Consider the following 44,047-nt stretch of genomic DNA (forward strand, 5'->3'; position numbering starts at 1 on the left):
ACCGCCAGCATCGCCGCTCCCCGCAGCGCGTCGATGTCCGGCCGGTAGGCGAATCCCCCTCCCTTCCCGCCGGCTCCGCTCGCTGGGCCGCTTGCCGCGGCGGCGGCTCCGGTGCTTGTGACGGCGGCGATCAAACCGGCCCCCCTGTGTGGAGGGAAATGTACCGACCGGCAGCCGCCGCCGGGTTCAGCCGGCGGTCAGCGCGGCAACCGGGCTGGCCACCAGACCCGCCAGCCACTCCAGCAGGGCCCGGTTGACCTGGTCGGGCACCTCATCGTGGGGGCAGTGGCCGGCTTCGAGCACCACTTCGGTGGTGCGGGCCGGCGCATGCCGCTGGAAGCTGGCCCGGCGGCCGGCGGCGTTGATCCAGGGGTCGCGGATGCCCCAGAGCAGCAGCAGCGGCGCCGTGAGCTCGGCGAACAGTTCGTCGAGGGGCTGGCCGCGGGGGATGTCGAAGACGGTGCGGAAGACGCCGAAGGCCCCGGGGTCGCGGGAGGGGCGCAGGATCGCCTCCACCAGGGCGTCATCGACGTTGGTGCGGTCGATGTACACCTGATTCAGGGTGCGGCGCACGGTGGCGGGGCGGCGCATGTTCTCGAACAGCAGGCGCTGCAGCACGGGGCTGCGCAGCAGGGCCGGGCCGATGGTGCGGCGGGCGATGGCCCCCCAGCCCAGCGGCGGCGCCTGCTCGTCGCTGAAGGGCCCGGCGGCATTGAGCAGGGCCACGCCGGCGGCCCGCTCGCCGAGGGCGGCCCCGGCGGCGAGGGCGGCGAAACCGCCGAGGGAGTTGCCCACCAGCACGGTGGGGCGGCCGATGCGCTCCTCCACGTAGGCGCAGAGCTGGTCGCGCCAGAGGGCACCGCCGTAGGAGAGGCCGGCGGGCTTGGCGCTGCGGCCGAAGCCGAGCAGATCGATGGCATGGACCTCATGGGTCCGGGCCAGCACGGGGATGTTGAACCGCCAGTGGTCGGTGGAAGCGCCGAAGCCGTGCACCAGCAGGATCGCCGGCCCGGTGGGCTGCTCCGGAGCCGCCCGCAGGGCATGCACCCGGTGGCCCAGGAACGACCAGGAGGTCTCGGGTGACGAAGCCATGAACGCAGCGGTGGCGCAATGAGGGACGATGCTAGGAAGCGCGGCCAGTGCGCGGCCCTGCCCCCTGCGCCTGCCGCCATGCCCGACGCCTTCAGCCTCTCCGACCTGAGCCCGTTGCTGCCGGGGATCGCCCTCTGGGCCCTGGCCCTGTATCTGCCTCTGAGCGTTCCCCTCGCCCGGCTGGAGCAGGCGCTGGCCGACGCCTCTCTGGAAGAGGGGCTGCAGCAGCTGGTGCTGGTGGGCGGCAGCCTGCTGCTCGCCCTGGCGGTGGGCCTGGGGGTGGAGCTGCTGCTCAGCTGGGCCCTGGGCCCGGGCTGGGCCGGCAGCCTGGGCCTGATTGCCGTGCTCGGCGGCCTGTCGATCGGCCTGGCGGCCCGACGGGACGACGACCGCAGGTCCTGAGGCGGCGAGGGGATCAGGCGGCCTGCTCGGCCGGGGTCTCCGCCGGGTCGGCAGGAACCTCGACACCGCTGAGGGCCAGCCGCAGCAGCAGGGGCGCCAGGAAGGTGGTGCCGATCACCATCAGCAGGATGGCCGCCTCCAGGGGCGCCGAGAGGATGCCGGCCTGGCTGCCCAGCCCCAGGAAGATCAGGCCCACCTCCCCGCGGGGCATCATCCCCAGGCCCACCACCAGACGGTTGGTCTTCTCCTTGCTGAGGTAGCTCCAGCCAGCGGCCACCTTGCCGGCGATCGCCACCACCAGCAGGAACAGGGCGACCACCAACCCTTCCCGGTTGTCGGGGTTGAGGGGATTCATCACCGACAGGTCCAGGGAACTGCCGATCAGCACGAAGAAGACGGTGGCGAACAGGGCCGCCAGGGGCTTCACCGACTGCTGGATGGCTTCGGTGTGCTTGGAGGCGCTAAGGATCAGACCGGCGGCGAAGGCCCCGAGGGCCGCCTCAAGGCCGATCGCCTCGGCGACGAAGCAGCACAGACCCAGCACCACGAAGCCGGCCACCGCCACCTCCCCCGGTGCCCTGAGCCGGTCAAGGACCCAGTCGAAGACGGGGGCGGCCGTGCGGCTCAGGAACAGGGCCACCGCCACGAACACCGCCGCCGCCAGCACCAGCTTCAGGATCGGACCGGCGGAAAGCACCCCGTCACCGGCCAGAGCCACCACCACCGCCAGGATGACGATGCCGAAGATGTCGTCGAGCACGGCGGCACCGATGACGGTCTGGCCCTCCCGGGTGCGGAGGAATCCGAGTTCCCCGAAGACGCTGGCGGTGATGCCGATGCTGGTGGCGGTCATCGAGGCGCCCGCGAACACCGCCGGAAACAGGGGCACATGGAACAGGAGGTAGAGCCCCGCCGTGCCCATGGCGAAGGGCAGCACCACGCCGGTGAGGGCCACGGTGGTGGCCTGGCGACCCACGGCCATCAGTTCGTCGAGTTCACTCTCCAGGCCCGTGAGGAACAGCAGGGCGTAGAGACCGAGCCTGGCGGTGGCCTCCAGGGAGGGGAAGCTCTCGGCGTAGATCGTGGCCACGGCCTCCGGGCTGACCCCGGCACAGGCGCCGATCAGCTCGAGCATGCCCTGGTTGAGCTGGGCGTGGACCTCCGGTGGCAGGATCAGGTGCAGACCGGTGACGCCGACCAGAACGCCCGCCAGCAGTTCCCCGAGGATCGTGGGCAGACCGAGGCGCACCATCAGCTCCGCCAAGGCCCGGGCCGCCAGAAAGATGACCAGGTAGCGCCCCACCTGAAGCAGGGTTTCCACCGTCTCGATCTGGGTGTTGCCGACCTCGAGCAGCAGGCTGGGCGCGACCATGAAGGGATGCACGGGCCATCGGACGCTAGGGGCGTTGGCGTTGATCACGTGTGCCGTTGCTGATCTCCCAACAGGCCGCTCAGGAGGAATGGCAACCACCGCTACGGTCTTGGGACGCACGGCAAGACCTGTGCCCGAGGGACCACCGCGCGCCGACCGCCATGACCGACCAGCAACCCCGCAACCTGAGCCTGCCGACGCCCGGGTGCTTCGCGGATCCCGATCGCAGCGGCCTGACGGCGACGGACGTGTTCGAGGGCATGACCGAGCACCTCTTCTACACGCTCGGCAAGCTGGCCCCCAGCGCCAGCCGCCACGACCTTTACATGGCGCTCAGCTACGCCGTGCGTGACCGGCTGATGACCCGCTACCTGGCGGGCATCGAGGCCATCGGCTCCAACCCCAAACGGATCGTCGCCTACCTCTCGGCCGAATTCCTGATCGGTCCCCAGCTCGGCAACAACCTCCTGATGCTGGGCATCCAGAAGGAGGCCGCCGAAGCCCTGCGCCAGTTCGGCATCAACGACATCGAGGAGATCCTCGACGTGGAGGAGGAACCGGGACTGGGCAATGGCGGCCTGGGTCGTCTGGCCGCCTGCTTCCTCGAATCCCTCGCCACCCTCGAGATCCCGGCCACCGGCTACGGCATCCGCTACGAGTTCGGCATCTTCGACCAGCTGATCCGCGACGGCTGGCAGGTGGAGATCACCGACAAGTGGCTCAAGGCCGGCTGGCCCTGGGAGATTCCCCACCCCGACCAGGCCTGTTTCGTGGGCTTCGGTGGCCACACCGAGAGCTACCGCGACCAGCACGGCGCCTACCGGGTGCGCTGGATCCCCGCCGAGCACGCCATCGGCGTCCCGCACGATGTGCCCGTGCTCGGCTATCGGGTGAACACCTGCGACCGGCTGCGCCTCTGGCGCGCCGATGCCACCGAATCCTTCGACTTCTACGCCTTCAACAGCGGCGACTACTACGGCGCCGTGGAGGAGAAGGTGGGCTCCGAGACCCTCTGCAAGGTGCTCTACCCCAACGACGGCACCGCCAAGGGCCGCCAGCTGCGCCTCAAGCAGCAGCACTTCTTCGTCAGCTGCTCGCTGCAGGACATGATCCGCAGCCTCGATGCCCGCGGCATTCCCGTCCAGGAGTTCCCCGAGCACTGGGCCATCCAGCTCAACGACACCCACCCCTCCATCGCCGTCGCCGAGCTGATGCGGCTCCTGCTCGACGACAAGCATCTCGAGTGGGACAGCGCCTGGGCCATCACCACCGCCTGCCTCTCCTACACCAACCACACCCTCCTGCCCGAGGCCCTGGAAAAGTGGGGCCTCGATCTCTTCGGCTCCCTGCTGCCCCGCCATCTCGAGCTGATCTTCGAGATCAACCGCCGCTTCCTCCAGCAGGTGCGCCTCAAGTACCCCGGCAACGACGCCGTGCTGCGACGCCTCTCGATCATCGATGAGGCCGGCGACAAGGCCGTCCGCATGGCCCACCTCGCCACCATCGGCTCCCACCACGTCAACGGCGTCGCCGCCCTCCACAGCGCCCTGGTCAAGCAGGACCTCTTCCCCGAGTTCGCCGCCCTCTGGCCCGAGAAGTTCACCAACGTCACCAACGGCGTCACCCCCCGGCGCTGGGTGGCCCTGGCCAATCCCCAGCTCTCGGCCCTGCTGGATGCCTCAATCGGCGACGGCTGGGTGCGCAACCTGGACGAACTGCGCCAGCTGGAGCGCTACGCCGACGACAGCGGCTTCCTGGAGCACTGGGGAGCCACCAAGCTGTCGGTGAAGCGCCATCTCACCCACTACATCCATCGCCACACGGGCGTGCTGGTGGATCCCGCCTCGATGTTCGACGTGCAGGTGAAGCGCATCCACGAGTACAAGCGCCAGCACCTCAATGCCCTCCAGGTGATCGCCCAGTACCTGCGCATCAAGAACGGCCTCGCTGACGGCATGGCCCCCCGCACCGTGATCTTCGGGGGCAAGGCCGCCCCCGGCTACGCCATGGCCAAGCTGATCATCCGCTTCATCAACGGCATCGCCGACGTCGTCAACGCCGATCCCGACATGGACGGCCGCCTGCGCGTCATCTTCCTCGCCGACTACAACGTCAAGCTCGGGGAGCGGGTCTATCCCGCCGCCGACCTCTCCGAGCAGATCTCCACCGCCGGCCTCGAGGCCTCCGGCACCGGCAACATGAAATTCATGATGAACGGCGCCCTCACCATCGGCACCCTCGATGGCGCCAACGTCGAGATCCGTGAGCAGGTGGGCGATGACAACTTCTTTCTCTTCGGTCGCACCACCGAGGGCATTGCCGAACTCAAGCAGCAGGGCTACCGGCCCTGGGAGCTGATCGGCTCCACCCCGGAGCTGCCGGAGGTGCTGCACCTGATCGAGAGCGGCCACTTCAGCAACGGCGACAAGGAGCTGTTCCGCCCCCTGCTGGAGAACCTCACCGGCCGCGACCCCTTCTTCGTGCTGGCCGACTTCGAGGCCTACCTGAAGGCCCAGCAGGACGTGAGCGACGCCTGGAGCGACCGTCCGCGCTGGAACCGGATGTCGCTGCTGAACACCGCCCGCAGCGGCCTGTTCTCCTCCGATCGCTCGATCCGGGAGTACTGCGAACGGATCTGGCAGGCGGAGGAGTTCCCCGTGACCATCACCTGCGAGATCGATGAAGCTCCGGCTAAGGGCCGCCGGCTGCCGGCGGCGCCGTGAGGGTGGCCCGGTGAGGCTGGCCTGAGGCGGACCGGGGGGCTTCAGCCGCCCCGGTGATCGGGCAGGTCGGGTGTCTGGTGCAGCAGGCGGTTGAGGCGCAGCCGGTCGGCGTTGAGGGGATCGGGGGCGAGCTCACCGGCCACCTCCCGGAAGGTCTGCTCGACGGGCTCAGGCACCCGCACATCGAAGATGCGCTCCATCAGGGCCTCGATGGAGAAGAGGTGGGCGTTGATGTTCTCCAGGTCGGCCATGGCCTGCTGAATCGCCTCCTGCTCCGCGGGCACCTCGGCACCGGCCTCGGCTGGGACGGCGTCCGGGGCTGCGGGGGTGGGGGGGGCGTCACCGTCGCCGTGCTGCTTCTGGAGCTCCTCCAGCACCCGGCCGGCGAGGGTGCGGAACGACTGCAGCGCCGCCCAGTTCAGCTCCTGCTGCTGACGCAGGCTGGGATTTTCTCGGATCAGCCGGTCGTGTTCCCGATAGAACCGCTGGCAATCAGGACATTGGCAGGGCTCTTCTGGCACCGCGTCCCTTCTTTCATTCAATGGTCATCATGGCACCGACCGGGAGCAGCGGAGCAAAGAGCGGCGCAGGAGCGCAACCGCTCAGGCGGCCATCGGGTCCTGATCGGGCTGGTCGCCGTCCTCCTGGAGCAGCGGCAGGGGAATCTCGATCGAGCTGACCACCTGGATCACATCGCGCAGGCGCATCGAATCGGCGAACCAGCCCATGGCCTGCTCCACATCGCCGCGACGCTCGGCATCGCCGGCCTGCTCCTCGTGGGCATCGGCCAGGAGGGCCAGCCAGCAGAGGCAGCGGGCCTGCACCACCGAAAGATCAAGGTCATCGGGGTGGCTGTGGGCGATGGATTCGCTCTCCTGCTGCACCAGCAACCGCAGGCGCAGGTCGTGAAGCTGGGTCATCCACTGCTGACGACTGGGGCCACGCTAGCGGGAGCGTTCATTTTGGGAAGCCCACCAGCGGTAGCGCTCGTTACGGGGACAGCGAAGCGTCAGTTGCCGGCGTAGGCGATGCCCGCCTCCACCTCGGCGATGGCCTGATTCACCAGGGTGATCGCCCGATCGCGGTGGCCACCTTTATTAGGAGCCGCCATCTGCAGGGACGACCGGGCGCTGAACAGCGCATTGAGGGCGTTCTGCATGTTGGGCTGCTGGGCGACGGCGACACCCGAGGCGACGACCGCACCGGCAAGGAAGGCGACGGGGGTGGCCAGCCAGGGGGAGAGCAGGGGACGGGGGGCCATGGGTCTGGAAGCTGGGGATTTGGAATTTTGGGCTTCCCAGGGCGAAGCTTCTGCCCACCCTGGGAAGCCAGAATCGACTGATGGTGCAGCCTCAGGCCAACACACTGGACAATGGTGAAGACCTGAACGGCATGGGCGGAAAGCCATGGCTCGCTGGACCCACCAGTCGTCTCGCGAATTCTCCTGATCAGCACTGGCTTCCCTCACCGTAAGCACCCCTTGCCAAGGACCGCGGTGCCGACGCCCTGACAAAGATGAAGATCCGGTGACAGGACGCCTTAAGGATTACTCAGATTTGTGGTATGGTTCCAACGTTGGCCAAGTTTGCCTTTGTAGGTGCTTGGGCCACTCCCCGTCCCCAGCGCCCAACCACCCCTCCAAACCATGACGACCACTCGATTCCGCTTCAAACCGGCTCTCGTTGCCAAAGCTGGTGTCCTGGCCGCCGCCGCCGCTCTCTCCCTGCAGGCCGGCGAGTCCAAGGCTCAACAGGCCCCTGGCGACAAAATCTCTTGCCTGGTGTCCGCCGTCCTTGGAGGCACCTGCAACAACGGTGACCCTCTGACCATCGGCGACAAGACGCTGAGCGGCCTCAGCTTCAACGGGTTCACCCCCGGTGCTCTTGACAGCATCCTCTTCACCCAGATCACGCCTGTCTTCTACCAGCTGCAGTACAACTTCGACCCCCAAGCCCAGTCCAACATTTCCGGCTCCGTCGGCTACACCATCAGCATCACCCCCGCCGGTCTTGCTGCTGGAAACGAGTTCCTGGCTGCCCAGGCCAACATCACTGGAGGCAACCTGCTGGGTGGCGGCTTCACCACCACGATCACGTCGGCGGCGCTCCCCGCTCCGCTGACCGCCACCTCACTGAGCAACCCCAGCACCTCCGGGTTGTTCCTTGACAACACCGTGGCTGCCACCTTCACCCAGACGTTTGCCGCCAACGCCCCTGCCGGCCAAGGCCCTTCCACCATCAACAGCTTCGGCATCCAGTTCACCCAAACCAAGCCCTCCACCGACACCAACGTTCCTGGCCCGCTTCCGATTCTCGGTGCCGGTGCCGCTTTCGGTCTCTCCCGCAAGCTCCGGAACCGCATCAAGCAGGTTGCCTGATCCCCGTTCCCGGGTATCCACCAACCTTCTCCAACCCAGCCTCCCCTTCCAAGGGGGGGCTTTTTTTTGCAAGCCTTTTTATCGCCTTCCGACAAGACCCAAACGCCACGGAAGGTTAATCTGGGCACGCTTTCCTGACTTCCTACCCTGATGAACCCCAGTCTGCTGAGGAGCCTGACGTGATGGACCCGACGAAAAGCATGGGCAGCGCCATCAGGCGGCCTGCCGTCATCGCCTCCCGCTGGTTCGCCCTGGTGGGCTGGGTGTTGATCGGTTCCGCTCTCACGGGCCTTCTGTTCTCCTCACTGCCGGTGAAGTTGATCGATCCGGCCTGGCAGTTGCGCCTGATCAGCGCCATCCTCGCCAGCAGCACCTTTCTGTTGCTGGGCATCCTGCTGGTGTGCGGTGCGGTGTTCCTGAATGAAAGGAATCAGCAGCTGCTGGAGCAGGCCGGCCTGCTCCGCAGGTTGGCGGGGTGGTTTGCCGTTCTGCTCCTGATCATCATCCCATTTCAGTTCTATGCCGGCCACCGGGCCAATGGGGCCGTTCAGGCGAAAGAAAATCAGAGTATTCAGCTGATCAAGCGAATCATCCGGGGGGCGACAGCCGCCAACAACGAAGAGGAACTGCGCAGTTTCCTGGGCAGTCTTCCCACGCCTCCCCCGTTGCCAGCACGTTTTGATGCACCCTTTCCGGAAATCAAGAAGCGTCTGATCAGCAACTTTGACAGTCAGCTGAACGCGGCCAATTTTCAGGCCGGAGAATTACGCCGCCAGCGGCTGGAACAGTTCATCGGCGAGGCCGTGCGCAACTCCGTCCTGGCCATCCTGATGGCGATTGGCTTCAGCGGCATTGCAGAAAAAGAAGGGCCCCTTTTCGGCATGTTCCGGCGCCTTGGCCTCTTCCGCTACAGGGACTAGGACCGTCCGGGTTCTCTCGACCGACAAGCGGAAACGGGGCTGGCGGGACTCGAACCCACGACCTACGGTTTAGGAAACCGTCGCTCTATCCGGCTGAGCTACAGCCCCTGGACGGGCATGGAGGAGGGGTATCCCTGCCACACGCGTGACCACTTTAGGGCTGGGCCCGGCCCCTCAGACTCCTAGTCTTAGGGCTGGAAAGCAGGCGAGGTGATCGCGATCGGTGCGGTGCGGCCTTCGGGCCGGCGCCGCGGCCGGTTGAGGAAAGTCCGGGCTCCCCAATGGCCAGGCCTGCTGGGTAACGCCCAGTGCGGGTGACCGTGAGGACAGTGCCACAGAAACACACCGCCGATGGCCCGGGCTTGCCCGGCGCACAGGCAAGGGTGCAAAGGTGCGGTAAGAGCGCACCAGCGGCATCGAGAGGTGCCGGCTCGGTAAACCCCGGCTGGGAGCAAGGCCCAGGGACAGCGGTTGGCCATCTTCCCCGTCCCGATTCCCATGCGCCGCTCGAGGCCGCCGGTGACGGCGGTCCCAGACAGATGATCACCCCCCCAACCGACGGTCCGCCGCCGGCTGGGGAGAACAGAACCCGGCTTACGTCCTGCTTTCCCCTCTTGCCCCGCGATGACTCCCCAGCGCCGCCAGCAACTCCTGGCCTTTCTGGAGAGCCTCGGCTTCGGCGCCGCCGATGGCCTGATCCCGTCCGACCCGGCCGCCGCGGAGGTGGCCCTCGAGACCCTGGATGAGGCCCTCACCCACAGCTCCACCGGCCTGCCCCGCCACCACGACCGGCTGGAGTTCCTCGGCGACGCGGTGCTGCGGCTGGCGGCCGCCGAGTTCCTGCACCGGGAGCACCCGGCCCTGGGTGTGGGCGACACCTCCGGTTTGCGGGCCCAGCTGGTGTCCGACCGCTGGCTGAGCGAGCTGGCCCGCAGCATCGCCCTGGAGCCCGTGCTGCTCATGGGGCCGATGGCCGCTGGCGACCGGGCCGGCCGCTCCACCGTGCTGGCCGAATGCGCCGAGGCCCTGGTGGGCGCCATCTACACGGTGGGGGGCGGTCCCCAGGGTGGACTGGTGGCCGTACAGCGCTGGCTCGCCCCCCACTGGCGGGGCAGCGCCGCCGAGCTGCTGGCCGACCCGGCACGTCACAACTGGAAGTCGGTGCTGCAGGAGTGGAGCCAGGGCCAGGGGAAAGGCCTGCCCCTCTACCACTGCCTGGAGCGCAGCCGTGTGCATGGGGACCCGGAACGCTTCGAATGCCGGGTGGAGGTGGCCGATCTCAGCGGGGAGGGCCGGGGACGCTCCCGCCGGGAGGCGGAGCAGCAGGCGGCCCGGGCGGCCCTGGCGGCCCTCGCCCTCAGGCCTGCTCCAGGGTGCTGAGGGGCACGGTCACCAGCTTGTCCCAGTTGCCGCCCTCGAACAGCACGGCGGCCATCGCCCCGCTGATGCGCTGCACGAAGCCCTGGTAGCCGTTGTAGATGGAGCGGGTATCGCGCACCACCACGGTGGAACCGGGCAGGATCGGGCTGCTGGCCATGGCGGATGCCCCTGGGGGACCATCAAGTGGGGACATTATCGATGCCCGGGCGCCCCGGTGGAGCCCCTGACGGGTGCCCGCGGGCACCGCACCGGGCCGTGACGCGATGATGCCCGGCGACGGAAGCGATCAGGCCGTGGCCGACACCAGCGACGAGGGGCCAGGGGCCGACCCGGGCGAGCTCATGGCCGTGGGGAAGGTGGTGGCGGCCCAGGGGATGGGCGGCGACGTGCGCCTGCTGCCCCTGAGCGACTTCCCCGAACGGTTCACCCGGCCCGGTCCCCGCTGGCTGCAGGCCCCCGGGGGCGCCCCCCGGCCTGTGCGGCTGCTGGCCGGCAGGCCCGTGCCGGGCAAAACCCTGTTCGTGCTGCGCCTTGAGGGCATCGGCGATCGCAACGCCGCCGAAGCCCTGGTGGGGCAGCACCTGCTGGTGTCGGCCGCCGACCGGCCCACCCTGGGGCCGGGGGAATTCCACCTCCTCGATCTGGTGGGACTCCAGGTGCGGTTGCTCCAGGATCCCCAGGCGACGATCGGCACCGTGACCGACCTGATCCACGGGGGCAACGACCTGCTGGAGGTGGAGCTCAGCGACGGCGGCCGGCGGCTGCTGATCCCCTTCGTGGAGGCGATCGTGCCGGAGGTGAACCTGGCGGAGGGCTGGATCGGCCTGACGCCGCCGCCCGGACTTCTGGACCTCTGAAACTGTCCGGGGTGCACCCCGACGCTGACGGCCGGGGCCGGCTCCGGTTGAATGGGCCCGTCTGATGGTCCTGCGGGACAGCTGCCGCCGCGATGGCTACCCCCTCCCTGGTCCCGGTGATTCTCTGCGGCGGCACCGGCACCCGCCTCTGGCCCCTGTCCCGGGCCAGCTATCCGAAGCAGTACTGGCCCCTGGCCGGCAACAGCGAGGACACCCTCCTGCAGCAGACCCACCAGCGCCTCCAGGGGCTGCCGGACCTGGCGCCGCCGTTGCTGATCTGCAACGAGGACCATCGCTTCATCGTGGCCGAGCAGATGCGCCAGATCGGCGTGGAGCCGGCGGCGATCCTGCTGGAGCCGGTGGGGCGCAACACCGCCCCGGCGGTGGCGGTGGCGGCCCTGCAGGCCACCGTCCGGGGTGAGGACCCCCTGCTGCTGATCCTGGCGGCCGATCACGTCATCCGCCGGGCCGCGGACTTCCGCGCCACCGTGGCCGCCGGCATGGCCGCCGCCACCGCCGGCCAGCTGGTCAGCTTCGGCATCGTGCCCACCAGCCCGGAGACGGGCTACGGCTACATCGAGGCCGCCGAACCCCTGGCCGCCACGCCCGTACCGATCGCCCGCTTCGTGGAGAAGCCCGACCGGGCCACCGCCGAGGCCTTCCTGGCCACCGGCCGCTTCACCTGGAACAGCGGCATGTTCCTGTTCCGCGCCAGCGCCATCCTGGAGGAGCTGGATCGCTTCGTGCCCGAGGTGGTGAGCGCCTGCCGCACCGCCCTTGAGCATGACAGCGCCGACCTGGAGTTCCTGCGGCTGGAGCGGGAGGCCTTCGCCAGCGGCCCCAGCATCGCCATCGACGTGGCGGTGATGGAGCGGACCGACCGGGGCGTGGTGCTGCCCCTCGATGCCGAGTGGAGTGACGTGGGCAGCTGGGGGGCCCTGTGGGAGACCTCGGAGCAGGACCCGGAAGGGAACGTGCTGCGGGGTCGGGTGATCAGCGAGGGCAGCCGCAACTGCTACCTGCGCAGCGAGCACCGCCTGGTGGTGGGGCTGGGGGTCGAGGATCTGGTGGTGGTGGAGACCGACGACGTGGTGCTCGTGGCCCACCGCGACCGGGCCCAGGAGGTGAAAGGCATCGTCGGCCGGCTGGAGCGGGACGGGGCTCCGGAAAGCCGGGCCCACCGCCGCATCTACCGCCCCTGGGGCCACTACGACGGGGTGGTGGAAGGGGAGCGCTGGCAGGTCAAGAAGATCTCGGTGAAGCCCGGCGCCAGCCTGTCCCTGCAGATGCACCACCACCGGGCCGAGCACTGGGTGGTGGTGCGGGGCACCGCCGTGGTGGAGAAGGACGGAGTGGAGGAGCTGGTGGGCGAGAACCAGAGCACCTACATCCCCCTCGGCGCCCGGCACCGCCTCACCAACCCCGGCAAGATCCCCATGGAGCTGATCGAGGTGCAGAGCGGCCCCTATCTCGGGGAAGACGACATCGTGCGCTTCGACGACCGTTACGGTCGCAGCGACGCTCCAGCCCCTGTGCCGAGCTGAGGGCGTCGTCCTCGGGCGGCGCCCTCAGCTCGGCACAGGAACTGGGCGCGAGAGGGAGGCCGCCGATTGCTCTCGGGGCCATTCCCTCCCGGGAGGGTGTCGGGCCAGTGACGTCCGAAGGTGGGCGTTGCCCGCTCCAGCGGGCTCGCCCACCGCAGGGCGTCACCGGCCCGACACCCTCACTCGACAGTGACGCTCTTGGCGAGGTTCCTCGGCTGATCGACGTCCAGGCCCCGGTGGGCGGCGATGTGATAGCTGAGCAGCTGCATCGGGATCACCGTCAGCAGGGGGCTGAGCAGCTCGTCCACCTCCGGCAGGGGCAGCAGCACATCGAACAGTTCGGTGTCCGGGCAGGCGGGTGCCACGCCGATCAACTGGGCGTCGCGGGCCTTGGCCTCCTGGGCGTTGGAGAGCACCTTCTCGAAGACGGTGCCCGGCACGGCGATCGACACCACCGGAACGCGGGCGTCGAGCAGGGCGATCGGGCCGTGCTTCATCTCCCCCGCCGGGTAGCCCTCGGCGTGGATGTAGCTGATCTCCTTGAGCTTCAGGGCCCCCTCCATGGCGATCGGGTAGTTGATGCCCCGCCCCAGGAAGATCACGTCCTGGGTGTCGGCGAACAGGTGGGCCAGCTCGGCGCAGCAGCGGTCATGGTCGTCGACCAGCCGCTGCAGCACGGCGGGCAGGGCACGCAGCTGCTCCGCCAGCTCCCGCAGCTGGGCGGGGGTGCGGCCGCCGCCGAGGGGATGGGCCGTGCCGCCGCGACGTTCGGCGAAGGCCAGGGCCAGACCGTAGAAGGCCAGCAGCTGGCCGAGGAAGGTCTTGGTGGCGGCCACCCCCACCTCGATGCCGGCGCCGATGTCGAGCAGGTGGGGCACCAGGCGGCCCAGGGAGCTCTCCGGGCGGTTGGTGATGCCCAGCAGCCGGGGGGCGTAGGCCGGATCGGCGATCAGGAAGCGCCGGTCCTGCTCCATCGCCAGGGCGGCGAGGGTGTCGGCCGTCTCGCCGGACTGGGTGACGCCGATGGTGAGCGTGTGGGGCTCCAGCGGCGGCGGGGCATAGCGGAACTCACTGGCGTAGAACACCGACGTGGGCAGCCCCGCCAGCTGCTCCAGCAGATGGGCCCCCACCTGGGCCGCATGGCGGCTGGTGCCGCAGGCGAGGATCTGGATCCGCTCCACCCCCTCGTAGACGGACTCGTCGAGGGGCAGGGCCACCAGGGCCCCCTCCGGCAGATGGCGGGCCACCCACAGGGCCACCGTCTCGGGTTGCTCGTGGATCTCCTTGTGCATGAAGTGGCGGAAGCTGCGCTTGTCCGCCACGTGCTCGGTGCCCACCAGCAGCGTCGGGTTGCGCTGCACCCGGGCTCCCTGTCCGTCGTAGAGCTCGATCCCCAGCGGCGTGAGCAGGGCCACCTCGCCGTCCTCCATGGGCAGGATCGTGCGGGTGAAGCCCGCCAGGGCGGGAGTGTCGCTGGCGCAGAGGAACTCCCCCTCCCCCAGGCCGATCAGCAGCGGCGCCTGCCGCCGGGCCACCACCACGGCCCCGGGCACCGCCGCCCAGACCACCGCCAGGGCATAGGCCCCGTGCAGCAGGGGCAGCACGTGCTGCAGGGCCTCCAGCAGCAGCGCCGGTGAGGCACCGGCCCCCTCGGCCTGCCGCTGCCGCAGCCGGCGGGCGATCAGGTGGGGAATCACCTCGGTGTCGGTGTCGGAGCGGAATTCCACCCCCTCGGCCTGCAGCTCCTCCCGAAGACTGCGGTGGTTCTCGATGATGCCGTTCTGGACCACGGCCAGCTGGCCGCTGCCATCGAGGTGCGGATGGGCGTTGCGCTCCTCCGGCTTGCCGTGGGTGGCCCAGCGGGTGTGGCCGATGCCGCACTGGCCCGGGGCGCCCCGCTCCTCGAAGCGGGCCGTCAGGTTGACCAGCTTGCCCTCGGCCTTGAGGCAGTGCAGGCCGGCCCCGTCAACGGTGGCGATGCCGGCGGAGTCGTAGCCGCGGTACTCCAGCTGGCGCAGGCCCTCCAGCAGCTGGGGGGCCGCCTCCCGCGAGCCGATCAGGGCAACGATGCCGCACATAGAGAGTTAGGCCAAAAAAAAGCCCGGCGCAGGCGCCGGGCATGAGCTTATGGGAGGGATGCGACAGCGCCGGGCTCAGTAGGCCAGGCCCATGGAGCGGCTGGTCTCGTCGCCGAGGTAGACGCGGATGCTCAGGAAGTCGGTGGGGCAGGCGGTTTCGCAGCGCTTGCAGCCGACGCAGTCTTCGGTGCGGGGCGAGGAAGCGATCTGGCCGGCCTTGCAGCCGTCCCAGGGAACCATCTCGAGAACGTCGAGGGGGCAGGCACGGACGCACTGGGTGCAACCGATGCAGGTGTCGTAGATCTTGACGGCGTGGGACATGCCAGGGCCGGGAACGAACGGCGAGGTGCCCAAAGTACCCACACCGTTCCGGCGCAGGGCGACAGCGGCCGCCGGCCGTCACCCTTGTTCATACGCGGAAAGGGCCCGAACGGGGCGACCCGTAGGATGCTGCCTCCCTCACAGCAGCCATGTCCCAGGAAGCGATCTTCGAGAAAGTCCGGTCGATCGTTGCCGAACAGCTCAGCGTGGAGGCTGACGAGGTCAAGCCGGAATCCAATTTCCAGAACGACCTGGGAGCCGATTCCCTCGACACCGTCGAGCTGGTGATGGCCCTGGAGGAAGCCTTCGACATCGAGATCCCCGACGAGTCGGCTGAAGGGATCACCACGGTGGGTGACGCCGTCAAATACATCCAAGAGAAGCAGGCCTGAGGCGTCCATGGTGGAGGGTCTCCGCCGCGTCGTCGTCACCGGCCTGGGCGCGGTCACACCGATCGGCAACAACGTCGCGGATTACTGGGAGGGGCTGATCAGCGGCCGCAATGGGGTGGCGCCGATCACCCTGTTCGATGCCTCCCGCCATGCCTGCCGTTTCGCCGCCGAAGTCAAGGACTTCGACACGGCCGGCTGGCTGGAGCCGAAGGAGTCGAAGCGCTGGGATCGCTTCTGCCAGTTCGGGGTGGTTGCGGCCAAGCAGGCGGTGGCCGATGCCGGCCTGACCATCGACGACGGCAACGCCCAGCGCATCGGGGTCGCCATCGGCTCCGGCGTGGGGGGGCTGCTGATGATGGAAACCCAGGCCCACGTGCTGGCCGACCGCGGTCCCGACCGGGTCAGCCCGTTCTGCGTGCCGATGATGATTCCCAATATGGCCACCGGGCTGGCGGCCATCGCCATCGGCGCCCGGGGCCCCAGCAGCGCCGTGGCCACGGCCTGCGCCGCCGGCTCCAACGCCATCGGCGATGCCTTCCGTCTGATCCAGATGGGCCTGGCGGACGCCATGGTCTGCGGCGGCGCCGAGTCGGCGATCACCCCCCTGGGGGTGGCCGGCTTCGCCAGCGCCCGGGCCCTGTCGTTCCGCAACGATGATCCGGCCACGGCGAGCCGCCCCTTCGACGCCGAGCGCAACGGCTTCGTGATCGGCGAGGGGGCCGGCGTGCTGGTGCTCGAGAGCCTCGAGCACGCCACGGCCCGGGGAGCCCGGGTGCTGGGGGAGATCGTCGGCTACGGCATGACCTGCGACGCGTACCACTACACCCTCCCGTCTCCCGGCGGCGTGGGGGCGGCGGAGGCCATCCGCCTGGCCCTGGCCGATGCCCGGCTGGAGCCGGAGGCGGTGGATTACGTCAATGCCCACGGCACCAGCACCCAGGCCAACGACAGCAACGAGACCGCCGCCATCAAGTCGGCGCTCGGAGCCCACGCCATGACCATCCCGGTCAGTTCCACCAAGTCGATGACCGGCCACCTGCTGGGCGGCAGCGGCGGCATCGAGGCCATCGCCGCGGTGCTGGCGGTGGCCCACAACCTGGTACCGCCTACGATCAACTACAGCACGCCCGATCCCGCCTGCGATCTGGATGTGGTGCCCAACCAGGCCCGGGAACACAACGTCAACGTCGTGCTTTCCAACTCCTTCGGATTCGGCGGCCACAACGTCTGCCTCGCCTTCCGCCGGATGACCTGACCACCCGGCGCGCCAGAGCGCACCGGGCCACCCATCCCAGGAACACCTCTCCTCCTCCCCGTACTCCCCCGTCAAGCCATGGTCGCCGCCCCCACCACCCAGGTCGATAGCCACGTAGAGACGCTCTGCATCAACAGCATCCGCTTCCTGGCGGTCGACGCGATCAACAAGTCCAACTCGGGGCACCCCGGCCTGCCGATGGGCTGCGCACCGATGGCCTTCTCCCTCTGGGACAAGGTGCTGCGCCACAACCCCAAGAATCCGCAGTGGTTCAACCGCGACCGCTTCGTGCTCTCGGCCGGCCACGGCTGCATGCTGCTGTACGCGCTGCTGCACCTCACCGGCTACGACAGCGTGACCCTGGAGGACATCAAGCAGTTCCGCCAGTGGGGCTCCCGCACCCCCGGCCACCCGGAAACCTTCGAGACCCCCGGCGTTGAGGTGACCACCGGGCCCCTGGGGCAGGGCATCTCCAACGCCGTGGGCCTGGCGATCGCCGAAGCCCACCTGGCGGCCAAGTTCAACAAGCCCGACGCCACCATCGTCGACCACTACACCTACGTGCTGATGGGTGACGGCTGCAACCAGGAGGGCGTCTCCAGCGAGGCTGCCTCCCTGGCCGGCCACCTGGGTCTGGGCAAGCTGATCGCCCTCTACGACGACAACCACATCACCATCGACGGCAACACCGGCGTGTCCTTCACCGAGGACGTGCTGAAGCGCTACGAGGCCTACGGCTGGCATGTGCAGCACGTCGAGGACGGCAACACCGACGTGGCGGCCATCACCCGGGCGATCGAGGCGGCCAAGGCGGTCACCGACCGTCCCAGCCTGATCAAGGTCACCACCACCATCGGCTACGGCTCCCCCAACAAGGCCAACACCGCCGGCGTGCACGGGGCCGCCCTCGGGGCCGAGGAGGCCGAGCTCACCCGCCAGCAGCTGGAGTGGAGCTATGGCGCCTTCGAGGTGCCCGAGCCCGCCTATGAGCACTGGCGCCAGGCCATCCAGCGCGGTGCCGCCGCCGAAGCCTCCTGGAACGAGAGCCTGGCCGCCTACCGCAGCCGCTACCCCGCCGAGGCGGCCGAATTCGAGCGGATGCTGCGTGGTGAGCTGCCCGAGGGCTGGGATGCGTCCCTGCCGGTGTTCACCCCCGAGGACAAGGGCCTGGCCACCCGCCAGCACTCCTACAACGCCCTCAACGCCTTCGGCCCCAGCCTGCCCGAGCTGATCGGCGGCTCCGCCGACCTCACCCACTCCAACCTCACCGACATCAAGGGCGAGGCCAGCTTCCAGAAGGGCCATGAAGCCAACCGCTACCTCCACTTCGGGGTGCGGGAGCACGCCATGGCGGCCGTGCTCAACGGCATCGCCTACCACAACAGCGGCCTGATCCCCTACGGCGGCACCTTCCTGGTGTTCGCCGGCTACATGATCGGCGCCATGCGCCTGTCGGCCCTCTCCCAGCTGGGCGTGATCTACGTGCTCACCCACGATTCGATCGGCCTGGGCGAAGACGGCCCCACCCACCAGCCGGTGGAGACCCTCGCCAACCTGCGCGCCATCCCCAACCTGCTGGTGATCCGCCCCGGCGACGGCAACGAGACGGTGGGGGCCTACAAGGTCGCCGTCACCAACCGCAAGCGCCCCACGGTGCTGGCCCTGAGCCGCCAGGCCATGGTCAACCAGGCCAACTCCGCCGCCGACAAGGTGGCCAAGGGGGGCTACATCCTGAACGACTGCAGCGGCACCCCGGACCTGATCCTGATCGGCACCGGCACCGAGCTCGACCTCTGCGTCAAGGCCGCCGCCCTGCTCACCGCCGAAGGCAAGGCCGTGCGGGTGGTGTCGATGCCCTGTGTGGAGCTGTTCGAGGAGCAGGACGCCGCCTACCGCGAGTCGGTGCTGCCCGCCGCCGTGCGCAAGCGGGTGGTGGTGGAGGCCTCCAGCTCCTTCGGCTGGCACAAGTACACCGGCTTCGACGGCGCCAGCGTCTCGATCGACAGCTTCGGTGCCTCCGCCCCCGGCGGCGTCTGCCTGGAGAAGTTCGGCTTCACCGTCGACAACGTGGTGGCCACCGCCAAGGCCCTGGGCTGAGCCCGGCGGGCGGGGGCCACTTCGAGGCCGACCCCGATCCGCTGATCTCCCACGGTTGCCGGGCCTGCGGGCCCGGCTTTTTCGTGGCCGAGCCGCCGCCGCGGCGCCGCCGCCGACCCCCCTCAGGCGGCCCGGCTGGGCACGTTGTGGCGACTGCGCTCCACCACCAGGGGCAGGCGCAGGGTGCGCTGGTTGATGAAGCCGATGTATTCGCCCAGGATGCCGAGGGCGAACATCATGGCGCCGGCGAAGAACAGCGCCGAGACCGACAGCATGGCCACACCGAACTGGAAGCTGTTCCAGAAGATCAGCTTGCTGACCATCACCACGAACGACAGCAGGATGGAAAGCGCCCCGAGGGACAGGCCGGCGGTGGTGATCAGCCGCATCGGCTTGCGGGAGGAGGTGACGATCCCGAGCACGCCGAAATCCACCAGGAACGACAGCGACGCGGAGCTGCTGCCGCCCTTGCGGTCGGCACTCACATAGGGAATGGTGGACCATTTGAAGCCGATGGCGCACACCAGGCCCTTGATGAAGGGATAGGAGTCGATCGACTGGCGCAGGGCCACGATCACGGAGCGGTCGTAGATGCCGAAACCGGTGGTATCGCGCACCATCGGATAATCGGAAAGCCAGGAGAGAGTGGCGTAGTAGATCTTCTTGCAGAGGAAGAGGATCGGGCTCTCATGGCTGGAGCGGCGCACGGCGAAGATCACCTGGTCGTCGCCTTTCTTCCAGCCGTTGATCAGCTCCGCCACCAGCTCGGGGGGATCCTGCAGATCCGACATCAGAAACACATTGGCGTCGGCATCGGGCGCGAGCAGGGCATTGGCCGAGGAGCGCACGAAGCCGAAGTTCGAGACATTGCGGATCAGGCCAACGCGGGAATCCCTTGCCGCTAGGCCCTCGATCAGCTGCACCGTGTGGTCGGTAGAGCAGTTATCGGCAAAAACGATCGAGAAAACGTCGTCGGGAAACTGCTCAAGAACCTTGGCGAGCCTCACATAGAGCGCTTCGATATTGGAGGACTCGTTGTAACAGGGAATGCAGATGGCGATATGATGCGGCGATCTCGTCATGGGCTAATGTTGTCAAAAAGCATGCTGCAGGCAGTGTATCTTTTGGCTGCCGTTCTTGCGGCATGCCTGGGCCAATTCATCTTGCGGATCCGTCCACCGGCTGAAGGTGTCCGCACCGGCGCGCTCTACCTGGCGGCCTCGCTTGTTTGCTATGGCGCCTCCTTCGGAATCACCGCCCTGGTGCTGCCCTCCGCCGACCGAAAACTGGCGGTGCTGATGCTGAGCCTGCAGTATCCGCTGCTGTATGTAGTGTTCTCACTCAAGGATGCCGCCGCCCTGCCGCCGGCCAGCGTGATGGCGATCACCCTCGGCTACGCCATCGTCGCCGTCGGCATGTTCGGCCGTTAGGGACTTGCCGGCTTCAGAAACCCTGGGCTTCAGGAAGGCACGCTGCAGAGTCGTGCCATCTGCCGCTCACCCAGCTGGAAACTCCACATCGGTCCGCCATAGATGTGGGTGAGCTTCGGGTGGGGCCATCGGCACTGCTCGCCGAGCTGCTCGGCATAGTCGAGCGTCCGCATCTCTCCGGAGGGGGTCATCACCTCAATGGGCCTCGGGACGACGTTGTTGTGATAGAAGACCAGCGTCAGCACCAGCCAGACCGCCATGGCACGGCAGGCGGTGCTGCGGCGGCTGCGGCGCTCCCGCACCAGCAACACGAAGGCGATCAGCAGCACCGACAGGAACAGGACGGTGTTCCAGTAGAAGAAGCGCCCGCCGGCATCTTCGATCACCACCAGTTTCAGGTCAACGCCGCGGCGGGTGGCCACCAACAGGCTGGACAGGGAAAGCACCAGGGTGGAAAAGATCCCCAGATAGAGCAGGCCCGGCTGCCCCATGGACCTCGTCACCACCCGCAGGGCCAGCAGCACCAGGGCCAGGGCCACCAGCACGGCCAGCAGCTGCAGGGGATCGGGCAGTCCCCGCAGAAGCCACCAGGGCTTGTAGCCCCCCAGCAGCGGGGCGATCAGGTGGACGGTGAACCAGTCGAGCAGCAGGGCGGGCCGTCCCAGCAGGGTCCTTAGGGCCTCGGCCGTCGACAGGGGGTAGGTGGTCTGCAGCTGGGAGAAGTAGAGCTGCAGGGAGGAGAGCAGCACCGGCAGGCTCAGCCACAGGGGCCGCAGCGGCAGGTGGCGGCGCCGCAGGCCATCGAAGATCAGCAGCGGAATCGTGTAGATGGCCATGAACGGGCCGGTGAAGGCCGCCACCAGCCCGTAGAGAAACAGCAGACCCCGCAGGGCCGCAGGCCAGGGGGGCTCCGGTCGGCCGCTGCCCTGCCGGGCCACCGCGCCGTAGGCGATCAGGATGAAGCCGAGCGGGAAAAAGATGTAGGCATTGGGCAGGTTGAGATAGGTCTCGCCGGCATAGGGGTGATAGACGTAGGGGATGTAGGCCACCCGCATCAGCGGGCCGAACACCCCGGCACCGATGAGGCCCTCGACGCTGATCAGGGGCAGCAGCCACGACACCCAGGCCACCAGCAGAAAGAAGCCGGGATAGGCCAGCGGCGAGAGGTGGTTCACGGCCGTCAGGGCGCTGATCCGCTGCAGGAGATGGCTGTAGCCGGCATACAGCTGCACCAGCGATCCGGCGCCCTGGTCGATGGCCTGCTGCAGGAAGATCGCGCCATCCTCCGCGTAGAGGGTGGGCGCCAGGGAGACCGAGGGACGCCGCAGGTGGTACCCGAGGGCACAGAGGCCGATCAGGGCGGCGGAGACGAGAAAGCCGTGCAGCCGGGGGGGCAGCCGCTGTTCCGCGGACTGGCGGAAGCGCTGGATCGTGGGGAAAACGTTCGCCATGGGTGCGCGCAACGGCTCCGCTCAGGCCGCCATCAGGTGGGTGTCAGTCCAGGCGAGCATGCGGCTGACGCCGTCGCGGCAGGAGATGGCCGGCGACCAGCCCAGGAGCCGCCGGGCCTTGGCGATATCGGCGATGAAGCAGTCCTGGTCGCTGGCGCGGCGGGGGGTGGGGGTGAACACCAGCGGCGGAATGGCCAGCAGCTCGGCGAGCAGGGCGAACAGCTCCAGCAGGCTGAGGGAGTTGGCGGCGCCGCCGCCGATGTTGAAGATCTCGCCGGTCATCCGCTCCCGGTGCGCATAGGCGGCCCGGTAGAGGCGGATCAGGTCGTCGGCGTGGAGCACATCGCGCACCTGTTTGCCGGTGCCGGCGATGGTGAAGGGCTCGGGGGCCAGGCCGGCCTGATGGGCGCGCTTCTGCTCGATCGCCTTCTGGCAGAACCAGCCCACCCAGCCCTGGTCGAAGGAGGCGAACTGGCGGCCGCCGAAGATCGAGGAGTGGCGGAACACCACCGTTTTCAGGCCGTAGACCCGGGCCCAGTCGCGGACGTACTGGTCTGCGGCGCCCTTGGAGCAGCCGTAGGGGGTGGAGAAATCCAGCCCCAGGGACTCATCGAGGCCGTCGGGGTGGTCGGGCAGGCGGTAGCGGGTGGGGGTCTCCTCGTAGCGCAGCCCCTCCAGATCGCCGTAGACCTTGTTGGTGCTGCTGTAGGCGATCAGGGCCTCGGGGGAGAGGGCCCGGGCGGCCTCGAGCACGGCGAAGGTGCCGAGGACATTGGTCTGCAGGTCGCGGGCGGGATCGGTCAGGGAGGTGGTCATCGCCACCTGGCCGCCCACGTGGCAGATGTAATCGAAGGGGGCGTGGCGGCGGAACACGGCCAGCACGGCCTCGGTCTCGGCCAGGTCGGCCTGGATGAAGTGGAAGCGCCCCGGGGCGGCCTGCTGCTCCAGCCAGGCCAGGTTGGCCGCCGAACCGCGCCGGAACAGGGCATCCACCACGATCACCTCGGCCCCTTCCTGCAGGTAGGAGGCGGCGAGGTTCGAACCCAGAAAGCCGCAACCGCCGGTGATCAGGACCTTCATCGACATCAGGGCAGAGGGGGCGCGGGGAGCCTCAAACCAGCCAGGTCCGGAACGTATCGCTCGATCTGATCGGGGCGGTCGGGAAGCACACCGGGGCGCAATCTACCGGTCGCCCCCAGGCGCTCCCATTCCGCTTCGGCGAAGGCCAGCAGGCTGGTGGCGGCCCCCGAGCCGATGTTCACCACCAGGGGCACGCCGGCGGCCACATCGGGCCGCGTGCAGGCCGCCAGCAGGTGGTCGGCCACCTCGGCGACGGGGATGAAATCGCTGATCTGGCGGCCGGAGGTCATGGGGAAGTCGTCACCGGAGCGGGCCGCACGGCGCAGGGACGGCCAGACATTGCCCTCGAACTGGCCCTCGCCGTAGGCCGAGAAGATGCGGCCGTAAAAGAGCTCCAGCTCCCGGGCGATGGCGAAGGCCCGCAGCAGCTGGAAGGCCGCCGCCTTGCTGGCGCCGTAAGGGCTCAGGGGCTCCAGGGGGGCGTCGGGGGGGATGGCCTCGTAGCGGCGGGCGGCGTTGCCGTACTCGTGGCTGCTGCCGGCCACGACGCAGCGGCGCACCCCCGCCTCCGCCGCCCGCTCCAGCAGCCGCAGGCTGCCGGCCACGTTGGCCTGCACCAGCTCCTCCCAGCTGGCGGGCTTGGGGCTCACCCCGGCCGAGGCCAGGTGCAGCACCGCCTCCACGCCCTCCAGCGCCGAGGCCTCCAGGCTGGCCAGATCCCCCTGGCACCATTCGGGCTCGCCGGGCAGGGGGATCACCGGGGCGGAGGCGGGGCTGCGGCGCAGGGCCCGCACCTGGTGGCCCGCCGCCAGGGCCGCCGCCAGCACGTGGGAGCCGATGAAGCCGGTGCCGCCGGTGAGGAACAGCCTCATCGGCTGCGGCAGAAGTCGAGGATCACCTGGATCTCCCTGGCCAGCATCGGGGCCGTCAGGCCCGGGTAGGTGCCGAGGAACAGGGTGTCGACCATGATCGCGTCGGCGCCGGCCAGGTCGCCCACCACCCGCAGGGCGTCGGGGCGGTCGGCGCGCAGCTGCACGAAGGCCGGCTGGCGCACCAGGTTGCCGCCGAACAGCATGCGGTTGCCGATGCGGTGGGCATCGAGCTCCCGGGCCAGGTCGGTGCGGCGGAAGGGGGCGTCGGGTTTGACGGAGATCTTGAAGCCGAACCAGGAGCAGTCGGTGCGGCAGCCGCTGGCGTCCCAGGAGAAGCCGGCCTGCGGATCCCAGCCGGTGGCGTGGGTGGGCAGGGAGAACTCCAGCACGGGCTCGGTGGCTACCAGGCCTTCGCGCAGGGTCTGCCAGTTGCGCTTGCGGGCCTCGATGAACTCGGGCAGGCGGCGCAGCTGCACCCGGCCGATGGCGGCCTGGGGATCGAGCGGTTTGAGGTTGAAGCCGAGGTGGCTGTAGATGTACTTGTGGTCGTAGCCGGCGGGCAGTTCGCCCAGCTGCCAGTCGAAGCGCTTGCCGCAGGTGTCGTCCTTGCCGGAGGGGCACCAGCAGTCGCGGCCCCAGTCGCGGAAGCTCTCGGCCACCACCTTGAGCTTCTGGTCGCGGACGATGTTGACGGCGCCGCCCTCGCCCATGGTGAGGTGGTGGGGCGGGTAGAAGCTCTGGGTGCTGATGTCGCCCCAGGTGCCGGTCCAGCGGATGACACGGTCGGGGCCCTCATCGAGGCCGGGGCTGTTGTCGCTGAAGCCGAGGGATTCGGCCAGCTCCCGGGGCATGGAATAGGAGCACCCCAGGGCGTCGCAGTTGTCCTCCACCAGGTAGAGGTCGTGGGCGCGGCAGAAGCGCAGCACGGCCGCCAGGTCGAAGGGGTTGCCCAGGGCGTGGGCCATCATCACGGCCTTGGTGACGCCGGGGGTGAAGGCGGCCTCGAGCTGGTCGCAGCGGGCGTTGCCGGTGACCGGATCGGCGTCGATGAACACCGGCACGGCGCCCACCTGCAGGATCGGCGCCACGGTGGTGGGGAAGCCGGCGGCCACGGTGATCACCTCATCGCCGGGGCGCAGACGCCGCTCGGCGGGCAGGCGGTGGGAGGTGAGGGCCGAAATGGCCACCAGATTCGCCGAGGAGCCGGAATTGACCAGCAGGCTGTGGCGCACCCCCAGGAAGGCCGCCAGTTCGCTCTCCATGGCGGCGCCTTCGGTGCCGAGGGTGAGCCAGAAGTCGAGGGTGGTGCCCACGGCCGCTTCCACCTCGTCTTCGGTGAAGACCCGGCCGGCGTAGGGGATCGTCTGGCCGTCGGCGTGGGGGGTGCGATCCGGGTCGTCGCCGGGGCGGTGGGCGGCGTGGGCGCGGCGGGCGTAGTCGCGGGTGAGCCGCAGGATCTCCTGCTTGAGCTGGTCGAGGTCGGCGGTCATGGGGTGGATCGGCCCGGCGGGAGAGGAGCGAGATAGGCGGTGAGGTCGTCGAGGCAGCAGGCCAGCGGGTCGTCGCCCGCCTCGATCACGCGGCGATACCACTGAAGCGTGCGGGCGGTGGTGGTCGCGAAGTCCCAGCGGGGCGACCAGCCGAGGCGGTGGTGGGCCTTGTCGACCACAAGATTCAACAGACCGGCCTCGTGGGGGGCGCTGGGATCGGAGGCATCGATCCAGGTGCCGGACCAGTGGGCCAGGGCCTGCTCCACCAGCTCCCGCACGGGCCGGTTGGCCTCCAGCTGGGGTCCGAAATTGAAGGCTTCGGCCATCGCCATGCCATCGGAGGGTTCGGCGAGGGCCTCGGCCAGGGCCAGGTAGCCGCCGAGGGGTTCGAGCACGTGCTGCCAGGGGCGGGTGGCGCCGGGGTTACGCAGGGTGATGGGCTCACCGGCGCGCAAGGAGCGGACGGTGTCGGGAATGATGCGGTCGGCGGCCCAGTCGCCCCCGCCGATGACGTTGCCGGCCCGGGCACTGGCCAGGCGCAGGTGGGGCGACTGGTGGGGCAGGCTGCCGCAGTAGCTGGCGCGCCAGGAGCTGATCGCCAGCTCGGCGGCGGCCTTGCTGCTGCTGTAGGGGTCGTGACCGCCGAGGGGGTCGTTCTCCCGGTACCCGTAGAGCCATTCGTTGTTGCGGTACACCTTGTCGGTGGTGATCAGCACCGCGGCGCAGGGATGGGCCAGGGGCCGCAGGGCCTCCATGAGATGGATGGTGCCCAGCACGTTGGTGTCCCAGGTGAGCACCGGCTCGGCGTAGCTGCGCCGCACCAGGGGCTGGGCCGCCAGGTGCAGCACCACCTCCGGCTGCACGGCGGTCACGAGTTCGCGGAGGGCGGCCGGATCGCGCAGATCACCTACGTGGTGGTCGAGGCGGGAGGCGAGGCCCAGCTGGTCGAACAGGGAGGGGTCGGTGTCCGGCGCCAGGGCGAAACCGGTGACCTGGGCGCCGAGTTCGCAGAGCCAGAGGGCCAGCCAGCTGCCCTTGAAGCCGGTGTGGCCGGTGAGGAGCACCCGTTTGCCCTGCCAGAAGGCGGAATCGGGCCGCTGCCAGGCCCGCCGGGGGGAGGCGCTGGCCATGGTCAGCTCCAGACCTTCCAGGGGGCGCGGCCCTGCTGCCAGAGGTCCTCCAGGCGCTGGCGGTCGCGCAGGGTGTCCATGGGCTGCCAGAAGCCGCGGTGCTTGAAGGAGCTGAGCTGGCCCTGGGTGGCCAGGGCCTTGAGGGGCGCCTGCTCCCAGACGCACTGGTCGCCGTCGACCAGGTCGATCACGGCAGGCTCGAGCACGAAGAAGCCGCCGTTGATCCAGGCGTTGTCACCGTCGGGCTTCTCCTCGAAATCAGCCACCGCATCCCCTTCCAGGTGCAGGGCGCCGTAGCGACCGGGGGGCTGGACGGCGGTGAGGGTGGCCTGCAGACCCTCGCGGCGGTGGTGGGCGATCAGGGCGGTGATGTCCACATCGGCGACGCCGTCGCCGTAGGTGAAGCAGAAGGATTCCCCGGGCGGCAGGTAGCTGCGCACCCGGGCCAGACGGCCGCCGGTGAGGGTGGCGTCGCCGGTGTCAACCAGGGTGACCTTCCAGGGCTCGGCCTTCTGGCGGTGCACTTCCATGTGGTTGAGATCCATATGGAAGGTGACATCACTGGTGTGCAGGAAATAGTTGGCGAAGTATTCCTTGATCACATAGCCCTTGTAGCCACAACAGATGATGAAATCGTTGATGCCGTGGTGGCTGTAGATCTTGAGGATGTGCCACAGGATCGGCTTGCCGCCGATCTCCACCATCGGCTTGGGCCGCAGGTGGGTCTCCTCGGCGAGTCGGGTACCCAGTCCACCGGCCAGGATGACGGCTTTCATCAAAAGGGAAGGCGGGGAGTGGAAGGCTGAACCGCCGGCCGCAGCGGGGCGATGGCTCAAGACTGCGGTGGAACCTAGCAAAGGCACCACTTCACACCATGCGCAGGCAGGTCTGGAGCCCTAGTAGCAGACCGTAGCCGCGCTTGAAGCATTTGCATCCTGGAAAGCAAGTTCTGACCTTTGCTGGGCAACTCAAATTTGGAACTCCCCGGAGGTCCCTTCAGCCGATGACCCAAGGAAATCTAGGCTAGGCCCATAAGGTGCTACGAACTTGAAGCAGCCATAGCATGCCTTGAAACGGCCGCCCTCTGGATGACTTCCTCTTCGCTGAGTGGGGATGGGGGGTGGAAAGAGAGACACAAAGGCGTGCGGATCTTGGCTGGTGGATTGATGCCTTCGGAACTGATGTAGAACTGGCCGGTTTTTAGTCTAGAAACTTCATCCGGATTCCCCCCCCGCTGGCTAACGGCCTCGCCTACCACGGCGATGGCTGCAGGAGAGTTGGCCTTGCCAAAGAACTGCGTGGTGCAGTTGGCAATGACATTGTGATCGATGCTCTTTGGGGCTTGGGTAGCTACTACAATCCCCAATCCGTACTTCCTTGCTTGGGCGACAAGGCGGTTAAAGCTCGACTTGCAAGCTGTCGACTCTCTGGAAGGCACGAAGTCCTTGGCCTCATCCAGAACCAGCAGACCTCGAAGAGGGATTTGCGGAGGCGGAGGATTTTTCTTGATCCAAACAAATAGAGACATAAAGAGTTGGTTGAGAAATTGCCTCTGTGCAGAGAGACCCTGGAGGCCGCACAAGTTAATCACCGAAACTCTCGTCTTGCTACAGCTAGATTCGGTACCGAGAAGGATGGCTGGGTCGAGGATGTGGCCGCTCTGGCGAAGCAGTGGGTTGTTTTGCACTTCTGCCCAGAGAACTCCAGCCATCTCCTGAGCGCGCTTATTAGCTGTGGCTATGCCATCGCAGGCCTCCGGTGGAAGATCACGAAGGAAGCCAATGAAGTCACCCAAATCTCCCCCAGGTACCAACGAGGCAAAGTGATTGAGCGCAGCCTTGAGGATGCCCCGTTTCAGAAGAGCAGCTTGAGAATTGCCCTGGGCCGCGACATCCTGCAGAGCATCGCGGGCCATATCAGTAGCCTGATCAAGTTCCTCGAGGTCCTCAATGGCAGCGAAGTTCGGTAGTGGACTAAGTTGCAGAGGATTTCCAGATTCCCTGCCAGGAGTCCAAAGAACCACGTCACTCTTGCTGTGATAAGCCTCAGCCTTCTGCTCGTCGCCGCTGCCCCAGGCGGCAGGCAGGCGGTCCCAGCGATCTCCCAAGCGCGCCAGATCATTTGCGCCATCGATCACTATTGAGGGTATCCCTTGCAATGCTGCCTCTTCCACCAGCCGGCGGATCAAGACAGTTTTCCCGGAGCCGCTACCGGCAAGGATAACTGTATGTCGGCCTAGGTCTCCAAGATCAAGGAAAGTAGAAGGGCCGTCAAGGTTCCCAATCAGTCGAACACCGACAGGAATGCGGGCACCAGCTTCATGAGCAACTCCTACTTCAACAACATCAATTCCTGCCGGCACAGGAGCAGTGCTGGCCGAATGCCACGTGGCTTCTCCGTAAGGGCCCAAGCTCGCTGACGATGGCTTGCCAGAAGGCCAGGCCGATCCTGGTGAGGGGATTGGGAGTTGGTTTGCACGGCCAGTCGTCCATCCCTCAGGATGAGGAACATTCGTAGTGTCCAAGCCCTGAGATTGCGGGCTGGACAAAGAAGGTTGTTCACCGTGATTCGTTAACCAGGCGACGGCTGTCCTGAGAAATGCCAGTTGGGAGACTGGCCGCCGTTGAGACTGCCAGAGATCAAAATCCACTGGATTGCTTTCATTGAGCCGTCGGAGAGCCTCAAGCCGAGATAAGTCTTCGACTGGGATGGAAAGGAACTCCCCACCAGCAGCATGGAACTGCTGGGTGAGGTTTTGGCTTGAGGGACCTGCAGGAGGAGGGAAATTGCGGAAGATCAGAAGCTGGCGATGATTTAGGCCCCTTCCGATCCCAGCGGCGCCCATAGCCAGTTGCATACGGTTGTTGTAAGCCCTAGCATTGGATCTGAGGAGAACCCTCAGGCTGAGATGGCGTTCAAGGCCGCCCTTGGAGTGTAAGATCTGCCGGATACGGGCATGAAGAGGACGTGTTCTTGATCCGCCTGTGAACTGAGTGTCTACTTCATAATCAATATCATCATCATGTAGCTCAAGCGCCAGACAATTAATTGCGAACTGAAGAAGGGAGGCAACATCCGAGTCTTCTTGACTCTCATCATTGATATCTGGAGAGATACAGGCCGGGAAAAGCTCCGCGTAATCCTGGTCGAACGGATGATAGGGATGCGCTGAAGGCAGAGCCCTCTCAGGAGAAACCAATTCAGTGATTCTACCATTTTCAAGGCATTTCTGGCGGTGGCGGTCACACTGCTTCAGCAACTCCCGTGGCAACATCCCCTTAGCACCACGGAAAAACTCCGCCGAAAATGGCCAGCTACTGTAGGGAGGCTCGATGCCGTAATTCTGGTAAGCGGCACGAAGCCGATTGGCAACCATCCCTGATGTTGAATCAGAGTCGTAGACATTAGCCAGAAAGATCGAAGAAGATTCAAATCTGTCCTTGTAGGAGCTTTGAGTAACGGATGCGATCTGATCCCACGTCTTCTCGATGCAGGTTACGATAGAAAGTGTTCGAAAAGTCTTGTCCCGCAACGCCGAAAAACCACCAGCAATGCCTTCAACAATGGAAGTAGAGAGCTTTTGCTCATCTGAACTTGGATTCTCCATACTGGAGACAAGGCTGTGCTGCGTCACGATGCTGTCGAGCTGATCCAGCGCCAGAACTGTGCAGTGGGAAAGTCCAATCAGCCATGAGATCCCTTCGACAGCCTCCATGGAGGTAGAACAGGGGCGCGAAAATCCAAAGCGTCTGAAGTCCGTCTCCTCCAGGGGGATTCCCAACAACCAGTTGTACGCCATGGCAGAGACTTCGAACTCGTCTGAACCCAGGAGCAGAGATGCTCGTAGGACATCAGAGAACTTCCTAGTGGATGCTTTATCGAGGTGGGACAAGCCTCTAAACAGTGCGCTTAGATTAGAGAGCCAGGAGGGATGACTACAGTCACTCAGCTGATTAAGGGTGAATGGAACGTTGACGCAGCGCAACAAACCGCGTAAAGCGAGGGCTAGTTGCGTATGACCCGTTGGAGTCACCTGCTCCAAAGAAGAGAGGAAACCCTGATTCACAGTTTCCCAGAACTCCCGCACATCCGTCATGTCCACGAGGATGAAGATCTGTGCCCGGGAGAGAACATGCTGTCGAATAGCACTCAACAAATGCGTCTTTCCAGCACCAGCATTCCCTCGAATCACTAGACCTAGAGGGGATCTAGCATCTAGAGATCGCATCAGCGTGTTGATACGGGAAAAGATGACAGCTCTTTCGTCACCATGGATGGATGGAATGTCGTAGCCGATGTCCGTCCAAACGCTTCTCAAGTGAACGGCCCACTCGAAATCAACCTCCGATAAGGCCTGCAGTGCCTCGACAGCGATATCGGCCATGACGCTACCTCGGCAGGTAAAGGACGTGCTTGGGTTGGCCAGCGATGAAGATGGCTGCTGCCCTGTCTTCGGGTGTCACGTCAGAAGGCTGTTCCAGCATCATCAGCTGGATGGCTTTTGACTGATCCATCTGGAGCAAGACTCCATCCAGGGCTTCGCGTGAATGAGCCAGAAGCGCAGTACGTAGATCCGCAAGCTTGACTCTGCGCTCATACTCACCACCAGTGATCGAGAGACAAGCAGATCGAACCTGATCTGACAGACTCTGATGAGATGCCGCTAGAGGAGGAAAAGGTGCTTCATGCTGGGGCAATCGGATGGTCGAAATCACTTCAGCGAGCCTTACCTCGTTCTTTGCCAGGAATCTCACGAGAGCCTGAATCAGCTTCTCCAGCACAGGAGTGGCATTGGGAGACAAGCAGAGTTGAATCACGTCCTGCCGCTCGGCCCATTCCCAACCCTTATCGGCAAGAAGGAGATGGTATGACCTTCCCCGCTTCTCCTCTTCGATCAGATGTGCGTCAAGCAGCTGTCTACGCTCAGCGGCGCTGAGCTTGGGCTTTGCCGTAGAACGCGAGGGCTCGTGCCCAGGGCCTGCCACAACCAGGCTCCAGAGCACTAGGGCCTGCTTAGGTGATGGATCAAAGGTCATGGCATTGAGGCCATCAATGCAGACAGCTGCTGACGACGAAATACTACTGTCTGCCGAAGCTTAGCGATGGCCTCCTCGGTCTCCTCCATCACAACACTATGGGGCAGCCTCAGCACGAGATAGTCGCTGATCAACAGCTCGTAGTCCCGCTGACGGTCCTCGCAAAACGCTGAAGGACTGCTGTGGTGGCGATAGCCATCCACCTCAACTACAAGCCTCCCCTTTGCCCAGAGCAGATCCACTAGATGGCAGGTTCCGAGCACGGTCCGCACCAAAAGGTTGAAATCAAACAGTCCCGCTAGCTCATGATCCGCCGCTAACCGTGCGGCCAGCAGCTGTTCTCCCGGGCTACAGGGATGAGGTTGGCCATGAATCGGCCAAAGCTTGAAAGTCTCTTCATCGGGGATCGCCGCGACGGAAGCGGGATCCACCAAAGAGGTGAGATCCTCAGCTTGATATGTGATGCTATCGAGAGCGGAGCTAGCGGCCAGCTCCGGTGGAATGACAACCATAATGCGTGCCTTCGCGGTCTTCGCCAGCCAGCTGCAGACCTGTGCCAAACTCCGTAGACGATCCTCTTGCTGATTGGGGCTAGTGAGCGCCATCAGAACAATTCCATGATCAAGACCGAGAGCCATGGCCAGCTGCTGGCACTGAACGGTGCGGCTAAAGCTACGGATCAAAGGCACAGAACCGCTGGCAATACAAGATGCGGCCTTCGTCAGCCAGACGAGAGAAAGGCGGGGGATCTCTTGTTGGAGCTGGAGTCCCGCTGCATCCCTAGCGAGCAGTTGCTCGATGTTTCGAGTCTTGATCTTTGACGTAGACAAGAGACTTGAATACCAATAAGGCCAGATAGCCAGTGCTAGGCTTGACATCTGGGCCAGCACATCATTCAGCAGATCATCATGGGATGGCAGCGTTTGCCAGAATTGTGTAGTCAGGCGTCCTGTAAGACTTTTCCGAATGGACTGGCGAACGGCAGGGATCAATTTGAGGGGATCATTGCTGATCACAACTTGGATTTGTCGACAATCGGATTGCGAAAAGAAATCGGATGGCATCTGTGTATTGTCTTATCTCGATTGTAGATGATCGAAACCATATTCACACCAGCAATAAAGATCCGGAACAGATTTACGCTCTAGATCAGAAGCTGGAAGTGGCTGTACGCATTGGCAGCCCACTCCCACGCCCATCGTCTGTATCTGGATGTTGGACCGCCATAACATCAGCACAGTCAGATCCACAATCTGCCTAAGAAGCGACGACTTCAGCATTCTTCTGACGCAACTCCGACTGAAACTGCGAGACGATCTGCCCGACTAGTGACTTCATGATCGTTGCCGACTTTTCAAAATAGACCTTGTCGACTACCAGACATTCACCAACTACTCCACGAGCAGCCTCATCCGTCTTCGAAAGATAGACAGGGTTGATTACGCCAGAGTTATGGACAAGGATATCGCGAGTTGCCTTTATTTCACGCCAAGCCAATTTCAGTTTATCATCAAGACTTATTCCTAGCACCTTCTCAAGATAAGTCAATTGAGCCTTGGGGCCAGCGTAGAACACATTTGCAAGCTCCATATCGACGATCCGTGCGACTGCATCTTGAACAGAGGCTGAGTTGATCACAAAGTCGACTTCAACCTTCTGTGTATGGTTGATGCCCTGGACGCGGCATTTTAGTCGCCTTGGATCGAAGATAAGAACTTCACGCAACAAATCGATTAAGCAGGCTTCGACCTGAGCAACAAAGTACACGAACACCGAATGATAAATGCGTACCCCCACCGCATCGCGGATGATTCGTTCGACAGAGGCTGGTTCACGCGGGACAGTCTTGTTGGCCTTCTTCGAAGGAACTGTGAATCTCTGCTGGGATAGGAAGTCTGGATCAGCAAGTGACTTCTTAAGTGAGCTCAAGGCTGCAGAGCACCATATACACGTGTCATTTATTTCGCGGTGGGTGCGAGTACGACAAGAGCCCACGAAGCTAAACAGATCATTCTCGTTCATCTGACACCATCCACAAGTTCGTCTGAGAGGTTCTCTGTATCACATTAGCGACTTAAGCAGCCGATCCAACGCAGCCTCTTATTGGCAGGCAGGAACTGCAAGAACGCGACAGCAGAGAGCCTTTCATAGCCTGTCAACTCGAGGGGGTAGTGAGGCTTCGCTAACTCTGACAAGACTGCCATCCCAGCCACTGGCAACCCTCTGGGCAGATTAAGCCTAGACGCTGATATCTGCTAAGATCAGGGAACTGACCTTAGCCTAGATGCTTGAGATTGCCAAGGAGGATATCGTCGCAAGGCTTTATTTTGATAACCCATGGTGGGAATCGGACTTTGATGGAAAGGTTCAGTACCAAGACAAGCCTAGGAGAAAGTACTTTCAGTCGTTCTTTGCTGCTGTTTGCGATAAGACAGTTAATCGGGCAGTTGTCTTGATGGGCCCTAGGAGGGTCGGAAAGACAGTAATGGTCATGCACGCTATTCGAGAGCTTATTGATTCGGGCATCGAGCCTAACCATATCATCTATATATCTCTTGAAACGCCAGTTTACACCGGACTATCACTCGCTAAACTTTTGGGACTGTACCAGAATCAGTTTAATCACGGCCGCTCCGAGTCACTTTACATATTCTTTGACGAGGTCCAGTATCTACGTGATTGGGAAGTTCATCTAAAATCCCTTGTAGACTCGTATAGTGACTATAAGTTTACAGCTACAGGATCAGCTGCGGCAGCTCTCAGGCTTAGAAGTGTTGAGTCAGGAGCAGGAAGATTTAGTGACTACATTCTTCCTCCGCTGACTTTTGCCGAATATCTGCATTTTATAGGAAGAGAAAGCGAGTTGATAGTGCAGAAGGAATCTCCTAGGAATCCAGAGACGAGCCTAGACTACAGCCCTTTAGACATTAACGAGCTAAATGCTGAATTCATTAAGTATATGAACTATGGTGGCTATCCAGAGGCCGTCTTCTCCGAATCAATTCGCGAGAATCCATATCAGTTTATAAAAAGCGATATAATTGACAAGGTTCTTTTACGCGATCTGCCCAGCCTTTATGGAATCAGCGACATACAAGAGCTAAATAAGTTGTTTAATACTTTGGCCTATAATAGCGGCAATGAGGTTAGCCTTGAAGCGCTGTCAAAGCAATCGGGTGTCGCAAAGAATACGATTAAGCGATATCTGGAATACCTAGAAGCCGCATTTCTTATTAAGCGAGTTGAGCGAATTGACCAGACTGCCAAACGTTTCAAGCGCGCAGTTTCGTTTAAAGTGTACTTAGTCAATCCCTCAATGAGAGCAGCTCTCTTCGGCCAAATCGACCCTGAGTCTGAAGCCATGGGGGCGCTAACTGAAACAGCTGTATTTAGTCAATGGCAGCACAGCCAGCAAACTCAGCTTTACTATGCCCGCTGGAAATCAGGTGAAGTTGACATCGTAAGCCTTGGATCAGTTGACCAGCAACCTTCATGGGCTGTTGAGGTAAAGTGGAGTGATCGGCCATATCAAGTTCGTCGAGAACTTGATAATTGCATCGAATTCATTCAGCGCAACCCGGGGATTAGCCAACCCATGTTGATAACAAGCAAGACTGTTCTCGACGAGAATGTTCTTTACAATGGCGTTCGGTTTCAGTTTGCTCCATCAAGTCTTTACGCATATACGCTTGGTATCAATCTCCTAAAGAGCGTCGAAGGTAGGCACAAGTTTATGAGAATGGCCATATCGAACAATCAAATAATTTAGGCCTATCTTGTTCTTCTGTGGCATCGAGAACCACCCCCAACCGGCAGGTCCATTCCAGACAACACAACTAAGTTCACAGCAGGCAGTCTCTGAAACCCTTGGCCCGCAACAGCACTTTATCCAGGGGCACCAACCCCAGCCATGCTTAACGAGTCCGTGAACCACTTGTGTCCACGGCTACAACAGAGCGCACTGGTGTAATTCAACCAGGCTGATCCAACGGCAGCCCCTGCGCTTTCCAGGCCCTCAGACCGCCACGCATGTTGGCCACCTGGGTCAGCCCCTTCTTCTGCAGGTGTTGCGTGGCCAAGGCGGAGCGGCTGCCGGAGTGGCAAAGCACCACCGTGGGCCGATCCGTTGGGATCTCGTCGGCCCGGCGCTGCAACTCAGGCAGGGGAATCAGCAGGCTGCCCGGGATGCGTCCGTCCGGGCCCTGCACTTCCGCTTCGGAACGCACGTCCACCAGCGTCAGGGCCTCGCGGTGGCCGGCCACCCAGTCGGCCGTCAGTTCCGGCAGGCCGGCATAGCTGCGCTCGATCGGTGCCCAGTCGTCCGCCTCCTCCAAGCCACCGTCAGCGGGCCGGCCGGAGCGCAGGTTGGCAGGCACGGCCACGGAGATCCGGTTGGGGTGGGGGAGGTGCAGGTTCTCCATGTAGCCCACGAAGTCGCGCTCGTCGGCCTCGCCCCCGAGCCGGCCGCTGTAATCGTGGGCCGGGTAGAGCAGGCAGTGGTCGGGCAGGGAGAGGAGCTGCCCGGTGATCGAGTGATACAGCGTGGAGGCATCCCCCTGCTGAAAGTCGCAGCGGCCGCAGCCCCGTACCAGCAGGGCATCACCGGTGAAGGCCACGCTGTGGTCATCGAGCACGACGCTGAGGCAACCGTCGGTGTGGCCGGGGGTGGCGCGCACCACCAGGTGGCGACCGCCGAAGCTCACCCGATCCCCATGGCGCAGGGGCAGGGTCACGTTCTCGGCCCCGGCGACGGCGGCCAGGGCTATGGCGCAGCCGGTGGCCCGGTGCAGCCGCCAGCTGCCGCTCACGTGGTCGGCGTGGACGGGGGTGCTGCTCATGCACCGAATCGATCAGCACCCCATGCCGGGAGGCCACGTCCGCCAGCAGGTAGGTGAAGGTGCTGGTCTCGGCGTCGAACAGCTGACGCAGCAGCAGCGGCGCACCGCCGGCGGCGGCCGCCAGGGCGAAGGGAGCGTTGGAAGCCATCGCGTCTCGGGCGTCAGCCCTGCAGCTTCGGCGGGCCTTCCGCCAGCACGCCCTGCAGGTAGGCGCCCACGAACATCCCGGCCAGCATCGGTTTCACCTCAAGGGAAAAGGGCAGCCCCAGCAGCGTGGCTCACGCAGCCGCGGGGCCAGCCGGAAGCCGATGGTGTTGACCGTCAGGGCCGCCGCCATCACCAGCAGCAGGCCGAGGAACAGTCCCCCGAACAGATAGGACGTGACGCCATTGGGGAAAGGGAAGCCCAATCGATGCGGTCACCGAAGAAGCTTGGACCATAAACACATCGGTGGCGGGAGGCAACTCCCGGCCGTGGACGGTTTACAGAAGCTCTTGCAGTCTGGCTCTTGTGACCTTGACATCACGAAGAATGCTTGCCAGAAGGCCAGGCCCCAACGTTTCCTTGGAATGAGCGGGCACAACCGTCGCTCTACGGTCTGGGTGCCTCAGGAAATGGTGACTACCTTTCACCCTGATTTCTTCAAAGCCAATGTCTTTCAACGCTGCGATGAGAGCCTTTCCTGAAACCGCAGAATATCTCGTCACACCTCAACGGTAACGCGCTGCACTCCTACGAAGTCAAGCGACTCAGGGGCGGTACCGGCGACTTCAAGGCAGAGCTCAATGGCCTCCTTGACTCGCTCCATTAATTGATCCAAGGATTGGGCCTGCGTATGACAACCGGGCAGTGCCGGGACGGTCGCCACAAAGAAACCTTCTGAATCCCTTTCGACGACGACATCAAATTGTCTAGACATTGAAGACACCTCCTCAATTCACTCTAGCGGCTTTGCCTCTGCCCTCCGCCCTAGCTCACAAGCCGACCAGACCCTCCCGGTCAGTAGGAGTCAAACGCCTTGATCACTGACAGCACCCCCGGAAACACCTCACCCAGCGCCCCCAACTCCATGCGCTCCACCCGCTCCGGATCCACCCGCCCCCACACACTGGTGCCCAGCAGCGCGTAGCCGAAGGCGCCACCCGGAGCCACCCGTCCGGCATGAAACGTGCCACTGGCAATCGCCAGCTGGGGCCGCTCCCCCGCCGCCAGATCGCTTCCCACCCGATGCCGTGAGGCCACGCCCTCGGCAGACACCAACAGCACCTCCAGTGGATCCCCCAGGTAGTGGTGATACACCTGATCCTGGGCGATGCGATGCAGCTGGATGCCCCGCTCCGGGCTGGCCAGGAAGTAGAGGGCACCGCCAGGGATCGCTTCAGAAACGAAGCTCTGAGCCACCAGGCCGCAGGTGCGGTGGGGCTCCAGGCCCAGGAGGGTGATCACCTCCTGGGCCGTTGGCTGTGCCACCCCCAACTCAGACCCCCAGCGGTTCCCCCTGGGCCTTCTTCTGCTCGGCCAGCACCTGCTCCAGACCCTCGATGTCTTCGTCGGTGATCTTGGTCTGCATCGGGCAGTGCTTGGGGCCGCACATCGAGCAGAACTCGGCCTGCTTGTAGATGTCGGCCGGCAGGGTTTCGTCGTGGTACTCGCGGGCCCGCTCCGGATCCAGGCTGAGGTCGAACTGCTTGTTCCAGTCGAAGGCGTAGCGGGCGCGGCTGAGCTCGTCGTCGCGGTCGCGGGCACCGGGGCGGTGGCGGGCGATGTCGGCGGCGTGGGCGGCGATCTTGTAGGCGATCAGGCCCTCGCGCACGTCTTCGGCGTTGGGCAGGCCCAGGTGCTCCTTCGGCGTCACGTAGCAGAGCATCGCCGTGCCGTGCCAGCCGGCAAGGGCCGCACCGATGGCGCTGGTGATGTGGTCGTAGCCGGGGGCGATGTCCGTCACCAGCGGGCCGAGCACGTAGAAGGGCGCCTCGCTGCACTCCTCCATCTGCTTCTTGACGTTGAACTCGATCTGGTCCATCGGCACATGGCCCGGACCCTCCACCATCACCTGCACGTCGTGCTTCCAGGCGCGGCGGGTGAGTTCACCCAGGGTCTTCAGCTCCGCCAGCTGGGCCGCATCGGAGGCATCGTGCTGGCAGCCCGGCCGCAGCGAATCCCCGAGGGAGAAGCTGCAGTCGTAGCGCTTGAAGATCTCGCAGATGTCTTCGAAGCGGGTGAACAGCGGGTTCTGGCGGTGGTGGTACAGCATCCACTGGGCCAGGATGCCGCCGCCGCGGCTGACGATGCCGGTGAGCCGGCCCTTCACCAGCGGCAGGTGCTCGATCAGCAGGCCCGCATGGATCGTCTGGTAGTCGACGCCCTGCTGGCAGTGCTTCTCGATCACATGCAGGAAGTCGTCCTCATCGAGCTTCTCGATCATCCCGTGCACGCTCTCCAGCGCCTGGTACACGGGCACCGTGCCGATCGGCACCGTGGAGGCGTTGATGATCGCCGTGCGCACCTCATCGAGGTTCACGCCGCCGGTGGAGAGGTCCATCACGGTGTCGGCGCCGTACTTCACGGCCAGCTTCAGCTTGGCCACCTCCTCATCGAGGTCGGAGGCATTGGGGGAGGCGCCGATGTTGGCGTTCACCTTGCACTTGCTGGCGATGCCGATCGCCATCGGCTCCAGGCCGGGGTGCTCAATGTTGGCGGGGATGATCATGCGGCCCCGGGCCACCTCCTCCATCACCAGGCTCTCGGGCAGGTTTTCCCGCTTGGCCACGTAGGCCATCTCCTCGGTGATCACCCCCTGGCGGGCGTAATGCAGCTGGGTGACGTTGGCTTGACCACGACGCTTCTGGATCCAGGCGCTGCGCATGACGGGAAAGGCAGAGGACGGGGCGTCACGCCGGCGGTGGCCGGACAGGGACGTTGGGGCCGAAAGGGTGGGGCCGAATGGACGGTGGGCAGCCTGAGAGCTTCCGCACTTCCCTGCGCCGGCATGACCCGGATCAGGTTCGGAGGGTGTGATCTCAGCCCTGGGCGAAGCGATCGGTGGATCCTGCGCCGGGCACCCCTAGTGACCTTGGAAAGCTAGCAAGGCTGAAGAAGGTCAAGGGGTAGGCCACAAGGATTCCGGGATCTGTACTGGCTGTACAGATCCGCCCGACAGCGCGCCACCCCATCACAAGGCCCCGCGAGCCCCCGGCCCGGGGCAGGGGTCAGCCCTGCAGGCCGTCCAGGGCCACGGCCGTCACCCGGTGGTCGCCGTCGCCCTGCAGCGCCGCCAGGGCCTCGCGGGCCTGGGCCGCCTCCGGCCCCCGGCCCTCGCGCACCAGGCGCCCGCGGATCTCGGCCCCGCCGGCCCGCACCGTGCCGTCGCCATCGGCCACCGCCTCCCGGGCCAGCTCCAGCAGCCAGGCCGGAGGCATGGCCTCCTGCTCGGCCAGGGCCGAGAGGATGCTGCAGCGCACCAGCCACTGGTCGTCGGCCACGAAGGCATCCCGCAGCAGGGGCCAGGCCCGCTCCACCCCGTAGCTGGCCAGGGCGTTGGCGGCCTCGGCGCGCACGTTGGCGTCCTCGTCCTGGCGCACCGCCGTCGCCAGGGCCGCCCAGCCCGCCTCGCTGCGTTTCACCCCCAGCCCGGCGCAGGCCAGTGAGCGGATCACGAAGGTGGTCTGCTCCAGCCCCAGCAGCAGCAGCGGGATCGCCGCCTCCGGCTCCACCCCCCGCAACCCCGCCAGGGCGGGCATGGCCCGGCTCGGATCGCCCGAGGCGATCGCCTGCCGGGCCGCTTCCAGATCGGGGGTGGAGTCACTCACGGGGATCAGGGCGGGGATCCTTCACCTTGGCGCAGCGCGCCGCAGGCTGGGGGCCCCTGGCGCAGGGCCCGCAACAGCTCGGCCCGGCGCCGCCGCCGCCGGATCCAGCTGGTGGTGAGCAGGCCGGCGCCGATTACCAGGGCGGGCACCGCCGGCAGCCGGTCGGTCCCCTGGCGGGTGAGCAGCACCAGCAGGGCCAGCAGGATCAGCAGCGGCGAGGAGAGCGCCAGCAGCGCCGCCCGGAAGCGGGAGGGCCGACGGCCGCTCAAACCGGCTGCTCCATCCAGCGCAGCAGGCTGAGGGTGAGCACCTTGATGCCCACCTCCAGGCAGCCCTCATCCGGATCGAAGCTGTTGCTGTGCAGGGGCGTGCAGCCGCCCGGCCCGGCCACCCCCAGGCGGAACATGGTGCCGCGGGTGCCCTCCAGCAGCTGGGCGAAGTCCTCGGCGCCCAGCGACGGCTGCTCCAGCCACTGCACCCGGGAGCGGCCCAGCAGCGCCACGGCCGCATCGGCCACCAGCTGAGTGAGCTCCGGGTCGTTGTGAACCGGCGGCGAGATGCAGCGGTAATGCACCCGGGCCTCACCGCCATGGCCCTTGCAGAGCGCATGCACGGTGTCTTCGATCCAGCCCGGCAGCTGGGCGTGCACCTCCAGGTCCAGGCAGCGCACGGTGCCCAGCAGCCGCACGTGGTCGGCGATCACGTTGAAGGCCTTGCCCCCCTCGATCAGCCCGAAGCTGACCACCACCGGATGCAGCGGATCCAGCCGCCGGCTGATCGCCTCCTGCAGCCCGCTCACCACCCGGGCGGCGATCCAGATCGCATCGGTGCTCTGGTGCGGGCGGGCGCCGTGGCCCCCTTCCCCCAGCACCTCCACCTCCAGCTCCCCCGCCGCGGCCGTGAGGCTGCCGCTGCGCACCCCCACCGTGCCCACCTCCAGGCTCGGAAACACGTGCACCCCGAACAGGGCCTGCACCCCCTCCATCGCCCCGTCGGCCCGCATCCAGGCCGCCCCCTCGGCCGTCTCCTCCGCCGGCTGGAACAGCAGCCGCACCCGGGCCGTGAGCCGATCCGCCATCCCGGCCAGCAGCCGCGCCACCCCCAGGCCCACGGTGGTGTGGATGTCGTGGCCGCAGGCATGCATCAGGCCCTGGCGGCTGGAGGCATAGGGCAGCTCGGTGCGCTCCTCGATCGGCAGGGCATCCATGTCGGCCCGCAGGGCCACCAGCGGCGCCCCCACCGGCCCCAGCTCAGCCACCACCCCGGTGCGGCCCACCCCTTCCCGCACCTCCCAGCCCCAGCGCCGCAGCTCCCCGGCCACCAGGGCGGCGGTCTGCTGTTCGTGGCCGCTCAGCTCGGGGTGGCGGTGGATGTGGCGGCGGATCTGGATCAGCTCCGGCAGCAGCGACCGCAGGGTGTCCTCCAGCCCCAGGGCGTCCCAGGCCCCATCCCCCCCCTCGGCAGGGCCACCACGGGCGGCGATGGGGGAGACGGACAGCGGGGTCATGGGCGGAGGGGGAGGCCGAGGGGTCGAAGCCGGTTCAGGAGGCCAGGGCCAGGAACTGGGCCAGAGCCTGCACGGGCACGGGCGGCCAGCGCCGTATCTGCAACAGCCATTCTTCCTGCCGGTAGCGGGGATCGAGCCCGGAGGCCGCGGCCCAGTGGCTCTCGGCCTCGCCCCGGGCCCCCCGCCGCCACAGCAGCGCCGTCAGGCCGGCGCGGGCATCGGCGAACAGGGGGTAGCGGCGGATCAGGTCGCGCAGCTGCTTCTCCGCCACCGTGGTGTCCCCCAGCTGGAAGGCGGCCAGGGCGGCGCTGGAGCGGGCCATGGCGAAGCCCGGCCGGGCGGCGGCGGCCGCCTCGAAACAGGCGCGGGCCGCCGGCCAGTCGCCCCGGGAGCCCTCCACGTTGCCCAGGTTGTAGAGGGCGGAGGCATCCTCCGGATTCCGTTCCAGGATCCAGGCGTAGTCGGCGGCGGCCTCCGGCCAAAGGCCCAGGGCCTCCTCGGCGGTGCCCCGGTTGAGGTGGGGGTCGGCGCTGGCGGGCTCCAGGGCGATGGCCCGGTCCTGGTCGGCGATCGCCGCCCTGGCATCCCCCAGGGCCAGCTGCACGTTGCCGCGGTTGCTCCAGGCCGAAGCGTCCTCGGGCGCCAGATCCACCACCCGGTCCCACAGCGGCAGGGCCTCGCCGAAATGACCCTCGCGGCTGGCGGCCAGGGCCTGCTCGAACAGGGCCGGCAGCGACGTCGCCCCCACCGCTGCTCCCGCCCCTGCGCCGCCATCGGCCCGCAGGGCCGGCGGCCAGGCCAGCAGCCCCACCAGCAGCACCAGCAGGGGCAGCACCGCCACTGCGCGCCGTCTCATGCCGCCACCGCGGAGGCACCGTCGAGGTGGGCGCGGCCGGCGGGGGTGACGACCCGCCCCCGGGGCGTGCGCTGCAGGAAGCCCAGCTGCAGCAGGTAGGGCTCCACCACCGCTTCAAGGGTGGCGGGATCCTCCCCCAGCCCCGCCGCCAGGGTTTCCAGCCCCACCGGCCCGCCGCCATAGGTCTCCAGCATCAGGCCCAGCAGGCGCCGGTCGCTGGCATCGAGGCCGCGGCCGTCCACCCGGTGCAGGGACAGGGCCTCCTCCACCAGCGCCGCATCGATCCGGCCGTGGCCCCCCACCGCCGCCACGTCCCGCACCCGGCGCAGCAGCCGGTTGGCGATGCGGGGCGTGCCCCGGCAGCGGCGGGCCACCTCCTGGGCGGCGCAGGGCTGCAGGGCCAGCTGCAGCAGGCCGGCGGCCCGCACCACGATCGCCTCGAGGTCATCGAGGCCATAGAACTCCAGCCGCTGGATCAGGCCGAAGCGATCCCGCAGCGGCGAGCTCAGCGAACCGGCGCGGGTGGTGGCCCCCACCAGGGTGAACGGGGCCACCTCCAGGCTGCGGGTGCGGGCCGTGGTGCCCTTGCCGACGGTGAGGTCGAGGCGGAAATCCTCCATGGCGGGGTAGAGGATCTCCTCGGCCACCCGGTTGAGCCGGTGGATCTCATCGATGAACAGCACCTCACGGGGCTGCAGGTTCACCAGCAGGCCGACGATGTCGCGCGGGCGCTCCAGAGCCGGGGCGCTGGTGATCCGGCAGCGAACCCCCAGCTCCTCGGCCAGCACCAGGGCCATGGTGGTCTTGCCGAGGCCGGGGGGGCCGTAGAGCAGCACGTGGTCGAGGGCCTCCTGGCGGCGGCGGGTGGCCTCGACGGCGATGCGCAGCACCTGCTTCAGCTCGCTCTGGCCGATGTAGTCATCCAGACGGCGGGGCCGCAGGCCGTCCTCCCGCACGGGGGGCTCCTCGACGGCGGCGGTCGGGTCCACGAGCCGCTCCGCAGCCGCCCCGGACCGCGGCCCCAAGGGAGCGGGTGCGGCCGTTCCTCCCGAAGAGATGATCGCCATGGTTGGAGGGTACCGGCTGCTGCCTAGGGTCGGGGAGCTCCCAGGTGATCAGGAACTCGGCGATGGCGAAGGGGCCCGGCAGGAAGGGTGGTGGCGCCAAGGGCGCCGACCCGGCCAACCGGCTGCTGGCCGACAACCGCCTGGCCCGTCACCAGTACGAGATTCTCGAAACCCTTGAGACCGGCATCGAGCTGCTGGGCACCGAGGTGAAATCAATCCGGGCCGGCCAGGTGAACCTGCGCGACGGCTTCTGCCTGATCCGCAACGGCGAGATGCAGCTTCACAACGTTCACATCTCCCCCCACAGCCACGCCGGCAAGTTCTTCAACCACGAGCCGCTGCGGGTGCGCAAGCTGCTGGCCCACCGCCGCGAGATCGACAAGCTGCGTGTCGCCCTCGACCAGAAGGGCCTCACCCTGATCCCCCTGAACCTGCACCTCAAGGGCTCCTGGATCAAGATCACCATCGGCCTGGGCAAGGGCCGCAAGCTGCACGACAAGCGCGCGGATGAGAAGAACAAGCAGATCGCCAAGGAGACCCGGGCCGCCGTCGCCCGGCTCTGAAGCCCGGCTTCAGTTGCTGGGCGGTGCGGGCGGCGCCGGTGGACTGGCGGGGGCCGGGGACGCCGGGGCCGCGGGGGCCGGCGTGGCCCCGGGGGTGGCCGGGGCCGG

Annotated in this window: 43 protein-coding genes, 1 tRNA gene, 1 other RNA gene and 1 riboswitch; of the genes, 14 read left to right on the forward strand and 31 right to left on the reverse strand. The window is 66.1% G+C overall.

The window, feature by feature from the left end; translation table 11 throughout:
* Positions 1 to 186: 186 nt before the first annotated feature.
* Positions 187 to 1,092 carry an alpha/beta fold hydrolase gene (locus KBY81_RS07325; RefSeq protein ID WP_254976096.1) on the reverse strand — a complete coding sequence of 302 codons (906 nt, stop codon included), beginning with the start codon at positions 1,090 to 1,092 and terminating at the stop codon, positions 187 to 189.
* 78 nt (positions 1,093 to 1,170) lie between these two features.
* On the opposite strand from KBY81_RS07325, the gene KBY81_RS07330 reads away from it, so the two are divergent.
* The gene (locus KBY81_RS07330; RefSeq protein ID WP_106223034.1) at positions 1,171 to 1,494 is read left to right on the forward strand and encodes a hypothetical protein; all 324 of its coding nucleotides are present in this window, start codon (positions 1,171 to 1,173) and stop codon (positions 1,492 to 1,494) included.
* A gap of 13 nt (positions 1,495 to 1,507) precedes the next feature.
* Here the strand turns inward: KBY81_RS07330 and KBY81_RS07335 are convergent, their stop codons facing one another.
* The gene (locus KBY81_RS07335) at positions 1,508 to 2,866 is read right to left on the reverse strand and encodes a cation:proton antiporter (protein ID WP_254976097.1); all 1,359 of its coding nucleotides are present in this window, start codon (positions 2,864 to 2,866) and stop codon (positions 1,508 to 1,510) included.
* Positions 2,867 to 3,027: 161 nt separating this feature from the next.
* On the opposite strand from KBY81_RS07335, the gene KBY81_RS07340 reads away from it, so the two are divergent.
* Entirely contained in the window at positions 3,028 to 5,589 is a 2,562-nt protein-coding gene (locus KBY81_RS07340; RefSeq protein ID WP_254976098.1) for a glycogen/starch/alpha-glucan phosphorylase, read from the forward strand.
* Between the two features lie 41 nt (positions 5,590 to 5,630).
* Here KBY81_RS07340 and KBY81_RS07345 read toward each other — a convergent pair whose 3' ends face one another.
* The 3 genes from KBY81_RS07345 to KBY81_RS07355 form a co-directional block, all read right to left on the reverse strand.
* Positions 5,631 to 6,110, reverse strand: a complete 480-nt coding sequence (locus KBY81_RS07345; protein ID WP_254976099.1) for a hypothetical protein — start codon at positions 6,108 to 6,110, stop codon at positions 5,631 to 5,633.
* An 81-nt stretch (positions 6,111 to 6,191) separates the two neighbouring features.
* Complete coding sequence (locus KBY81_RS07350) at positions 6,192 to 6,509, reverse strand: hypothetical protein (protein WP_015109731.1); 318 nt, start codon at positions 6,507 to 6,509, stop codon at positions 6,192 to 6,194.
* 89 nt (positions 6,510 to 6,598) lie between these two features.
* A complete protein-coding gene (locus KBY81_RS07355) occupies positions 6,599 to 6,850 on the reverse strand; it encodes a hypothetical protein (RefSeq protein ID WP_254971730.1) in 252 nt (83 codons plus the stop codon).
* A gap of 384 nt (positions 6,851 to 7,234) precedes the next feature.
* Here KBY81_RS07355 and KBY81_RS07360 point away from each other — a divergent pair, with 384 nt between their 5' ends.
* Positions 7,235 to 7,966, forward strand: a complete 732-nt coding sequence (locus tag KBY81_RS07360; RefSeq protein ID WP_254976100.1) for a hypothetical protein — start codon at positions 7,235 to 7,237, stop codon at positions 7,964 to 7,966.
* A gap of 200 nt (positions 7,967 to 8,166) precedes the next feature.
* On the forward strand, positions 8,167 to 8,886 hold the full coding sequence (locus KBY81_RS07365; RefSeq protein ID WP_254976101.1) for a hypothetical protein: 720 nt from the start codon (positions 8,167 to 8,169) through the stop codon (positions 8,884 to 8,886).
* Positions 8,887 to 8,920: 34 nt separating this feature from the next.
* Here KBY81_RS07365 and KBY81_RS07370 read toward each other — a convergent pair.
* Positions 8,921 to 8,994, reverse strand: a tRNA-Arg gene (locus KBY81_RS07370).
* Positions 8,995 to 9,083: 89 nt separating this feature from the next.
* Between KBY81_RS07370 and rnpB the strand changes: the two genes are divergently transcribed.
* Both rnpB and rnc read left to right on the forward strand, forming a co-directional pair.
* Positions 9,084 to 9,499: RNase P RNA component class A (gene rnpB, locus KBY81_RS07375), an RNA gene on the forward strand.
* Positions 9,500 to 9,510: 11 nt separating this feature from the next.
* Positions 9,511 to 10,266 (forward strand): ribonuclease III, encoded by a 756-nt coding sequence (gene rnc / locus KBY81_RS07380; RefSeq protein ID WP_106222933.1) that lies wholly within the window; start codon positions 9,511 to 9,513, stop codon positions 10,264 to 10,266.
* Here rnc and KBY81_RS07385 read toward each other — a convergent pair.
* On the reverse strand, positions 10,244 to 10,423 hold the full coding sequence (locus tag KBY81_RS07385) for an NAD(P)H dehydrogenase subunit NdhS (RefSeq protein WP_106222932.1): 180 nt from the start codon (positions 10,421 to 10,423) through the stop codon (positions 10,244 to 10,246). The two genes, rnc and KBY81_RS07385, sit on opposite strands and share 23 nt — an antisense overlap.
* Positions 10,424 to 10,607: 184 nt before the next feature.
* On the opposite strand from KBY81_RS07385, the gene rimM reads away from it, so the two are divergent.
* Both rimM and KBY81_RS07395 read left to right on the forward strand, forming a co-directional pair.
* The gene (rimM, locus tag KBY81_RS07390) at positions 10,608 to 11,123 is read left to right on the forward strand and encodes a ribosome maturation factor RimM (protein ID WP_106222943.1); all 516 of its coding nucleotides are present in this window, start codon (positions 10,608 to 10,610) and stop codon (positions 11,121 to 11,123) included.
* A gap of 92 nt (positions 11,124 to 11,215) precedes the next feature.
* Complete coding sequence (locus tag KBY81_RS07395) at positions 11,216 to 12,667, forward strand: mannose-1-phosphate guanylyltransferase/mannose-6-phosphate isomerase (RefSeq protein WP_254976102.1); 1,452 nt, start codon at positions 11,216 to 11,218, stop codon at positions 12,665 to 12,667.
* A 179-nt stretch (positions 12,668 to 12,846) separates the two neighbouring features.
* Here KBY81_RS07395 and glmS read toward each other — a convergent pair whose 3' ends face one another.
* Positions 12,847 to 14,745, reverse strand: a complete 1,899-nt coding sequence (gene glmS / locus KBY81_RS07400; protein WP_254976103.1) for a glutamine--fructose-6-phosphate transaminase (isomerizing) — start codon at positions 14,743 to 14,745, stop codon at positions 12,847 to 12,849.
* 75 nt (positions 14,746 to 14,820) lie between these two features.
* Entirely contained in the window at positions 14,821 to 15,066 is a 246-nt protein-coding gene (psaC, locus tag KBY81_RS07405; protein ID WP_007099573.1) for a photosystem I iron-sulfur center protein PsaC, read from the reverse strand.
* 149 nt (positions 15,067 to 15,215) lie between these two features.
* Here psaC and acpP point away from each other — a divergent pair, with 149 nt between their 5' ends.
* The 3 genes from acpP to tkt all read left to right on the forward strand — a co-directional run bounded on the left by acpP (position 15,216) and on the right by tkt (position 18,810).
* Positions 15,216 to 15,458, forward strand: a complete 243-nt coding sequence (gene acpP / locus KBY81_RS07410; protein ID WP_035833476.1) for an acyl carrier protein — start codon at positions 15,216 to 15,218, stop codon at positions 15,456 to 15,458.
* A 7-nt stretch (positions 15,459 to 15,465) separates the two neighbouring features.
* Complete coding sequence (fabF, locus tag KBY81_RS07415) at positions 15,466 to 16,713, forward strand: beta-ketoacyl-ACP synthase II (protein WP_254976104.1); 1,248 nt, start codon at positions 15,466 to 15,468, stop codon at positions 16,711 to 16,713.
* 78 nt (positions 16,714 to 16,791) lie between these two features.
* Positions 16,792 to 18,810 (forward strand): transketolase, encoded by a 2,019-nt coding sequence (gene tkt / locus KBY81_RS07420; RefSeq protein WP_106222928.1) that lies wholly within the window; start codon positions 16,792 to 16,794, stop codon positions 18,808 to 18,810.
* A 122-nt stretch (positions 18,811 to 18,932) separates the two neighbouring features.
* Here the strand turns inward: tkt and KBY81_RS07425 are convergent, their stop codons facing one another.
* Entirely contained in the window at positions 18,933 to 19,892 is a 960-nt protein-coding gene (locus KBY81_RS07425; protein WP_106222927.1) for a glycosyltransferase family 2 protein, read from the reverse strand.
* 21 nt (positions 19,893 to 19,913) lie between these two features.
* Here KBY81_RS07425 and KBY81_RS07430 point away from each other — a divergent pair, with 21 nt between their 5' ends.
* Entirely contained in the window at positions 19,914 to 20,240 is a 327-nt protein-coding gene (locus KBY81_RS07430) for a hypothetical protein (protein ID WP_254976105.1), read from the forward strand.
* Between the two features lie 29 nt (positions 20,241 to 20,269).
* On the opposite strand, the gene KBY81_RS07435 is transcribed toward KBY81_RS07430, so the two are convergent.
* The 10 genes from KBY81_RS07435 to KBY81_RS07480 form a co-directional block, all read right to left on the reverse strand.
* Entirely contained in the window at positions 20,270 to 21,691 is a 1,422-nt protein-coding gene (locus KBY81_RS07435; protein ID WP_254976106.1) for a hypothetical protein, read from the reverse strand.
* 21 nt (positions 21,692 to 21,712) lie between these two features.
* Entirely contained in the window at positions 21,713 to 22,771 is a 1,059-nt protein-coding gene (locus tag KBY81_RS07440) for an SDR family NAD(P)-dependent oxidoreductase (protein ID WP_254976107.1), read from the reverse strand.
* A gap of 5 nt (positions 22,772 to 22,776) precedes the next feature.
* Entirely contained in the window at positions 22,777 to 23,643 is an 867-nt protein-coding gene (locus tag KBY81_RS07445; protein WP_254976108.1) for an NAD(P)-dependent oxidoreductase, read from the reverse strand.
* Positions 23,640 to 25,133, reverse strand: a complete 1,494-nt coding sequence (rfbH, locus tag KBY81_RS07450) for a lipopolysaccharide biosynthesis protein RfbH (RefSeq protein WP_254976109.1) — start codon at positions 25,131 to 25,133, stop codon at positions 23,640 to 23,642. The genes KBY81_RS07445 and rfbH overlap by 4 nt, the downstream gene beginning before the upstream one ends.
* On the reverse strand, positions 25,130 to 26,263 hold the full coding sequence (gene rfbG, locus KBY81_RS07455) for a CDP-glucose 4,6-dehydratase (protein WP_254976110.1): 1,134 nt from the start codon (positions 26,261 to 26,263) through the stop codon (positions 25,130 to 25,132). Before rfbG ends, rfbH begins: the two co-directional genes overlap by 4 nt.
* Positions 26,264 to 26,265: 2 nt before the next feature.
* Positions 26,266 to 27,039: a glucose-1-phosphate cytidylyltransferase gene (rfbF, locus tag KBY81_RS07460; protein WP_159817594.1), complete on the reverse strand. Its 774-nt coding sequence runs from the start codon at positions 27,037 to 27,039 to the stop codon at positions 26,266 to 26,268.
* Positions 27,040 to 27,302: 263 nt separating this feature from the next.
* On the reverse strand, positions 27,303 to 30,647 hold the full coding sequence (locus KBY81_RS07465; RefSeq protein ID WP_254976111.1) for a helicase HerA domain-containing protein: 3,345 nt from the start codon (positions 30,645 to 30,647) through the stop codon (positions 27,303 to 27,305).
* Between the two features lie 4 nt (positions 30,648 to 30,651).
* Positions 30,652 to 31,299: a hypothetical protein gene (locus KBY81_RS07470; protein ID WP_254976112.1), complete on the reverse strand. Its 648-nt coding sequence runs from the start codon at positions 31,297 to 31,299 to the stop codon at positions 30,652 to 30,654.
* On the reverse strand, positions 31,296 to 32,363 hold the full coding sequence (locus KBY81_RS07475; protein WP_254976113.1) for an endonuclease domain-containing protein: 1,068 nt from the start codon (positions 32,361 to 32,363) through the stop codon (positions 31,296 to 31,298). Before KBY81_RS07475 ends, KBY81_RS07470 begins: the two co-directional genes overlap by 4 nt.
* 193 nt (positions 32,364 to 32,556) lie before the next feature.
* Entirely contained in the window at positions 32,557 to 33,228 is a 672-nt protein-coding gene (locus KBY81_RS07480) for a hypothetical protein (protein WP_254976114.1), read from the reverse strand.
* 355 nt (positions 33,229 to 33,583) lie between these two features.
* Here KBY81_RS07480 and KBY81_RS07485 point away from each other — a divergent pair, with 355 nt between their 5' ends.
* Positions 33,584 to 35,068 carry an ATP-binding protein gene (locus KBY81_RS07485; RefSeq protein ID WP_254976115.1) on the forward strand — a complete coding sequence of 495 codons (1,485 nt, stop codon included), beginning with the start codon at positions 33,584 to 33,586 and terminating at the stop codon, positions 35,066 to 35,068.
* A gap of 202 nt (positions 35,069 to 35,270) precedes the next feature.
* On the opposite strand, the gene KBY81_RS07490 is transcribed toward KBY81_RS07485, so the two are convergent.
* The 11 genes from KBY81_RS07490 to ruvB form a co-directional block, all read right to left on the reverse strand.
* The gene (locus tag KBY81_RS07490; protein ID WP_315858494.1) at positions 35,271 to 36,137 is read right to left on the reverse strand and encodes an MBL fold metallo-hydrolase; all 867 of its coding nucleotides are present in this window, start codon (positions 36,135 to 36,137) and stop codon (positions 35,271 to 35,273) included.
* 241 nt (positions 36,138 to 36,378) lie between these two features.
* Complete coding sequence (locus KBY81_RS07495) at positions 36,379 to 36,546, reverse strand: hypothetical protein (protein ID WP_254976116.1); 168 nt, start codon at positions 36,544 to 36,546, stop codon at positions 36,379 to 36,381.
* Between the two features lie 73 nt (positions 36,547 to 36,619).
* Complete coding sequence (locus KBY81_RS16730) at positions 36,620 to 36,844, reverse strand: type II toxin-antitoxin system HicA family toxin (RefSeq protein WP_396103668.1); 225 nt, start codon at positions 36,842 to 36,844, stop codon at positions 36,620 to 36,622.
* Entirely contained in the window at positions 36,841 to 37,056 is a 216-nt protein-coding gene (locus KBY81_RS16735; protein ID WP_106222915.1) for a type II toxin-antitoxin system HicB family antitoxin, read from the reverse strand. The genes KBY81_RS16730 and KBY81_RS16735 overlap by 4 nt, the downstream gene beginning before the upstream one ends.
* Before the next feature lie 80 nt (positions 37,057 to 37,136).
* Positions 37,137 to 37,607 carry a cupin domain-containing protein gene (locus KBY81_RS07500; RefSeq protein WP_254976117.1) on the reverse strand — a complete coding sequence of 157 codons (471 nt, stop codon included), beginning with the start codon at positions 37,605 to 37,607 and terminating at the stop codon, positions 37,137 to 37,139.
* 7 nt (positions 37,608 to 37,614) lie between these two features.
* Positions 37,615 to 39,003: a phosphomethylpyrimidine synthase ThiC gene (gene thiC, locus KBY81_RS07505; protein ID WP_106222913.1), complete on the reverse strand. Its 1,389-nt coding sequence runs from the start codon at positions 39,001 to 39,003 to the stop codon at positions 37,615 to 37,617.
* Between the two features lie 93 nt (positions 39,004 to 39,096).
* Positions 39,097 to 39,213, reverse strand: a riboswitch (TPP riboswitch).
* 133 nt (positions 39,214 to 39,346) lie between these two features.
* Complete coding sequence (locus KBY81_RS07510) at positions 39,347 to 39,946, reverse strand: HEAT repeat domain-containing protein (RefSeq protein WP_254976118.1); 600 nt, start codon at positions 39,944 to 39,946, stop codon at positions 39,347 to 39,349.
* A 5-nt stretch (positions 39,947 to 39,951) separates the two neighbouring features.
* Positions 39,952 to 40,215, reverse strand: coding sequence for a DUF3188 domain-containing protein (locus KBY81_RS07515; RefSeq protein ID WP_106222911.1), 264 nt, complete (start codon positions 40,213 to 40,215; stop codon positions 39,952 to 39,954).
* Positions 40,212 to 41,453, reverse strand: a complete 1,242-nt coding sequence (locus tag KBY81_RS07520; protein WP_254976119.1) for an amidohydrolase — start codon at positions 41,451 to 41,453, stop codon at positions 40,212 to 40,214. The genes KBY81_RS07515 and KBY81_RS07520 overlap by 4 nt, the downstream gene beginning before the upstream one ends.
* A 34-nt stretch (positions 41,454 to 41,487) precedes the next feature.
* The gene (locus tag KBY81_RS07525) at positions 41,488 to 42,309 is read right to left on the reverse strand and encodes a tetratricopeptide repeat protein (protein ID WP_181280222.1); all 822 of its coding nucleotides are present in this window, start codon (positions 42,307 to 42,309) and stop codon (positions 41,488 to 41,490) included.
* Complete coding sequence (gene ruvB / locus KBY81_RS07530; protein WP_254976120.1) at positions 42,306 to 43,376, reverse strand: Holliday junction branch migration DNA helicase RuvB; 1,071 nt, start codon at positions 43,374 to 43,376, stop codon at positions 42,306 to 42,308. Before ruvB ends, KBY81_RS07525 begins: the two co-directional genes overlap by 4 nt.
* 62 nt (positions 43,377 to 43,438) lie before the next feature.
* On the opposite strand from ruvB, the gene smpB reads away from it, so the two are divergent.
* Positions 43,439 to 43,939, forward strand: coding sequence for an SsrA-binding protein SmpB (gene smpB, locus KBY81_RS07535; protein WP_159817618.1), 501 nt, complete (start codon positions 43,439 to 43,441; stop codon positions 43,937 to 43,939).
* The last annotated feature ends 108 nt before the right edge of the window (positions 43,940 to 44,047 follow it).

Source organism: Cyanobium sp. Lug-B (assembly GCF_024345635.1).
Lineage (GTDB): Bacteria > Cyanobacteriota > Cyanobacteriia > PCC-6307 > Cyanobiaceae > Cyanobium > Cyanobium minutissimum.

Coding starts and splice junctions, on each gene's coding strand:
- KBY81_RS07325 (WP_254976096.1), bottom strand. CDS start 1,092: ATGGCTTCGTCACCCGAGACCTCCTGGTCGTTCCTGGGCCACCGGGTG.
- KBY81_RS07525 (WP_181280222.1), bottom strand. CDS start 42,309: ATGAGACGGCGCGCAGTGGCGGTGCTGCCCCTGCTGGTGCTGCTGGTG.
- KBY81_RS07365 (WP_254976101.1), top strand. CDS start 8,167: ATGGGCAGCGCCATCAGGCGGCCTGCCGTCATCGCCTCCCGCTGGTTC.
- KBY81_RS07330 (WP_106223034.1), top strand. CDS start 1,171: ATGCCCGACGCCTTCAGCCTCTCCGACCTGAGCCCGTTGCTGCCGGGG.
- KBY81_RS07445 (WP_254976108.1), bottom strand. CDS start 23,643: ATGAGGCTGTTCCTCACCGGCGGCACCGGCTTCATCGGCTCCCACGTG.
- KBY81_RS07350 (WP_015109731.1), bottom strand. CDS start 6,509: ATGACCCAGCTTCACGACCTGCGCCTGCGGTTGCTGGTGCAGCAGGAG.
- KBY81_RS07360 (WP_254976100.1), top strand. CDS start 7,235: ATGACGACCACTCGATTCCGCTTCAAACCGGCTCTCGTTGCCAAAGCT.
- tkt (WP_106222928.1), top strand. CDS start 16,792: ATGGTCGCCGCCCCCACCACCCAGGTCGATAGCCACGTAGAGACGCTC.
- KBY81_RS16735 (WP_106222915.1), bottom strand. CDS start 37,056: ATGTCTAGACAATTTGATGTCGTCGTCGAAAGGGATTCAGAAGGTTTC.
- psaC (WP_007099573.1), bottom strand. CDS start 15,066: ATGTCCCACGCCGTCAAGATCTACGACACCTGCATCGGTTGCACCCAG.
- rfbF (WP_159817594.1), bottom strand. CDS start 27,039: ATGAAAGCCGTCATCCTGGCCGGTGGACTGGGTACCCGACTCGCCGAG.
- KBY81_RS07395 (WP_254976102.1), top strand. CDS start 11,216: ATGGCTACCCCCTCCCTGGTCCCGGTGATTCTCTGCGGCGGCACCGGC.
- KBY81_RS07485 (WP_254976115.1), top strand. CDS start 33,584: ATGCTTGAGATTGCCAAGGAGGATATCGTCGCAAGGCTTTATTTTGAT.
- ruvB (WP_254976120.1), bottom strand. CDS start 43,376: ATGGCGATCATCTCTTCGGGAGGAACGGCCGCACCCGCTCCCTTGGGG.
- KBY81_RS07430 (WP_254976105.1), top strand. CDS start 19,914: ATGCTGCAGGCAGTGTATCTTTTGGCTGCCGTTCTTGCGGCATGCCTG.
- fabF (WP_254976104.1), top strand. CDS start 15,466: ATGGTGGAGGGTCTCCGCCGCGTCGTCGTCACCGGCCTGGGCGCGGTC.
- glmS (WP_254976103.1), bottom strand. CDS start 14,745: ATGTGCGGCATCGTTGCCCTGATCGGCTCGCGGGAGGCGGCCCCCCAG.
- KBY81_RS07465 (WP_254976111.1), bottom strand. CDS start 30,647: ATGGCCGATATCGCTGTCGAGGCACTGCAGGCCTTATCGGAGGTTGAT.
- KBY81_RS07355 (WP_254971730.1), bottom strand. CDS start 6,850: ATGGCCCCCCGTCCCCTGCTCTCCCCCTGGCTGGCCACCCCCGTCGCC.
- rfbG (WP_254976110.1), bottom strand. CDS start 26,263: ATGGCCAGCGCCTCCCCCCGGCGGGCCTGGCAGCGGCCCGATTCCGCC.
- KBY81_RS07490 (WP_315858494.1), bottom strand. CDS start 36,137: ATGAGCAGCACCCCCGTCCACGCCGACCACGTGAGCGGCAGCTGGCGG.
- KBY81_RS07385 (WP_106222932.1), bottom strand. CDS start 10,423: ATGGCCAGCAGCCCGATCCTGCCCGGTTCCACCGTGGTGGTGCGCGAT.
- KBY81_RS07335 (WP_254976097.1), bottom strand. CDS start 2,866: ATGGTCGCGCCCAGCCTGCTGCTCGAGGTCGGCAACACCCAGATCGAG.
- KBY81_RS07475 (WP_254976113.1), bottom strand. CDS start 32,363: ATGCCATCCGATTTCTTTTCGCAATCCGATTGTCGACAAATCCAAGTT.
- smpB (WP_159817618.1), top strand. CDS start 43,439: ATGGCGAAGGGGCCCGGCAGGAAGGGTGGTGGCGCCAAGGGCGCCGAC.
- rimM (WP_106222943.1), top strand. CDS start 10,608: ATGGCCGTGGGGAAGGTGGTGGCGGCCCAGGGGATGGGCGGCGACGTG.
- rnc (WP_106222933.1), top strand. CDS start 9,511: ATGACTCCCCAGCGCCGCCAGCAACTCCTGGCCTTTCTGGAGAGCCTC.
- KBY81_RS07435 (WP_254976106.1), bottom strand. CDS start 21,691: ATGGCGAACGTTTTCCCCACGATCCAGCGCTTCCGCCAGTCCGCGGAA.
- KBY81_RS07470 (WP_254976112.1), bottom strand. CDS start 31,299: ATGACCTTTGATCCATCACCTAAGCAGGCCCTAGTGCTCTGGAGCCTG.
- KBY81_RS07520 (WP_254976119.1), bottom strand. CDS start 41,453: ATGACCCCGCTGTCCGTCTCCCCCATCGCCGCCCGTGGTGGCCCTGCC.
- KBY81_RS07340 (WP_254976098.1), top strand. CDS start 3,028: ATGACCGACCAGCAACCCCGCAACCTGAGCCTGCCGACGCCCGGGTGC.
- thiC (WP_106222913.1), bottom strand. CDS start 39,003: ATGCGCAGCGCCTGGATCCAGAAGCGTCGTGGTCAAGCCAACGTCACC.
- KBY81_RS07425 (WP_106222927.1), bottom strand. CDS start 19,892: ATGACGAGATCGCCGCATCATATCGCCATCTGCATTCCCTGTTACAAC.
- acpP (WP_035833476.1), top strand. CDS start 15,216: ATGTCCCAGGAAGCGATCTTCGAGAAAGTCCGGTCGATCGTTGCCGAA.
- KBY81_RS07440 (WP_254976107.1), bottom strand. CDS start 22,771: ATGAAGGTCCTGATCACCGGCGGTTGCGGCTTTCTGGGTTCGAACCTC.
- rfbH (WP_254976109.1), bottom strand. CDS start 25,133: ATGACCGCCGACCTCGACCAGCTCAAGCAGGAGATCCTGCGGCTCACC.